The following is a 56109-nucleotide window of genomic DNA, read 5'->3' as shown; positions in this document are numbered from 1 at the left end:
CCGGCCCTGAACGGTGTGGTGATCAACGCCCGGGACATCTCGGAGAACCGGGCGTTCCAGGAGCGGCTGGCGCACGAGGCTCAGCACGACCCGCTGACCGGTCTGCCGAACCGGCGCCGGATGCAGGACGCGCTCAGCTCGTCGCTGCGCCGCGACCCGGTGGCGGTGCTCTTCGTCGACCTGGACGGGTTCAAGCCGGTCAACGACGAGTACGGCCACGAGGCCGGCGACGAGCTGCTGCGTCAGGTGGCCGAGCGGCTCAGCGGCTGCATCCGGGCCGGTGACGTGCTGTCCCGGGTCGGCGGCGACGAGTTCGTGGTGCTGATGCCCGGGGTGCTCGGGCCGGCCGACGTCCAGGCGATGGCCAACCGCGTGCGGATGGTGGTGGAGATGCCGTTCCGGATCGCGGGCCGGCACATCACGATCGGGGCGAGCGTCGGCGTGCACCTGGCCGGCCCGGCCGAGGACCCGGATTCCGCGCTGCGGGCCGCGGACCATGCGATGTACGAGATCAAACGCGCCGGTGGCGGCCGTGGCCGGAGCCGGGTGACGGATCGGATCGGCAGGCACCGCGCACCGGCCCGAGAATAGTGCACACTGGGTGCATGAATTCGAAGGTGCTGTCGCGGCGCGATCTGGACTTCCTGCTGTACGAGTGGCTCGACGTCGAGTCGCTGACCGGCCGCGAGCGGTTCGCCGACCATTCGCGGGAGACGTTCGACGCGTTCCTGGACGTGTCGCAGCAGATCGCCGAGCGGGACTTCGCGCCGCACAACCGCAAGAACGATCTGAACGAGCCGACCTTCGACGGCGAGCGCGTGACGATCATCCCGGAGGTGTCGCACGCGCTGCGGGTGTTCGCCGAGTCCGGGCTGCTCGGCGCGACGATGGACGCCGAGCACGGCGGGCTGCAGCTCCCGCACGTCGTGCAGCGCGCCTGCTTCCTCTGGTTCCAGGCGGCGAACACGGCCACCTCGGCGTACGCGATGCTCACCGGCGGCAACGCGCACCTGCTGCTCGCCCACGGGACCGAGGACCAGATCCGGCGATACGTCCACCCGATGATCGAGGGCCGGTTCACCGGCACGATGTGCCTCTCCGAGCCGCAGGCCGGTTCGTCGCTCAGCGACGTCACCACGAAAGCCGTCAAGGACGGCGAGAAATATCGGGTCACCGGCGGGAAGATGTGGATCTCCGGCGGGGATCACGAGCTGAGCGAGAACATCATCCACCTGGTCCTGGCCCGGGTCGCCGGCGCACCGGCCGGCGTGAAGGGCCTGTCGCTGTTCATCGTGCCGAAGCGTGACCTGGAGACCGGCGAGCGCAACGGCGTCACCCTGGCCGGGCTCAACCACAAGATGGGCTACCGCGGCACCACCAACACCGTGCTCGCCTTCGACGGCGCCGTCGGTGAGCTGGTCGGGGAGGAGGGACGCGGCCTGCAGTACATGTTCCACATGATGAACGAGGCGCGGATCGGTGTCGGATCCGGCGCGGTCGCGCTGGGCTACACCGGCTATCTGCACGCGCTGGACTACGCGCGGGAGCGGCTTCAGGGCCGTCCGGTCGAGGCCAAGGACCCCACAGCACCTCCGGTGCCGATCATCAACCATTCCGACGTACGACGGATGTTGCTCGCCTCGAAGACGTACGTCGAAGGCGGTCTGGCCCTTGTTCTTCACGCGGCCTCGCTGCTCGACGAACCGTCGGCGGAGAACGACCTGCTCCTCGACACTCTCACGCCGATCGTGAAGGCCTGGCCGTCGCAGTGGTGCCGGCTCGCCGACGACCACGCCATCCAGATCCACGGTGGGTACGGCTACACCCGGGAGTACCCGGTCGAGCAGTTCTACCGCGACAACCGGCTGAACTCGATCCACGAGGGCACCGACGGTATCCAGGCGCTCGACCTGCTCGGACGCAAGGTCACCCAGAAGGGCGGGGCCGGCCTGACCCTGCTGCTCGACCGGATCCGGGCCACCGCCGCCAAGTCCGATCTCGGCGCCCCGGTGCTGGCCGCCTGCGACCGGCTGGCCGCGACGACCGCCACGCTGTGGGCGAACCCGGCGACGGCTCTGGTCAACGCCACGGCGTACCTGGATGCGGCCGGCCACCTGGTGATCGCCTGGATGTGGCTCTCCCAGCTGGAAGCCGTGGGCGACAAGTCCGGCGACTTCTACGACGGCAAGCGCGTGGCCGCGAAGTACTTCATCACCCACGAACTGCCCAGGATCGGCCCGATGCTCGACCTGCTCGACTCGGGTGACACGCTGCTTCTCGACCTCGACGAGGCCTGGTTGGGCTAGTTTGGCGAGTATGGCCGGTAAAGCCACCGTCGTCGAAGTCGGTGATCACGACGTCCGGGTCTCCAACCCGGACCGGATCTACTTCCCGGAACTCGGCGCCACCAAGCTCGACCTGGTCGAGTACTACCTGGCGGTGAGCGACGGGATCGTCCGCGCGCTGCGCGAGCGCCCGTGCATGCTGCACCGCTTCCCGGACGGCCTGGCCGGCGAGAAGGTGCACCAGAAACGGGTGCCGAACGGTGCGCCGCCCTGGCTGGAAACGGTCCGGGTGACGTTCCCGCGCTACCACCGGCACGCCGACGAGCTGTGCGTGACCAAACCGGCCGACGTGATCTGGGCCGTCCAGATGTCCACGGTGGAGTTCCACCCGTGGAACTCCCGGCGGGCGGACCCGGAGAAACCCGACGAGTGGCGCATCGACCTGGACCCGATGCCGGACTGCCCGTTCGACACGGTCCGCCGCGTCGCGCCGGTCGTCCGCGAGGTGCTCGGCGAGCTCGGCATCACCGGCTTCCCGAAGACGTCGGGCGGCCGGGGCCTGCACATCTACGTGCGGATCTCGCCGCAGTGGGGTTTCTCCGACGTACGCCGGGCCGCGCTCGCCTTCGCCCGCGAAGTCGAACGCCGCGCCCCGGCCGATGTGACCACCACCTGGTGGCGCAAGGACCGGGACCCGTCGGCGCTGTTCATCGACTACAACCAGAACGCGCGCGACCACACGATCGCCAGCGCGTACTCGGTTCGCGGCGTCCCCCGGGCGACGGTGTCGACACCGATCACCTGGGACGAGATCGCGGACGTGGACCCGCAGGCGTTCACGATCCGCACCGTCCCGTCCCGGTTCGCTCAACTCGGCGACCTGCACGCCGGCATCGACGACGTCCACCACTCCCTCGACACGCTGCTGGAGTGGGCCGACCGCGACGAGCAGGCCGGCCTGGAGACCCCCGACGAACCGAAGCCCGCAACCTGACCGCCGGCCGCGGTTGACGGATCGCCGCGACCTGGCATGATCGCGCGATGACCGACAGATCGAAGCAGATGCGTGCGGGGCTCGGAATTGTCGCGCGGTCTGCCGTCCTCCTGATCGTCATGGCCGGGCTCGTCTGGGTCGCGGAGGGCAGCGCCGGCCTCTGCAACCAGGGGGACGGGGCGGCCGGCGGCTGGGCCACGGCCGTCTCGTTCGCCGTGGTGGGCCTGCCGATGCTGCTGTTCCTCGGCCTCTGGCGAACACGCGGCACCGGCGCCTGGCCCGGCATCCTCCTGGGCTGGGTGGTCGCGGTATTGCTGGTGGTCGCGTTACTGGCCGGTGAGGCCGCTTACGTCCGCAGCATCCCGCTGGGCGGCTGTCACTAGCGCTTCCCGGCGGTGCTCTCCCGGATGATCAGTTGGTGCGGGGCGCGCATCTCGACCGCCGGGGGAGGGGTCGGGCTGGCGATCCGCAGCAGCAGCCGCTCGACGGCGGTCGTCGCGATCATCTCCTTGTCCGGCGAGATCGTGCTGACCGACGGATTCGAGTAGGCGCCGTCCTCGATGTCGTCGTAGCCGATCACCGCGACGTCCTCCGGCACCCGCAGCCCGCGACTGATCAGGGTGTGAATGGCCCCGAGCGCGACCAGGTCGGAGTAGCAGAACACCGCGTCCGGCGGGTCGCCCCGGTCGAGCAGGTGGGCCATCGCCTGCGCCCCGTCCTTCCGGTTGAACCGGGGCGTGCCGATGATCAGGTCTTCCCGGGCGGCCAGCCCGCGCGCCACGTGGGCCTCGCGGAATCCCTGGGTGCGCAGCTGGGCCGCTTCGCCGGTGGCGTAGGGCTGGTCGCCGATCGCCGCGAGCCGGCGTCGGCCGAGGTCGAGCAGATGTTCGGTGGCCTGGCGGGAGGCGGCGACGTCGTCGATGCCGACGTGGTCGAACGTGCCGTCGCTGGACCGTTCACCGAGGACGACCAGCGGCAGGTTGGGGTCGTGGTCGGCGAGGGCCTTCTGGTCGAGGCCGAGGGGGCTGAAGATGACTCCGTCGAAGAGCAGCCGGCGGGAGCCGTGGGCGATGAATGCCCGCTCGTGTTCGGGGTCGCCGTCGGTCTGGTCGATCAAAACGTTATAGCCGCGGGCCCGGGCTGCCCGGATCACGCTTTGCAACAACTCCGAGAAATATGGCGTGTCGAGGTACGGCACGACGAGGGCGATCTGCCCGGAACGTCCTTGGGCCAGGTTGCGTGCCAGCACGTTCGGCCGGTAGCCGAGTTCTTCCACCGCGCGCTGCACCCGGACCCGGGTGCGCTCGGTGACGTTCGCATACCCGTTCACCACGTTGGAGACGGTTCGGCTGGAAACCCCGGCCAGTTCCGCGACGTCACGTAGCGTGACTTCTCGACGCAATGTGCCCCCTCTGCCCGCGCCAAGTTTCCGGCAGGTTACCCCTTGCCGTCGTTTGGACGCCCGTGCATGCTGTTTTGCAGCGCTGCAAAAGCTAGCAACAAAGTGACTTGCGAAGTGAAGAGCGAACTTGCCGACCCCCGGTGTGCCAGCACCGGAGGCCGGCCTCTGACCCATCACTAATCTTGTGAGGACCCAGTGAACGTCAGAAAGTTTAGTGTACGGCGATCCGCCGCAGCGGCCATCGCCGCTGTGACCGCGCTGACTCTCGCCGCGTGCAGCGGCGGCGACGGCGATTCCAGCGCCGGCACGCAGAACGGCCCGACCACCGTCAAGGTCTGGGCGTGGTACCCCTCCTTCCAGAAGGTCGTCGATCTCTACAACTCCACCCACACCGACATCAAGATCGAGTGGACGAACGCCGGCGCCGGCCAGGACGAGTACACCAAGCTCCAGACCGCGCTCAAGGCCGGCAAGGGCGCGCCCGACGTGGTGATGCTGGAGTTCCAGGAGCTGCCCACCTACCAGCTCACCAAGCACCTGGTCGACATGGGCAAGTACGGGGCCAACGACCTCAGGTCCAGCTACGTCGACTGGGCCTGGAAGCAGGTCAGCCAGGGTGACAAGGTCTACGCGATCCCGGTCGACGCCGGCCCGATGGCGATGCTCTACCGCGAGGACCTCTTCAAGCAGTACGGCCTGACCGTCCCGGCCACCTGGGACGAGTACAAGGCGCAGGCCGAGAAGCTGAAGACCGCGTCCGCCGGCAAGGCGTTCATGACCGACTTCGGCGGTAACGACGGCGGCTTCATGACCGGGCTGATGTGGCAGGCCGGCAGCAAGCCGTACACCTACGACCCGGCCAACCCGTCGAACATCGGCGTGGCGGTCAACGACGCCGGCGCCAAGCAGGTCGCGACGTACTGGGAGGGCATGGTCAACTCCGGCCTGACCGACACCAAGGCGTACGGCACCACCGACTTCTACAACGGTCTCGGCTCCGGCAAGTACGTCACCTACCTGGCCGCCGGCTGGGGTCCGGGCTACCTGGCCAGCGTGGCCAAGACGACGTCGGGCAAGTGGCGCGCGGCCCCGCTGCCGCAGTGGACCGCCGGCGGCAACGCGCAGGGTGACTGGGGTGGCTCGTCGTTCGCGGTGACCGACCAGGCGAAGAACCCGGAGGCGGCGACCAAGGTGGCGATGGACATCTACGGCGCGAAGAACACCGACGCCTGGAAGATCGGCATCGACGAGGCCTACCTGTTCCCGACCGCGACCCCGGTCCTGGAATCGGACGCCTTCCTCAAGAAGAAGTACGACTTCTTCGGCGGCCAGACCGTGAACGACATCTTCGTCCCGGCCTACAAGTCGATCCTGCCGTTCTCCTGGAGCCCGTTCAACAGCTACAACTTCAACCAGCTGACGACCGGCATCAACGGCGCGATCGAGAAGAAGACGTCCTGGACGGCGGCGCTCGACACGGCGCAGACCAACATCACCCAGTACGCCACCCAGCAGGGCTTCAAGGTTCAGTAGATGGTCCAGGTGGAAAACCGGTCCGCGGCCGCTCCGGCGGTCGCGGGTCCCCCGGTGAAGAAGCAGCGGCACACCCGGGAAGCCGCGACCGGCTGGCTCTTCGTCCTGCCGTTCGTGATCCTGCTGATCGCGTTCCTGCTGCTGCCGATGGCGTACGCGTTCAAGCTCAGCCTCTACCGATCCACCCTCATCGAGGGCGAGCACTTCGCCTTCTTCGAGAACTACACCCAGGCGTTCCAGGACCCGCTGGTCCGTGAGGGTGTGGTGCGGGTGATCGTGTTCGGGCTGATCCAGACGCCGGTGATGATCGGTCTGGCGCTGCTCGCGGCGCTGCTGATCGACCACGCGACCTCCCGGTTCTCCCGGGTCTTCCGGCTCGCGGCGTTCGTCCCGTACGCCGTCCCGGTGGTGATCGGCACGCTGATGTGGGGCTTCCTCTACAGCAAGGACACCGGCCCGCTCAGCGCGGTGCTGCACATCGACTTCCTGTCCAGCTCGTGGGTGCTGGCCTCGCTCGGCAACGTGGTGACCTGGCAGTGGGCCGGCTACAACATGATCGTGCTCTACGCGGCGCTGCAGGGCCTGCCGCGGGAGGTCTACGAGTCGGCGCGGATGGACGGCGCCGGCCCGGCTCAGATCGCGTGGCGGATCAAGACCCCGATGATCTCCTCGGCGATCGTGCTGGCGACGCTCTTCACGATCCTCGGCACGCTGCAGTTCTTCACCGAGCCGCTGATCCTGCAGCCGCTGAACCCGGGCTCGATCACCCAGCACTACACACCCAACGTGTACGCCTTCAACCAGGCGTTCTCGTTCCAGCAGTACAACTACTCGGCCGCGATCTCGTTCCTGCTCGGTGCGGTGGTCTTCGTCGGGTCGTACATCTTCCTCTTCGCGACCAGGAAACGGAGCGCGCTGTGAACAGTAAGAGTGAGCGCGCCGGGATCGTCCCGCACCTCGTGATGGGCGTGATGGCGATCTACTTCCTGCTGCCGTTCTGGTGGCTGCTGGTCGCCGCGACCAAGGACAACGACGGGCTGTTCCTCTCCGCCCCGCTGTGGTTCTCCGACTTCCACCTGGTCGACAACCTGAAGACGGTGTTCTCCCAGGAGAACGGGATCTACCTGGTCTGGCTCCGGAACTCCGCGCTCTACGCGGTGATCAGCGGGGTCGGCGCGACGGCCGTCTCGGCGCTCGCCGGGTACGCGTTCGCGAAGTTGCGCTTTCCCGGCCGTACGAAATTGTTCGCCTTGCTCCTGGGGTTGATCATGGTGCCGGCGACGGCGCTGGTGCTCCCCACCTACCTGCTGATGTCGAAGGCGGGACTGGTCGACTCGATCTGGGCGGTCATCCTGCCGTCGCTGCTGAACCCGTTCGGCGTCTACCTGCTGCGGGTCTACACCCACGAGTCGCTGCCCGACGAGATGCTCGAGGCGGCCCGCATCGACGGCGCCGGCGAGCTGCGCGTGTTCACCAGCGTCGCGCTGCCGGCGATGCGCCCGGCCCTGGTCACCGTGCTGCTGTTCTCGATGGTCGCGTCGTGGAACAACTTCTTCCTGCCGCTGGTCATGCTCAGCGACGACCACCTCTTCCCGCTGACGGTCGGCCTGCGCACCTGGTACATGTCGGCGACCCTCGGCAACGGCGGCGAGGCCCTGTTCAACGTGATCGTGACGGGCGCCCTGGTGGCGATCCTCCCACTGATCGTCGCCTTCCTCCTTCTTCAGCGTTACTGGCGCGGTGGTTTGACCATCGGCGCCGTCAAGTGACCTTCTCTGCGCTCTGTTAAGGAACGACAAATGCTCCGTGCGCGTGTCGCATTGAATCCGGCTGCCGTCGTGGCGCCGGTCAACCGCCGGACCTTCGGCTCGTTCGTCGAGCACATGGGCCGCTGCGTGTACACCGGCATCTACGAGCCGGGCCACCCCAGCGCCGACGAGGACGGCTTCCGCACCGACGTGCTGGCCCTGGCCCGTGAACTCGGCGTCACGATGGTCCGTTACCCGGGCGGCAACTTCGTCTCCGGTTACCGCTGGGAGGACGGCATCGGCCCGGTCGAGAAGCGGCCCCGCCGTCGTGACCTGGCCTGGCGCAGCATCGAGACGAACGAGGTCGGCATCGACGAGTTCGCCAAGTGGGCGCAGAAGGCCGACGTCGAGATCATGTACGCCGTCAACCTCGGCACCCGCGGCGTCCAGGAAGCACTGGACGTGCACGAATACGTCAACCACGCGGAAGGCACCGAACTCTCCGAGCGGCGGCGGAGCAACGGCGCCGAGAAGCCGTACGGGATCAAGATCTGGTGTCTGGGCAATGAGCTCGACGGACCCTGGCAGACCGGGCACAAGACCGCCGAGGAGTACGGCCTGCTCGCGGCCTCGACCGCCCGGGCGCTGAAATCGGCCGAGCCGGACCTGGAACTCGTCGCGTGCGGCAGCTCCAGCTCGGTGATGCCGACGTTCGGCTCGTGGGAGTCGACGGTCCTCGAACACGCCTACGACGTGGTCGAGTACGTCTCCTGCCACGCGTACTACGAGGAGCACGACGGCGACCTCGGCTCCTTCCTGGCCAGCGCGGTCGACATGGACCACTTCGTCAACAGCATCGTCGCCACCGCGGACGCCGTCGGAGCGCGTCTGAAGAGCAAGAAGAAGATCAACCTCTCGTTCGACGAGTGGAACGTCTGGTACCTGTCCCGCTTCCAGAACGCGCCGCTGCCCGACGAATGGGGCGTCGCCCCGCGCGTCATCGAGGACCAGTACAACGTGGCCGACGCCGTCGTCGTCGGCAACCTGCTGATCTCCCTGCTCCGGCACAGCGACCGCGTCACCGCCGCCTGCCAGGCCCAGCTCGTCAACGTCATCGCCCCGATCATGACCGAGCCCGGCGGGCCGGCCTGGCGGCAGACGATCTTCCACCCGTTCGCCCGCACCGCGGCCCTGGCCAAGGGTGACGTGCTGGAGACCCGCGTCGACAGCCCCACCTACGAGACCTCGCGTCATGGCGAGGCGGCCCTGGTCGACGCCGTCGCCACGCACGACCCGGCGACCGGTGACGTCACGCTCTTCGTCGTCAACCGCTCCCAGTCAGAATCGGTCACCCTCACCGTCGACCTGACCGCCTTCGGCCCTCTCGCCGTCGCGGAATCGGTCACGCTGACCGACGACGACGTGCGGGCCGGCAACACCAAGGACGCGCCGGAACGAGTCACGCTGCGCCCGACCGCGGACATCCCCGGCGGAGCGGTCGAGGCCGACGGCGGCTCGGTTGCGCTGACCCTGCCGCAAGTCTCCTGGACGGCCCTGCGCCTGACCAGGTGATTCTGGTCCTCAGGGGCGCGGACCGGGGCGGGACGTGCCCCTGAGGATCAGTTCGGCCGGGCGCTCAAATCCAGGATTGAATACCTTTTGTCCGAGGTCCGCCGTGGTCCGGATCGTCGCTCCCGCGGGGACCCTTCCGGTCCTCGCAGGGCCGTGGCCGGCCCGGAACGCGAGGCCCGCAAGGGCGACGTCCGTGGGTGGTCGCGGTCGGACCAACAAACCCACCCAGCAGTCGATGCGGATCAGCATCGGTCATCGCGGTCCAGCCCTCGGCCGGCTCCGACCGCGGGGCGGGGGTCAGCGGGGGCCGAGGCGCCAGAGGGACGGGTCGGCCCAGGCGCCGGTGACGGCCACGTCGGCGTCCTGGCCGCGCATGCGGGCGAACCGCAGAGCCAGCAACTGCAGCCGCACCGTCATCGGGATCTGGGCCAGCAGGTCGGGCAGCCCGGTTTCCGGCTCGGTCAGGGTCGCCACGTGGATGTTCTCCCGGCGGGCGGCTTCGGCCAGTGCCGCGGTCAGCCCGTCCGGGTCGGCCGACGGCTGCAGCACCAGCAGCGTGTCGGCCGCGGTGTAGGGCACCGCCGCGCCGTGCAGCAGGCGTTCCGGGTCGTAGCCCTCGCAGAGGATCCGGGCGCCCTCACGGATTTTGAGCGCACCCTCACGGGCGGTGACGGACCATGCGCCGGGACCGGTGATCGCCATCGCGCGGCCGGGGATCGGGACGCCGGTGAGCCCGGGGAAGGCGAGGACGGCGGCGACCCGTTCGGCGGTGGCCCGGATCGCCCGACGGCCCAGCCCGGGCGCGCCGAGGTGGTGGGCGAGCTGGGCGAGCACGACCAGCGCGGTGGTGTAGCTGACCGTGTACGTCTCGGAGGCCTCGACCACCGGCGTACGGATCGCGTCCGGGAACTGTGCCTCCGGCCCGGCGATCGTGACCAGCGGGAGCCCGGCGTCGAGGGTGATCCGGCGGGCGCGCAGCGCGTACGGCGTCTCACCGGTGTGCGTGATCACGACGACCGCGTCCCCGGCGCGGAGCAGTCGTGGCGTGAAGAACGCGGCCGGCACCGCCCGGGCGTCCCGGCCCGCGTCGAGCAGGGCGGCCGCGCCGAGCTCGGCGGCGTGCTGGCTGGTGCCGGTGCCGACGAGCCAGAGGCGGGTCGCGGGGTCGAGGAGCCCGGCCGCTTTCGCGGTCGGTTCCGGGTCGGCGAGGTTCTCCACGGCGGTCGGCTGTGCGGCGATCATCGCTTCGAGTGCGGTGGTCATCCGATCTCCTGCATGCGGCGGATTCGGTTGTTCTACAGGGTTGTAACACTTGGAACGGGCATCACCAGGGGCGATGCGGCGCTGAAAACGTAGGGTAGCCGCCCGGTCGCGTTCGCGCAGTCCCGCTCAAGAAAAAATCCGTCCGGAAAGTGTTATCCATTCCGGGAGAAGTCGTCGACGTTAAAGGAACCTTAAACGAGGCGCGCATTTCCGGGGTCGCTTCGCATACTGAGATCCCCCGACCGAAACTCCCCCGGAGGCTATTCCTGATGCGCCGGAAAAGAACGTTGCTCCTCGCCTCCCTGGCCACTGTCGCCGCGGTGGGAACCGCTTGGATCGCCCTGCCCGCTTCGGCTGCCGCGTCCACGGCGACCCTGCGTACGGTCTCCGACTGGGGCACCGGCTGGCAGGACGAGGTGACCGTGAGCAACGGCGGAACGGCCGCGACGACCTCCTGGAAAGTCGAATTCGACCTCCCCGCCGGTGCCACGATCGGCAGTTTCTGGGACGTCGACATGACGGTCAGTGGCAGTCACCGTACATTTACGAACCGTAGCTGGAGCGGCGCGATCCCGGTCGACGGAAAGGTGACGTTCGGATTCGTCGGAGCCGGTGGGCAGCCGCTCAACTGCAAGCTGAACGGCCGGCCGTGCGGCGACGGCGGCGCGACCGTGCCGACCACCCCGGCCACCACTGCGCCCACGGTGCCGGCGGTGCCCGCGGTGCCGGCCGTCACGCCGACCAGGACCGTCACCGTCGCCCCCACGAGGTCCGCGACGGCCGCGCCGACAACGGCCGCCCCGGTGAAGACCGTCCCGCCGCGCGAGGATCTGCTCCCCGTCACGGTCACCAACAAGACCGGCCGCGGTGACGCCGTCCACCTGTACGTCCTCGGGGTCAACCTGGACACCGGCAAGCTCGGCTACGTCAACCAGGCCGGCACGTTCACCCCGTGGACCGGCGGCGCGGCCACCCCCGTCGCCGCGCCGGACGTATCGATCAACGGCCCGGCCAACGGTGGCAGCACCACGATCCGGGTGCCGCGGAACCTCTCCGGCCGGCTCTACTTCTCGTTCGGGTCGAAGCTCGACTTCCGGCTCACCACGGACGGCCTGGTCCAGCCCGCACCGTGGGCCGGCGGCGACCCGAACCACGACATCCTCTTCGACTGGAGCGAGTTCACCGTCAACTCGTCCGGCCTGTGGCTCAACAGCTCCCAGGTGGACATGTTCGCGGTGCCGCACATCGTCAGCGTGACCGGCGGCAGCGGCACGACCAGCTCCACCGGTGAGGTCGTCGCGGGCGGCCGGCAGAAGGTGATCAACACGATCAAGGCCGACCAAGCCTTCGCGAAGAGCGTGGTGACCCGCGCCGACGGCACCGTCCTGCGGGTGCTCGCGCCGGGCAAGGCGGCTGACGCCGGTCTGATGAGCCCGGCCTATCTGGACTCCTACATCTCGTCGGCCTGGGCGGCGTACACCTCGAAGACCTTGACCGTGACGCCCTTCACCGACCAGCCGAACGTCAAGTACACCGGCCGGACCAGCGGCGGCGTCATGAGTTTCACCGACGCCTCGGGCAAGGTCGTCGCCTCGTTCACCAAGCCGTCCACGGCGAACGTGTGGGGCTGTGACGGTGCGCTCGGCGCCCCGAACGACCAGGTGGTCGGCCCGATCGCGCGGACCCTGTGCGCGGCGCTGCAGCGGACCACGCTCGGGCGGCTCGACGTCCAGCCGAGCGGCACGGCGTCCGACTTCTATCAGGGCAGCCCGGCGAACCTCTACGCCAAGGCGATCCACGCCAACATGATCGACGGGAAGGCGTACGCGTTCGCCTTCGACGACGTCCAGAACCAGGAGTCCCTGGTCCACGACGGCGACCCGCGCACCGCGGCGATCACGTTCTCCCCGTTCTGATCCCGTCTCACGGCCGGGAGGCGGCGCCGCACCGTCCGCGGCGCCGCCTCCCGGCTTCCGCGCATCCCCCGCTCACTGTCCACTCCCGACCGGTGCGGCCTTCGGCCCGGCCCGCGACGTTTGCCGTGGCCGACGCCGCTGGGGGCCGAGCCGGCGATCGGCTCGTGTGCGGGCCGGACCGCGGTGACCGATGCTGACCCGCACGAACTCCGGCATGGGTGTGGTGCTCTGACCGCAACCGCCCACGGAGATCGCCCTTTCGGCCTGGGCGTTCCGGGCGCCCCGCGCCCTGCTCAGGCCGGAAGGGTCCCCGCGGGAGCGGCGGAGGGCGACCACAGCGGAGACAGGACCAGAAGTATTTGATCTTAAATCAGACGCCGGCGACCGCGAGGCTGCGGGTGACGACCGCGCCGCGCCACTCCGGCGCGGGGATCGCCACGACCGGCGCGCGGCGCGCCGCCAGCACCAGGCAGACGATCAGCGCGCTGGTCACGCCGACCGACGCGGACGCCCAGACGGCCGGCTGGCCGGTGCCGAGCCCGTACACCAGCCAGGATCCGCTGGCCGCGGCGGCGAGCCGGAACCGGGTCGGGGACAGACCGGACATGTCCTGGGCCCGGTCGCGCAGCAGGGCGAGCGGCTGCGGCAGCGCCGACACCAGCGACGAGACCGCGAGTACGGTGCCCAGCAGCGCACCCGCCCGTGATGGTGAGATTTGCGGCAGTACGGCGGTACCGGCCGACACGCAGATGGCGAAAAGCACCGTCCCGGCCAGCCCGGCCGCGCCGGCCAGCGCGCGTGCCGACCGCAGGTGCGGCCGGGTCGCCAGCAGAGCGATCAGGACGGCGACGCCGGCGAGCAGGTTGAACGTGTTCGAGACGACCTGGATCGGGTCCGAGATGAGCAGCCCGTATGTCAGCCAGCCGGCCGGCATCGCCACCGAGAGCAGGCACGCGGCCGGGGAGAGTCCGCCGGTGCGACGCCGTACGCAGGAAAGAAAGACCTGAGGCCAGGCGATGGACATGGACAGGGCGGCCCCGAGGAAGCCGAAGGCGTGCGCAGACATGATCCGTTTCCGAGTCGGTGACGTGGTGACACCGCTCGGTTCGGCAAACGTCGGACATCGCTGACGATCAGCACCCGGACAGCAACCATACGCACCCGGCGGGCAACCGTTGCGGACCCCGTGGGTGACGCAACGCCCATCGCATTTGGCACAGTGGACTCATGCTGACCGACGTGGACCTCCCCGCGCCCGGGCTGCTCTGGACCCGCTGGGCAACGCTCAGCGCCGCGATGACCGGCATCGACCGAGGTGAGCCCTGGTCGATCGACGAACGTGGCGCCCGGCGCGACGACCCGGGCACCGGCTGGGCCCGTTTCGCGTTGCTCGACGGCCGGCGCGCGGTGCTCTACGGGGCGCACCGCGACCACCACGCGCAGGTCTCCACCGACCCGGCGGCCGACCCGCTGACCGGTGCGCCGGACTGGCTGCCCTGGGCCGACCTCACCCCGCTGGCCGAGAGTGATCAGCTCGGTTTCGTGATCTGGCACGAGAGCGGCCGCTGGTCCCGGGTGCGCTACCAGCACCGCGCCGAGGACGGGCTCGCCGAGGTGATCGCGCCGCTGCTCACCGAGGAACAGACCGCCGCCACGCTGCGCGGGCTGAGCACCTCGGCCGACCGGCAGCTCGCCGCCGACCTGCTGCACGCCGCCGTCCGCGGCGAGGTCGACGCCGACGACCTGGCCGCGCTGCTCGGCGACACCGCGGACCTCGACGCCGCTCTCACCGTCGCCAGTCGCGGAGGCATCACGCCCGGCACCACCCCGCCGCGCATCGCGCCCGGCCAGCGCCCGCCGATGCGCCGCGTCCGCCGGATCAGCCAGGGCGAACACGACCGGCTCGTCTGGTCCGCCCTGCACGAGGCGTCCGAGCTGCGCCGCCCGTCCCCGCCGGACACCGACGAGCTCGCCACCCTCGTCCGCTGGCTGCAGGAACGCGCACCGGGCGGCGACGGACGCTGCTCCCTGCTCGTCTACGCCGACGCGACCAGCTTCAGCTCGCAGCCGGGCGACCACCCACCGGCCGACCACCCGGGCGAGGAACGCTACGCCGCGTTCCGCCGCCTGACCGCGCTGGTTCGCGCCCTGCGGCAGGCCGAGTCCGACCCGCGCTACGGCCGCTGGCTGTTCCTGCGCATCGAGACCGCCGCCACCGGATACGAGATCGACCGCGCCTACGACTCGTGGCCGGCCTGGTGGCACGACGACGGCGTCTCCGGCCCCTGGCGCACCAACCTGCAGGAAGAGGTCGAAGCGCGCCACCCGAAATGGCGGCCGTCGTGGGCAGCGCTCCTGGACCCGGAAATTGCGTACCGCCCCACTTCCTGACATTCAAGACCTTCATGTCCCACGTCCGCTGCGGTCCAGGTCCGCCGCTCCCGCGGGGACCCTTCCAGGCCTCGCAGGGCCGCGGGGCGGCCCAGAACGCGAGGCCCGCAAGGGCGGCCTCCGCAGGTGGTCCCGGTCAGAGCAACAAACCCGTTCACAGCCCCGCCCCGGGTCGCGGCTGGGGGTCGGCGTGGGCGCGTCGCGGCTGCCGGGCGGGGGCGAGTCAGCGGAGGCGGGGGAGTTCCTCCTGGGCGGCGGCGAGCCAGTCCAGCGCGTATTCCAGGTCGGCCGCCGCCCCGCGCCGCCGGTACGAACGGTCAGCCCGCGCCGACGCCGCACACAACTCGATCGTCCGGCGCGCCCGCGCGTACAGGAACGGGTCGTCGATCGGAGCGGATCGGTCCGGCGCCCCTCGCGCCCGGCGGACGTGCAGCCGGCGGAGCCCGCCCCGGAGCAGGTATGCGGCCCCGACCGCGGCCACCGCGATCGCGGCCAGCCGCAGGGGCCGAGCCGGTTCCGGCACCAGGAGCAGCAGCGGCAGCCCGACGAGGAGCCCGGCGAGCAGCACGGCCAGGATCGTCGTGCGGTCGGTGCCGGTCGGGGCGGCCCGGTAGCGCGCGGCAGCGTTCTGCACTTCGCGGCGCACCTGGCCGAGCCGGGCGAAGCCGATCCGGTCGGGGCGGTCGGCGGTCCAGTCCCGACACTGGGCGTCGATGATCGCTGCGGTCAGTTCCCGGTCGAGCCGGCGCAGCCGCGGCGCCACCCCACCGGCGAAGGGGTCGTCGCTCACGGCCGGTCCTCGGAGAGGGCGAGAGGGCCGTCGTTCATGGCTGGTCCTTGAAGAGGGCGCAGGGGTTGCTCACGGCCAGTCCTTGGAGAGGTCGTCGAGGTAGCGTTCGAGACAGTCGATCGCCTGGCAGAGCTGCAGGTCAGCCCGGGCGAGCCGCCCCAGCACCGGGTCTGAGTCCAGCGCCCGGCGCAGCGCCGGCGCCCGCCAGTTGGCCCGTCCGGCTCGTCGCAGCGTGGCCGAGACGAGCCGGACCCGGGCCCGCTCGAGCGCGTACGGCACCTCGGCCAGCCCTGGTCCGGGCGTGTCCGGTGGGGCCGGCAGCGCCGGAGCGGTCCCGCGTCGGCGCAGCACTCCGGCAATGTGCAGCGCCATGATCAGCAGGAGACCGGAGTAGGTGAGGGCGGCGAGGAGCCCGCCGCCGGTCGCCCGGGCCAGCGCGGCCGACCCGGCCACGACGGCGGCCGTCACGACCGTCGTGGTCAGCACCGAGATCACCGGCGTGCGGCGGCCGGGCACCGCGGCCAGTTCGGCGTCGGCTGCGGCGAGCTGTGCGCACGCCGAGCGGATCCAGAACTGTTCGAGGTCGCCGGCTCGGCGGATCACCTCGTCGTATCCGTCGGCGATCAGCGCACGCACGGCGCCGATTTCGGCGGGCAGCGCACGGACCGACGGCATACGTGCAGCGTCGCACCGAAGTGGCGGTCGTGAACTGTCGGGTTTCCGCAACGCTCAGATCGGCGGGCGCGTGACCGATCGTGTCCGCCGTGCGCAGAGAGTGGCTGTCGTTGCCGAGCCGGACCGTGAACCGGACCAGGCTCGCCGCCGTCGGCATCGGCAGCCTGGCGATGCTGATGCAGCTCGGTCAGATCGGCAACGGCATGCGCTCGGTGGCGTACGGCCGGGTTGCCGCCACCGCGATCGTCACCCTGGTGGTGCTGATCGTGGTCGTCCACCGGCGGCAGCGCACCTCCTGGTGGACCGTGCCGTTGGTGCCGGTGCTGGCGGCGGTCGGCGCGGCCGGGCTGAAGGACCCGCTGGCCGGCACGTCGCTGGCCATGGCGACTCTGATCGTCTGCTCGCTCTACGACACCAACCGGCGCTGGTTCGCTCGGATGGCGGCGGCGCTCGTCGCTGTTCCGGCCGCTGTCCTGATCTCGCCGGACGTGGCCGCCCAGGCGACCACCTGGCATTCGCCGACGGTGCTCGGCATCCTGCCGCAGATCCTGCTGATGGGGGTGCTGACCAGGGCGTTCTACCTGGGGTTGCTGCGTCAGGAGCACGCCGCGACCCGGGACGCCGTGCTGACCCGGGCCGGCCACGAGTTGCTCGCCGCGACCGAGGGCACCGAGATCCGCCGGATCGGCGAGCGCACCGCCGCGCAGCTGGTCCGGATCCACCCCGGCGTGGCGCTGGCGATCGTCGCGCGGGACGAGCAGGGGCTGTTCGTCGCCTTCGCCGAGGGCGCACCCGAGGGACTGGCCGGGCAGCGCCTGACCGGCCCGGCGGAGTCGTCGGCGCTGATCCCCGGTTACCAGAACTGGTACGTCGACCCGCTCGGCGGTGAGCCGGAGACCGCCCCGGTGCTGATGGTCGTGGGCGGCCGCCGCCGGGTGCCGGCCGAGGTCCGTGATGCCTTCCGCAGCCTGTCCTACCAGGTGATTCTGGCCGAGGAGGCGCATCAGGCCCGGGCCGAGCTGGAGTACCGTGCGCACCACGATCATCTCACCGGCCTGCCGACCCGTGCGAAGTTCCTGCGTGCGGCCGATGCCGCGATCGAGGCCGGCGGACCGGTCGCGCTGCTCAACATCGACCTGGACGGTTTCAAGCGGGTCAACGACGAGCACGGGCACGCCGCCGGCGACGAGTTGCTGGTCGCGGTCGCGGGACGGATCGCGGCGGCGGCCGGGCGGGACGGGGTGGCGGCCCGGTTCGGCGGTGACGAGTTCGCGCTGCTGCTGACCGGCTCGACCGGTGTCGATCAGGCGCGGCGGCTCTGCGCCGAGCTCGGCGAGCCGGTCGCGCTGACCGCCGCCACGGTCCGGGTCGGCGCCAGCATCGGTGTCGCCTTCGCCGAGCCGGGCATCACCGTCGCGGATCTTCTCCGTCGCGCTGACCAGGCGATGTACGCGGCCAAGGCGGGCGGCAAGAATCGCGTGATCCGCTACGGGGTCACCGAGACGGTAGCCGCCTGAGCCACTGCGCCGCTGCCTCCGCGGTCGGCACGGCCGGCCCCGCGGGCAACGGTGGGCGATCGATCAGGATCACCCGTACGCCCCGCTCCCGCGCCGCCGCGAGCTTCGCGTCGGACCCGCCGCTGTCCTTGGTGACCAGCACGTCGATCCGGTGGCCGGCGAGCAGCCGCCGTTCGCCGTCGACCGTGAACGGCCCCCGGTCCAGCAGCACTTCCAGGTTGCGGGGCAGGGGCGGCGCGGGCGGTTCCACCGATCGGGCCAGGAACCAGCAGTCGTCCCGGTGCGCGAACGCGTGGATCGTCTGCCGCCCGGTGGTCAGGAAGACGCGTCCCGCGGTCAGCGCCGCCGCTGCCTCCTCGACCGACGCGACCCGCTGCCACTCGTCGCCCGGCGACGCGACCCACCCGGGCCTGCGCAGGATCAGCGTGGGTACGGCCATCGCCGCCGCGTTCGCACTCATCCGCGCCGCGAACGGGTGCGTCGCGTCGACCAGCACGTCGATCCGCTGCTCGGCGAGGTAGTCGGCCAGGCCGCCGACGCCGCCGAAACCGCCCACCCGCACCTCGCCGGCCGGAAGCCGGGGCGCACTGGTCCGCCCGGCCAGCGAGGTGATCACGTGGTGCTCACCGGCGATCAGCGCGGCCAGTTCACGGGCCTCGGTGGTCCCGCCGAGGATCAGGACTCTCACGAGCGGCAGCGGTCCGCGGAGTAGAGGTGACTGTCCGGGAACTGGCCGGCGGTCAGCGCGGCCCCGACCACGATCACGGCGGTCCGTTTGATCCCGGCTTCCTTGACCTTCGCCGCGATGTCGGCGAGCGTCCCGCGCACGACCAGTTCGTCCGGCCGGCTCGCGCGGGCGACGACGGCCACCGGGCAGTCCGCGCCGTAGTTGCCGACCAGCTCGGCGACGACCGCGTCGATCCGCTGCACGGCCAGGTGCAGCACCATCGTGGCCCGGCTGGCGCCGAGCGTGGCCAGGTCCTCGCCGGGCGGCATCGCGGTGGCCCGCTCGGCGGTCCGGGTCAGGATCACCGTCTGCGCCACTTCGGGGACGGTGAGTTCCCGGGCCAGGGTCGCGGCGGCCGCGGCGAACGCCGGCACGCCCGGGGTGACGTCGTAGGGCACCCCGGCCGCGTCGAGCCGGCGCATCTGCTCGGCGACCGCGCTGAACACCGACGGGTCGCCGGAGTGCAGGCGGGCCACGTCGTGACCGTTCGCGTGCGCGGTGACCATCTCGGCGACGATCTCGTCGAGTGTCAGGTCGGCCGTATCGACCAGGCGCGCGTCCGGCGGACAGGCCGCGAGGAGCTCGGCCGGGACCAGGCTGCCCGCGTACAGGCAGATCGGGCTTTGACCGAGAATGCGGTGACCGCGCAGCGTGATGAGGTCGGCAGCGCCCGGACCGGCGCCGATGAAGTGCACGGTCATCGCGTCACCGTCCAGATCGTCACGGGCATGAAGGACCGCCAGCCGGTGAAGCCACCCACCGGCGAGCCGCGCTGCACCGTCAGGCGGGTCAGCTCGCCGCCCAGTCTCGCGTATGCCCCGGCGAGCACCGCCTCCGACTCCACCGTCACCGCGTTCGCGACCAGGCGACCACCGGGCCGCAGAGATTCAAGACACTTTTCCAGTACGCCGTCACGGGTCACGCCCCCACCCACGAAGATCGTGTCCGGGGCGGGCAGGCCGTCCAGTGCCTCGGGCGCCCGCCCGTGCACGACCCGCAGGTGCGGCACGCCGAGCCCGGCGGCGTTCGCGGTGATCGTGGCGACCCGGTCGGCCTCCGACTCGATCGCCACCGCCTGACACGCGGGGTGTACGCGCAGCCACTCGATCCCGATGCTGCCCGACCCGGCGCCGACATCCCAGAGAAGTTCCCCGGGTACGGGTCCGAGCGCGGCCATGGTCACGGCCCGGACCTCACGCTTCGTGAGCTGGCCGTCCGTCTCGTACGCGTCGTCGGGCAGCCCCGCCACGACCGGCTGTCGTGGGCCGTCGCCGCACTCGACGGCGATCACGTTGAGGGGGTCGCCGGCCGGCGTCGCCCAGTCCCCGGCGGTGTCGCTCACCAGGCGCTCGTCCGGCCCGCCGAGCTGCTCCAGCACGGTGAGCCGCGCCTCGGCCCAGCCCCGGGCGGTCAGGTGCGCCGCCACCGCCGCCGGGGTGTCCGCGCCCGACGACAGCACCAGGATCCGGCGACCCGGGTTCACCGCGCGACCCAGAGCCGCGACCGGCGCCGTCACCAGACTCACCACATCCGTCCGGGCCAGGTCCCAGCCCAGGCGGGCGGCGGCCAGCGACACCGAGGACGGGTGAGGCAGGACCCGCAGCCGCTCCGGCCCCAGGACCCGGGCCAGGGTCGCGCCGATGCCGTGGAACATCGGATCGCCGCTGGCCAGCACGCAGACCCGGCGGTCGCGCTCGGCCTCGAACAGGCCCGGGAGCGCGGGGAGCATCGGGGACGGCCAGGGCCGCCGCATCCCGGTGACCGCGTCGGGGAGCATGGCCAGCTGGCGCGGACTGCCGAAGATCACCTCGGCGTCGTGGAGGGCGGCCGTGGCCGTACCGGAAAGATCCGGTGACCCCCCGGCGCCGATGCCGACAACCGTGACCCTCGCTGATCGCACCGGGAGAACCTATCCCGTCCCGGGATCCGGAAATTCTCGGTCCATGGTTGAGCCATCCGGTGATTACGTGCGTACGCATTCTTGACGGCTTGAGAACCGAGACCGGGTCGTCACGTCGGCCGCAGGGGTGGCGGACGCCGCGAGACGACTGGTGAGCAGGTGAGGACGATGGCCATACCGGCCTTCCAGGACCAGCGGGAGTTACCGGACGACGACGACGGCTACTTCGCCGGCCTGCGCGCGGACTCGCGCGACGAGGAGGAGTCGTGGTCGCGTACCCCCGCGCGGTCGTCCTCCCGCCGGGAGGACGATCGTCCCTCGTGGGACTCGCCCTCCCGGTCGGCCACCCGCTACGAGGAGCGTCCGTCCTGGGATTCCCCGTCCCAGGCTCTCCCTCGTTCCGAAACGCGGTCACGCCGGTCGGAGTCTCGTCCATCCGAGTCGCGTCAAGCAGAGTCTCGTCCAGCAGAGTCTCGTCCAGCAGAGTCTCGTCCAGCAGAGTCTCGTCCAGCAGAGTCTCGTCCAGCAGGGTCTCGTCAATCTGAGGCAGCTCGGCCGTCCTGGGACTCGCCGTCCCAGGCTCGCCCCTCCTGGGACGGGCCCTCGCATGCCGCACCCGTCCGCGAGCCGGCGCCCGCGGTGCCCTCCTGGGACGCGATGCCGGAGTGGCCGGCGCAGCAGCCCGGCCCGCAGGCCCAGCCGGACGACCCCTACCGGCGCGACGCCATCGTGGTCGAGTCGAACACCTCGCCGACCGGCTGGAAGGCCGGCACCGGCTTCCCGGTGCCGGAAGCCGACGACCGGCCACCGGCCGAGGCCACCTCGGGCAACCGGCTCTTCACCGTCATGCTCTTCTTCTCCGGGCTCGCGACCAGCATCGCGCTCTGGGTCTTCGACACCCAGCCCGGCGCCGTCAACGACACCGCCAGCATGATGCTCGCCGCCGGCCGGGTCTCCGGGCTCGTCGGCGGCTACCTGCTCTTCATCCAGCTGCTGATGATGAGCCGGGTCTCCTGGCTGGAGGAGTGGGTCGGCTCCCGCGACCTGCTGCGCTGGCACCGCTGGCTCGGCACGTCGCTGCTGGTCACGGTCATCGCGCACATCGTCACGATCGTCTACGGGTACGCGCTGCTGGCCCAGACCGGCGTCGTCGACCAGGCGTGGAGCGTGATCACCACGTTCCCCGAGATGATCAGTGCCACGGTCGCGACCGGCCTGCTCGTCCTGCTGTCGTTCACCTCGATCCGGTGGCTGCGGACCCATCTGCCGTACGAGTTCTGGCACCTGATCCACCTCACCGGCTACCTGGTCCTGCTGCTCGGATACGGCCACCAGGTCGCCACCGGCGCGGACCTCAGCGGCCGGTTCGCCTCCTACTTCTGGCCCGGCCTCGGCGCGCTGGTGATCGCCGCCCTGGTCTGGGGCCGGATCGTCGAGCCGATCTGGCTCAACGCACGCCACCGGTTCAGCGTCGCCGAGGTGGTCGCCGAGGGCGCCAACACGTTCTCGATCTACATCGCCGCGAAGAACCTGGACAAGCTGCCCGCGCAGGCCGGCCAGTTCATGCGCTGGCGGTTCCTGAACGGCAACGGCTGGTGGCAGTCGCACCCGTTCTCGCTCTCCGCCGCCCCGAACCGGGAATGGCTGCGCCTGACCGTGACCGTCGCCGGCGGGCACACCGCCAAGCTGGGACAACTGCGGCCCGGTACGCCGATCTGGGCGGAAGGCCCGTTCGGCACGTTCACCGCGCAGCGCCGCACCCGCCGCCGGGCCCTGCTCATCGCCGGCGGCAGTGGCATCGCGCCGATCCGCGCGCTGCTGGAGGACATGCCGGCCGACACCATCGTGATCTACCGGGCCAGCCGGCCGGACGAACTGGTCTTCCGGGCCGAACTGGAAGAGCTGGCCGAGCAGCGGGACGCCTGGGTGCGCTACATCGTCGGCTCCCGCACCGACCCGGGCCCGCGCCGGCTGTTCACCGAGAACGGGATGCGCGGCCTGGTCCCGGACGTCAACCGCCGGGACGTTTACCTGTGCGGCCCGCCCGGGCTGGTGAACGCGGCGGTGGGGACGCTCAAGCAGCTGGAGGTCCCGGACAGCCAGATCCACCTCGACCCGTTCGAGTTCTGACCCCTGCTCGCCAGTTCCCTCGCCCTGACCGATTCACCCCCTACGACCTGGAGTCTTGCCATGCGCCGTAGTACCGCAGCAGCCGTCGGCACCCTCACCGGCGCGGCCCTGATCCTCGGGGTCCGCCTGAGCGTGCAGCCGCCCGCGGCACCGGCAGCCGCGCCCGCCGCTCAGGAACTGACCGAAGAGCCCGCGCCCGCGGAGTCCGGCGCGGCGAAGAAGCCGGCCGGATCGACGTCGGCCAAACCCGCCACGCCGTCCAAGTCGTCGTCGGCCAAGCCGAAGGAGAACGGCGAGGACGAGGGCGGGCTCAAGGCGGGAACCTACAAGGGCAAGGCCGTGCAGAACCCGTACGGCACGGTCCAGGTCACCATCAAGGTCAGCGGCGGCAAGGTGTCCAGCGCCGACGCCACCTACCCGAAGACCGGCTTCAGCGGCACGATCAACCCGAACGCGGTCAGCAAACTCAACCAGGAGACGCTGACCGCGCAGAGCGCCAAGGTCGACGCGGTCTCCGGTGCGACGTTCACCAGCCAGTCCTACGTCACGTCGCTGCAGGCCGCCCTGGACGCCGCCGGCGCTTGACCCGGTCGTGCCCGTGGCGCTTGACCCGGTCGTGCCCGTGGCGCTTGACCCGGTCGTGCCCGTGGCGCTTGACCCGGTCGTGCCCGTGGCGCCCGGTGCAGTCGTGTCCGCGGGCGCCTGGTCCGGTCGCACTCGGATCTTCGTGCGCTCTTGGCGGTGCGCGGCCGGCGACGCGTAGGGTTTTTGAATGCGCCACGTCGAGCAGGTCATGGGGACGGTCGTCAGCATCGAGCTCGCCGACGACCTGCCCGAGGCTCGCCTGCGGGAGCTGATCGCCTCGACCTGCGCATGGCTGCACGAGGTCGACGCGCGGTTCAGCACGTACCGGGAGGACAGCGAGGTCAGCCGCCTCCGCCGCCGCGAGGTCGACCTGCCGGACTGCTCGGCCGACCTGCGCCTGGTGCTGGACCGCTGCGCCGACCTGTGGCGGGAGACCGACGGCTACTTCGACGCGTACGCGAAAGGGCCGCTCGACCCCTCCGGCTACGTCAAGGGCTGGTCCGTCGAGGTGGCCTCGGCCCGGCTCGCCGCCGCCGGCTCGACCCGGCACCACCTCAACGCCGGTGGCGACATCCGCATGCGGGGCAAGGGACCGGACGGCGGCCCGTGGCGAGTCGGCATCCGCCACCCGTGGCAGGCCGACAAGCTCGCCTGGGTCCTCGCCGTCGAGGAGGGCGCGGTCGCGACCTCCGGGACGTACGAGCGAGGCGCCCACGTCTGGAACCCGCGCACCGGCGCGGCCGCCACCGGCCTGCGCTCGGTCACCGTCGTCGGGCCGGACCTGGCCGTGGCCGACGCCTATGCCACGGCGGCGCTGGCCATGGGGGAGCCGGGGCTGGCCTGGCTCGCCAAGCGGGTCGCCGACGGCTACGAGTCCGCCGCCGTCACCGAGGACGGCCGCGCCTTCACCTCCCCGGGCCTCCCCGTCGCCTCCTGACACCCGCGCCCAGCCAGTCAGCTCATAACGATCGCAACCGGTCAGAACTCCGCGAACAGATACGGCATCTGCCGTGGGAACAGCGCCCCCAGCCGCCCGATCGCATCGGCGTCCAGCTCGCCCAGCCCGCGCATGACCACCTCGGCCGGATCGAGCACCCCGTAGGCCAGCGCACTGAACCCGCCCGCCGTCAGCGTGGCCGACGGAGTGCCGCCGGGCTTGACGGTCAGCTGCCCGTCGTCGGCGCCCAGCTCCCAGACCCCGCCGATCAGCTCGTCCCCGACGATTTCCACGGTGATCCCACCGCTGCCCACCCGGCTGCCGGCCAGCCCCGGAACGTCCAGCACGCGGACCATCGGAGCGTTGCGGCGCGGACTGTCCACGGTGGCGCTGGTGGTCACGGTCATGTCCGTGCCCCACAACTCGGGGATCTCGTCGGCGCCCAGGAACACCTCGATCCCCGCCACCTGGTCCGCGTGCCGCGCGAAGAACTGCAGCAGCAGCGCGCGGCCGAGCGGACCGGTGACGAAAAGGTTCGACCCGAGCAGGTCACCGCCGTAGTCGCCGATCCGGTAACGCACCCCGCCGACCACCTCGTCGCCGACGCGGGCGAGCGCGACCCACAGCCGATCCTCACGGAACTCGGCGACCCGGGTCTCGTCGAACATCGCGAACCCGTGGCGCTCGGACAGGAGACGGTGCTGCAAGGCCTCGTACGCCGGGAAGCCCTCCTTGATCGGCAGCCGCTGAACCGAACCGGGAAGGTCTCGCCGCAGGAGCTCGGAAAGGCTCTCCGGGGTGAAACGCGCCTTACGCGTGTGCGGAATGCCGACATAGCCGAACCGGGCGTAGAAACTCGGGCGGAACGGGTAGAGCGCGCTCACCGTGCAGCCCTGGTCGCGGGTCTGCCGCAGCAACCGGGTCAGCAGCTCCCGCACCAGACCCCGGCGCCGCGCCGACGGGTGCGAGGCGACCCCGGAGACCCCGGACAGGCCCTGCACCAGACCGCGCACGTTCTGCCGCATCGGGAGGGACGCGACCCCGGCCAGGGTCTCGCCCGCCTCCTCGGCGACGAGGCAGGTGGTCGTCTCGAAATAGCGCAGCCGCTTCCGGTAACGCTCGGCCTCCTCCTCGGGCATCGGCGACGGACTGAACGCATAGGCCTGGAGCGGGAACGTGGTCGTCATGCGCTCGTCGACGCTGATCTGCCGGATCTCCATGCCCCCTATCCAACCCAATGCCGCCGCCGTCCCGCTCGCCGAATTCCCCGGCTGTGGACAACCCGCATCCGCCCTGGTCATGACACGCCGGGGGACCCCGGTTTGGAGAAGTCGCAGGTGACCGGCTATGGTTTTGTCCGTCGCCAGGGAGACCGGGCGACAGTGCGGAAGTGGCGCAGTGGTAGCGCATCACCTTGCCAAGGTGAGGGTCGCGGGTTCGAATCCCGTCTTCCGCTCGGAGAGGCCTTCACAGGTAACCGTGTGCGGGGTCTGCTCGGTGGAGTGGCCGAGAGGCGAGGCAACGGCCTGCAAAGCCGTGTACACGGGTTCAAATCCCGTCTCCACCTCGCAGTGTTGCGGGCGATTGGCGCAGCGGGAGCGCGCTTCCTTGACACGGAAGAGGTCACTGGTTCGATCCCAGTATCGCCCACGAGCTACAGACGCCCCAGGTCCACGGACCTGGGGCGTTCGTCATTTCTGCCCAGCGGGCCGAGCTCCTGAAACTCCGCCATGCGGTGCCCGCTGCGTCCGCGGTTCGCCTCGCGCCGGATTCCGGCCAGTCGAGCGACCTCCTGCGGGCACGGGACGGTCATGCCACCACGCCGGATGCCCGGCAGTCGCGTGAGCTGATCGCCTACTACCGCGATCAGCGTGCCGGCTGAGCGGAGCAGCGCACCGTGAAGTCCGTCCCGGGCGGGAGCGGCCCGGGCAGTGGATGGCGGGCGGTTCGACGGTCTCGACGCTGTGCCACCAGCCGCGGGGGAAGCAGAGCACGGTCATCACCTGGTCGAGGACGAGGGTTTCCGGCGGTGCGGCATCGGTGCTGAGGTCACGCGGCCGTTCGAGGTCGGCGGCCACTTCGGGCAGCGGTTCGCAGAACTCGTCGACCGTGTCGACGATCATGGTTGCGCCGTCCCGCAGCAGCCGGGTGAGGGGCGCGCTGAGGACCCGTACCGCGGTGCGCCCGCCGCCGGCGCCGAGCCGTTCGGTGTAGGCCTCGGCGTCGACCGTGGCGGCCTGGCGGACCGGGCGCAGCCGGGGAGCTCGTCCTGTTCCTGGACGACGGGAGGTCGCTCCGCCGGTCGGACGAGTTTTGATCGAGGTGCCTCGCCGCGTTCCGGGCCGGTGGTGAACGAGGGCCGGAGTGTCTCTTCGTCCACGACGATTCTCCTTCGACGGATTCTTCGACGAGTGAATCAAGAGTGTTCTGGTTCCGTGCCGTCGAAATGCCAGAGGATTCGGCGCCGGCGTGATTTCGGAAATGAGCCGGACGAAAGGCATTGGTGTTTATTGACCGGTGTAACTTCCCCGCTGCCGACTGCCAACGGTGGCGCGCTGTCCCGGGTGTGGGCGCCGGTGCGAGTGTGCAAATGACGCCAATCCCACTGCGATAACACGCGGTCACGCCGTCGGTACTGTGCGGAGCGCACTGGCGGTGCGACGTGATCCACTATGGAGGGGCGTACTTTCGCATTTCAGGGAGCTCAGGCTCAGTGGGATATCGCTGATGGCCGGTCTGGACAATCGGACGGTACGGTACAGATCGCCGAAGTGGTGATCTTCTGTCGTTCCGGTACTGGTGAAGGCTGATGGGGGAGCAATCGATGCCCGAGGCAAGCCGCTGGTGGAGCTGGTTGCGCGGGCGGCGGCACGAGCAGGGCGAACCCGTTGCCGTCCCGCAGCAGGGTCTTGCGCCGCAGCAACCGGAGGCGTCGGAGCGGGTCGATCCGTGGCGTCCCGTCGCCGGTGAGTTCGCCCTGCGGCTGCTCACCCTGACGTGGGAGGCCGTTCACCACATCGGGGAGGCCGAATACCGCGAGCGGGACGCCGAACAGCGCAAGACGCTGTTCCGGATCGACCACTCGGTGACCCGGGTCCGTCGCCTTGCCGAGAACCTGCGGGTGCTCACCGGTGAGCCGCTCGACGACCCGGATCAGCAGGTCACCTCGCTGCACGACGTCACGCACGCGGCCGGGGCGGCCGTCGAGCACTACGAGCGCCTGCACTTCGGGCCGATCGCGGATCTCGCCGTGGCCGCGGGTGCCGCCGACGACGTGATCCGGATCCTGACCGAGCTGATCGACAACGCGGACCGGTATTCGCCGCCGACCGAGCCGGTCGCCGTGGCGGCGCACCTGACCGGGGACGGCGACGTGGTGATCCGCGTCGAGGACAACGGGATCGGCCTGAACCCGGCCCGCCTGCCGTGGATCGAGTCGCTGCTGGAGAACGGGCCGGCCGACGGTGAGTTGCAGCCGGCGCACCTGGGCCTGGCCGTGGTGTCGGTGCTCACCCGCCGGCATCGGTCGCTGCGGGTCCGGCTGGTGCCGCGCCGGCCGGGCGGCACGGTGGCGATGCTGCTGATCGGGGCGGATCTGCTCTGCGAGGCGCCGCGCCCCGAGGCCGAGCCGGAGGCGCCGCCCACGCTGTCCCCGCCGCCTCCGCGCCACGCCCAGGACGACGCGACGATGGTGCTCCCGACGGTGCAGAAACCGATGCCGCGGCGGGTGCCGGGCAGCGTCCGCACCAGCGCGCCGCCGCCTCCGGTCACCACCGAGGTCCATCAGACCGCCTGGCACGACGACGCCGCCGACTTCAACGCCGGCGTCGACGCGGCCCGCGCCGGCGCTCAGCAGAACATCGCGTCCCGGCCCGGCGCTCAGCAGAACATCGCGTCCCGGCCCGGCGCTCAGCAGAACATCGCGTCCCAGCCCGGCGCCCAGCAGAACATCGCGCCCCGCGCCGGCGCTCAGCCAGACGGCGCCCACAAGAACAACGTGCATCAGAACGCCCCGCACCAGAACAAGACTCAAGCGAGCGTTCTCCAGAAGACAGCCCCCCAGCAAGAACCGAAGGACCCCCAATGACTGACAAACCGGATGTCTCCTGGCTGATCAGCCAGCTCGTCCGTGAGGTGCCGACGATCACCGCGGTGGTCCTGGTCTCCGCCGACGGCCTGCAACTGGCCTCGTCCGGCCATCTGAGCCGCGAGCACGCGGAGAGTGTCGCCGCGCTCGCCGCCGGTTTCCTCGGCATCACCGGCCAGCTCGGCGGCTTGCTGCAGCTCGGCGCCCCGGAGAACCTGAGTATCCGCTACCCGCACGGTCACCTGGCGTTCCTGCGGATCGACGATCCGGCCGGCGAGTTCGTCGCGGCGCTGCTCGTCTCGGCCCAGCCGCAGACCCAGATCGGCCATCTGGGGTACGCGATGACCACCTTCTCCCAGGCGGTCGGTCACGCGCTCACCCCGGAGACGCGTCACGCGCTGCACCAGCGCACCCTGCCCGCACCGGCTCGCTGAGCGGAGGCCACGATGGCCCGACGGCCGGGGCTGCACTGGAAGGTGCGCCCGTACATGACCGCCCGCGGGCGGACCAGCAGCCGCAGCCCTCTGTTGATGCACACGCTGGTCTCCACCGGTAACCGGTACGACCCGGTTCTCGCCGCCAGCCTCACGCCGGCGTCCCGTTCGCTCTACGAGCAGGCTCGCCGGATGTGTTCGGTGGCGGAGTTGTCGGCGGCCTGCAACCTGCCGCTCGGCCTGACCCGCCTACTGATCAACGACTTGCTCAAGGTCGGTCAGCTGGTCGTGCATGACGCTCGTCCCTCACAAGATCTAGCGCTTCTGGAGAGACTTCGTGCCGGGCTTCTCCGACTCACGTAGAGAAAACGAATCGCCCAGCGACAACGACCTACGTAGCGAAAACTCGCGACAAGCCCCGGAGATGACCTCGGCGAAGATCGTCATCGCCGGGGGTTTCGGCGTCGGGAAGACCACCGCGGTCGAGGCCATCTCGGAAATTCCGGCAATTCGCACGGAGTCCTGGATGACGGCCGCCGCGGCGCAGATCGACCGGCTCGATCCGGGCATCGACAAGGTCACCACCACGGTTGCCATGGACTTCGGCCGCGTGACGATCGACGATTCCCTTGTGCTCTATCTGTTCGGCACGCCGGGCCAGCCCCGGTTCTGGCCGATGTGGGACGACCTGGTCCGGGGTGCGGTCGGCGCCCTGGTCCTGGTCGACACCAACCATCTGGAGAACTCGTTCGCCGCGGTGAACTACTTCGAGAACGACGCCGACGTGCCCTGGATCGTCTGCGTCAACCTGTTCCACGGCGTGCAGACCCACGAGCTCTCCGAGGTACGGGAGGCGTTGACCCTGCCTCCGCACGTTCCGTTGATCGCCGCGGACATCCGCGAACCGCGCAACGTCGCGCACGCTTTGCTGGCCGTGGTGAACCACGCGACCGAGCGCGTCACCGCCGTCGTCCCCTCCGGCGTCGGCTAGCTACTCAGGAGGCACCACCATGCGCAAGATTCTCATCGTGGGGGCCGGTCAAGCCGGCCTCCAGCTCGCCCTCAGCCTGCGCGCCGAGGGATACGAGGTCACTCTCATGTCGGCGCGTACCCCCGAGGAGATCCGCACCGGCTGGCCCACCTCCACCCAGGCGATGTTCGACCTGGCCCTGAGCACCGAGCGGGCGTACGGGCTGAACCACTGGGAGGAGCAGACCCCGGCGATCCACGGGCTGCGGCCGCAGCTCTCCGTCGAGAAGGGACAGTTGGCGCTGGCGTTCAACGCGCCGCTGGACCGCCCGGCCCAGTCCACCGATCAGCGGATCAAGATGGCGCGCTGGCTGGAGGACGCCGAGGAACGCGGCGTCGAGGTGATCTACAACGCGGCCACCACGCAGGACCTGGACGCGATCACCCAGATCGGCCGCTACGACCTGACCGTGGTCGCGGCGGGCAAGGGTGACCTGGTGGCGATGTTCGACCGGGACCCGGAGCGCTCGCCGTACACCGAGCCGCAGCGTGGCCTGGCCGTCTCCTACGTGCACGGCCTGGGGCCGGACCCGGAGTGGCCGGAGCCGCACGTCGGCTTCCACGCCCTGCCCGGCCTCGGCGAACTGTTCGTGATCCCCGGCCTGACCCTCTCCGGCCCGTGCGACATCCTGTTCTGGGAGGTGGTCCCGGGCGGCCCGCTGGACCGCTGGGCCGGTCACTCCGGCCGGATGGCCCCGGCGCAGCACCTCGAGATCACGCTCGACCTGATCCGCGAGCACCTGCCGTGGGTCGCCGCGCGCGCCGGGAACGTGCAGCTCACCGACGCCAAGTCGACCCTGCACGGCCGTTACACCCCGACGGTCCGCAAGCCGGTCGCGCACCTGCCGGGCGGCGGCAAGGTCCTCGGTCTCGCCGACGTGGTGATCGCCAACGATCCGATCACCGGGCAGGGCAGCAACACCGCCGCGAAGGCCGCCCACCACTACCTGCAGGCCATTGTCGCCCGCGGGGACCAGCCGTTCGACGAGCAGTGGATGACGGAGACGTTCGAGGCGTTCTGGACCGCGCACGGCATGGCCGTCACCGGCTGGACGAACGCGATGCTCCAGCCGCTGCCCCCGCACGTCCAGCAGGTTCTCGGCGCCGCGACCACCAGCGAGCAGATCGCCCGTCGCTTCGCCTACGGTTTCGTCGACCCGAACGACCTGCTCAACTGGTTCGTCGACCCGGAGAAGGCCGCGGCCTACGTCGCCGAGGTCAGTGGCTCCTGACCCAGATCAAGATCAAATTTCCGATTCGGTACGTCGTGAGCACCGCGCCCGTTCCCGTTGAACGCACGACGCCGGCCTGACGACAAAGGGGGCGCCTCCGTCCTGGATGCGCCCCCTTTCCACAAGTCAGGTACCGGTACCGCCATCGGTCGTCCCGCCCTGGGTCGCGGCCCCCTGGTTCTGGTCCGTCGCGCCACCCTGGCTCGTCTGGCCCTGCTGGTTCGTGGTGCCGCCCTGCTGGCCGGTGGTGCCGTTCTGCCCGGTCTGCCCCTGCTGACCGGTGGCGCCGTCCTGGTCCTGCTGGCCACCGAAGTTGCCGCCGAAGCCGCCACCTCCGCGCATGCCGCCACCACCGGGCCCGCCCTGCTGGCTGACGCCGGCCGGGGTGGAGGAGTCGCCACCGACCGCGGACATGATCCCGGCGGTGATGCCGGAACTCGCGACCGCCGTGGCCAGCACCGCGGCGATCAGGATCGTCTTCGGGCTGCGGGCCTTCTTGGCGTTCGGGCCGGATGGCGTCCAGGCCCCGGGCGGGCCACCGGCCGGGGGACCACCGACCGGCTGCCCGGGAACCGAGCTGAGCAGGGCATCGGCCGGCTGCCCGGGGAACGCGCCGGGTGCGGGGCCGGCCGGGGGCGCGGCCGGCTGGTCGTGCGCCGACCCGGTGCCGGCGGTCGGGGACCCGTCGGAGGCGGTGCCGGGGAGGGCGACCGCAGGGGTTGCGGCGACCGGGACCGGCAGCGCGGCAGTCGTGCCGGCGGCCTGGATCGGGTGCGACCACCCCGGCGTGACGGGGGTCGGCTCGGTCGGCGGCTCGGCCTCCGGACGGGCGGCCGGCTCGGACCACGGGTCGCTCGGGGGGAGCGTGCTCACCGCGCCGGCCGGCTCGGCGACTGGCGGCGTCGGGGTGGTGTGCGGTCCGGCTTCTTCGTTGGTGCTCATGCGGCGACTCCTCGGCTCATCTCGCTGAGGCCATCGTCGCCACCGGGACTATGTGGACCCTGTCCCCGATGTAGGGGCTTGCTGTCAACTCTTCGCCCGGTGCCGCCGCCGGTCCGGCCTGTCACCCCAGGCCGGACCGGCGGCGACAGCGCCCGGTGTCAGGTGCCGACGCCGGGCGCGGTGGTGGGCTGCTGACCACCGGGGAAGCCGTCGTCCGGCGCGCCCTCCCCGTTCTGCGTGCCGCCGTTCTGCGTGCCGCCGTTCTGCGTGCCGCCGTTCTGCCCGCCGCCGGGGAAGCCGCCGCCGTTCTGCCCGCCGCCGGGGAAACCGCCGCCGTTCTGCCCGCCGAAGCCGCCGCCGTTCCGGTTGCCGCGGCCGAAACCGCCGCCCGGACCGCCCTGCTGGCTCGTCCCGCCCGGGCCGCCTCCGGAGGAGCTGTCGTTCTGGTTGACGGCGGCCATGATCCCGGCGGTCAGCGCCGAGCTGGCGATCGCGGTGGCCAGGACCGCGGTGATCAGCGTCCGCTTGAAGCTCGGTTGCCGCGGATCACCCGGCGCGGCCGGCGGCGGTGGTGTCCACGGGACCGGTGGCCCGTCGAGGAAGTCGGCCCCGGACACGAAGGCCGGCCCGGGCGTGGCCGGGGGCGGATCGCTCGGCGGTGTGGGGTGTGGCGTCCCGGCCCATGGCGACGTGGCGGGTGCCGGCGGGGCATCGGTCGCGGGCTCGGACGCGGGCACCTGGGCAGGGTGTCCGGTACTCATCGGCTTCTCCTGGTGGTGGGCGGCCTCCGGTGTCCTGTTCGGAGTCGGGCCGGAGGCGGGATACGCGTGCGAATCCTGCGCGCACCTCCTGTGCGCCACCTGTAAACGCTCTTCATGCAAGCTGATAGCTCAACGAAATTCCCGCTTTGACGGCAGATGGGCGATCTTGCGTACCGGAAACCATTAGAGGACTCACGGGGAATTCTTAGAAATCGCTCTTAGGGTCGAGTAATGCTGAGTGTGGCGGTCGTGCCGTGATGACCGTGCTCCGCCCGGACGGCTCCGAGCCCTCAGAGCCCCCGCCGGAGGAGCCGGCCCCCGGCCCAGTGGCCCGGTGGAACACTCCGGCCAGGCGCCGCAAGGCGTTGATCGCCCTGGTCGCGGTCTGGGCCGTGGTGATCACCGTGGTGGCCTTCACCCGCGGTCGCGACAACGGCCAGAGTTCGCAGGCCGCCGCGCCCAAGCCGGCCCCGTCACCGTCACCGGGCCCGCTCGCGGTCTCCGAGATCTATCAGACGTTGCTGCCCTCGGTGGTGCTGATCCAGACCACCGGCCACGACGCGAAGAAGGCCCTGGAGTCGGCCACCGGCACGGGCGTGATCGTCAATGCGGACGGCACCGTGCTGACCGCCGCTCACGTGATCGACGGCGCCGAGACCATCGAGGTGACGTACGCGGACGGCACTTCCTCCACCGCGAAGGTCGCCAGTGCGAACCCCGAGCAGGACATCGCCACCATCACTCCCGCGAAACTGCCGGAGACCCTGGTTCCGGCCGTGCTCGGCGGTGGCGTGCAGGTCGGCGACACGGTCGTCGCGATCGGCAACCCGCTCGGCCTGGTCGACTCGACCAGCAGCGGCGTCGTCTCCGGGCTGGATCGCAAGCTGACCCGCGAGGCGAAGGACGACATCGCCGGGCTGATCCAGTTCGACGCGGCGGTCAACCCGGGCAACTCGGGCGGTCCGCTCGTCAACGACCAGGGTCAGGTCGTCGGCATCGTGGTGGCGCTGGCCAACCCGACCGATGCGGGCACGTTCATCGGCATCGGATTCGCCGTCCCGATCGGCGCGGCCCTGGGCGGCGGCGAGAACGGTGACGGCCGGGCTCCACCCCTGTAGGACCGAGCACAACCAGAGGATGAGGTTTCATGAGCTGGACCGATGCCGCGCCGGCCGCCGCCGGGCCGATCGAGAAGGTGCTCTACGAGGTCAAGAAGACCATCGTGGGCCAGGACATCCTGCTCGAGCGGCTGATCGTGGCCCTGCTCGCGCGCGGTCACATCCTGGTCGAGGGTGTGCCCGGGCTGGCCAAGACCCTCGCCGTGAAGTCGCTGGCCGAGGCGATCGGTGGTGACTTCCACCGGGTCCAGTTCACCCCCGACCTGGTCCCGGCGGACATCGTCGGCACCCGGGTCTACCACCAGCCGAGCGGCGAGTTCCAGGTGCAGCTCGGCCCGGTCTTCACGAACCTGCTGCTCGCCGACGAGATCAACCGCGCGCCGGCCAAGGTGCAGTCCGCGCTGCTGGAGACGATGCAGGAGCGGCAGGTCACGATCGGCCGCGAGACGCACAAGCTGCCGAACCCGTTCCTGGTGATGGCCACCCAGAACCCGATCGAGAGCGAGGGCGTCTATCCGCTGCCCGAGGCGCAGGTCGACCGGTTCATGATGAAGGTGGTGATCGGCTACCCGACCCCCACCGAGGAGTTCGTGGTGGTCGAGCGCGCGCTCGCGCCGGCCGCGGTCATCCAGCGCATCATCGACCCGGAGACGCTGGTCACCTTGCAGCAGGCCGCCGATCAGGTCTATGTGGACCCGTCGCTGATCGAGTTCGCGGTGCAGCTGGCCAACGCGTCGCGCGACCCGGCCCGGGTCGGGCTGACCGACCTCGCGAGGTATGTGACGTTCGGCGCCAGCCCTCGATCACCGATCAGTCTCGTGCTGGCCGCGCGGGCTCTCGCGTACATCCGTGGTCGTGAGTATGTCGTGCCCGAGGACCTTTCCGACCTGGCTCTCGACGTGATGCGCCACCGGATGGTGCTCTCCTACGAGGCGCTCTCCGACGACGTCACGGCCGACCTGATCCTCTCCAAGATCCTGGCGAACCTGTCGTTCCCGGAGCCCACCGGCCGGGGCCGCTGACCCATGGCGACACCCTCCGACCGGCTGCTGCGGCGCCTGGAGTGGCGGCTCGGCCGCCGGCTCGACGGGCGGTTGCAGGGCGCGTACCGCACGGTCTGGCACGGCACCGGGATCGACTTCACCGACCTGCGTGCCTACACGCCGGAGGACGACGTCCGGCACATCGACTGGAACGTGACGGCGCGGCTGGACGAGCCGTTCGTCCGGCAGTACACGGAGGATCGCGAGCTCACCGCCTGGCTGGTGATCGACAAGTCGGCGTCGATGCGGTTCGGCGGCCACGACGGCAAGGACGCGGTCGCCACCGAGCTCGCGGTCAGCCTGGCCAAACTCGTCTCCAAGGGCGGCAACCGGGTCGGCGCGATCCTCTTCGACAACGCCGCGCACCAGGTGATCCCGCCGCGCGGTGGTCGCGACCAGATCCTGCGCATCGGTCACGAGCTGCTGAAACCGGCACCGGCGACCAAGCCGGCGAAGAAGTCGAAGAAGTCGCCCCCGACCACGGATCTCGCCGCGATGCTCAACCTCGCGGCGATGACCACGTCCCAGCGCCGCAGCCTGATCTTCGTGATGTCCGACTTCATCGGCGACCCCGGGTGGGACCGGCCGCTCGGCATGCTCACGCACCGCCACGAGGTGGTCTGCGTGCGGATCGTCGACCCGGCCGAGCTGGACCTGCCCGACCTCGGGGTGATCCTGGTCGAGGACGCCGAGACCGGCGAGCAGATCCTCGTCGACACCAGTGATCCGCTGCTGCGCAGCCGCCTCGCGACGCAGGTCGGCGCGCGGGAGACCGAGGTCGCGGAGGCGATGCGCCGGGCGGGCGTCGCGGCCCACCGGATCACCACGGATCAGGACCTGATGTCCGTGCTCGTGCAGATGGTCCAGGCGTCGGGACGAGGCCGCCGATGAGCTTCCTGTACCCGTACGTGCTGATCCTGGCGCTCTTGATCTCAGCCGGCGCCGTCGCCGCCTACGTCTCGCTGCAGCGCCGCCGCGCCGCTGCGCTTAAGGCCGCGGGTTTCGGCACGCTGGTCGGCGGGGGCCTGCGGCGCCATCTGCCGTACGCGTTGCTCCTCGCCGCCCTGCCGATCCTGCTCGTGGGGCTGGCGCGACCGCAGGCCCAGGTCGCGGTCCCGCGGGTGTCGGGCACCGTGCTGCTCGCGTTCGACATCTCCAACAGCATGGCCGCCACCGACGTCTCGCCCAGCCGGTTGGCCGCCGCCCAGGCCGCGGCCACCCAGTTCGTCGACGAGCAGCCGAGCACCGTCGACGTCGGCGTGCTCGTCTTCGGCGACCAGGCCCTGCTCACCCAGGCGCCGACCGCCGACCACAGCGCCGCGGCCGCCGCCATCGCCCGGGTCAGGCCGAGCGGCGGCACCTCGCTCGGCCAGGCCATCCTCGTCGGGCTCGGCACCATCACCGGTAAACCGGTCAGCCTGCCGACCGGCGGCAGCGCGCCCGACACCAGTGCGCTCGGCTACTGGCCGTCCGCGACCATGGTCGTCTTCTCCGACGGTGAGAACACCGGCGGGCCGGACGCGGAAGCCGCCGCCGAGCTGGCCGCCGCGGCCGGCGTGCGGATCCAGACGGTCGGCGTCGGCACGGCCAAGGGCGCCACCGTCCAGGTCGACGGCTACCAGCTGAACACCGCGCTCGACGAGAGCACGCTGACCGCGATCGCGCAGGTCACCGGCGGGGCGTACCACGCCGCCGGGGACGCCGACACGCTCAACGACACCACCAGGTCGATCGACCTCCGGCTGACCACGAAGAAGGAGCCGCTGGAGCTGACCGGCCCGTTCGCCGGGGCCGCCCTGCTGCTGCTGGCGCTCGGCGGGCTGCTCGGCACCCGCTGGCACGGAAGGATCGTGTGATGTCGTTCCACTGGCCGTGGGCGCTGGCCGCGCTGCTGGTCGTGCCGCTGTTGCTGCTGGTCCGCTGGTTCCTCGGCCGCCGCCGCAAGCGCACCGCCGTGACCGTCTCCAGCGTCGCCCTGATCCGGGCGGCGCTGCCGGGCCGGTCGGCGTGGCGCCGGCGCATCCCGGTCTACCTGTTCCTGGCCGGTCTGGTCGCGCTCAGCGGCGCCCTGGCCCGGCCGCAGGCCCGTCTGTCGGTGCCGTCCAACAACACCTCGATCCTGCTGGCGATCGACGTCTCCGGCTCGATGTGCAGCACCGACGTCGAACCCAACCGGCTCTCCGCGGCGATCGACGCGGCCCGCAAGTTCGTGAAGGGGCAGGCCGACGGCACCAAGATCGGACTGGTCGCGTTCTCCGGGATCGCCGGGCTGCTGGTCACCCCGACCGCCGACAAGGACGAACTGCTCGACGCGATCGACACCCTGAGGACCGCCCGCGGCACCGCGATCGGCCAGGCGATCCTCACCTCGATCGACGCCATCGCCGAGATGAACCCGAACGTCGCGGCGACCGGCGCCGACCTCGGTGACGCCGCCCCGGACACGGCCGGCGACTACCAGCCGGACACGATCGTGGTGCTCACCGACGGCTCCAACACCACCGGCGTCGACCCGGTCACCGCGGCCGAGCAGGCGGCGGCCCGGCGGATCCGGGTCTTCACGATCGGCTTCGGCACGACCACGCCGTCCCCGATGGTCTGCACCCCCGACCAGGTCAGCGGCGACTTGTTCACCGGTGGCGGCAACTTCGGCGGTGGCGGGTTCGGTGGCGGCGGCCGGGGCCGGGTTCAGCAGATCGACGAGGACGCGCTGACCAAGGTCGCCGACCTGACCGGCGGTCAGTACTTCAAGGCCCAGGACGCCGACGAGCTCAACGGCGTGCTCGGCGACCTCCCCGAGGAGATCGGCCTGCACAAGGAGAACGTCGAGATCAGCTTCTGGTTCGTGCTGGCCGGCGCGGTCCTGGTCGTCACCGGCCTCGGGCTCTCCCTCTGGTGGAACCGCGGTCCCCGGCTACCGGCGCCGAAGGGTTGATTTCGTCGAACGTTCAATGATTCGGGACTGGTCGAACGGATGGCCCGCCGCGATCCGTACTCATGCGAGATTGGCGCGCGTGTTCGAGGAGGCCCCGATGATGGAAGAAGCATTTGTGGCGTACACCGCCGGTCACGCCGACGGCTCGGCCGGGCGGCGTGACGTGCAACTCGCCGAGGACCCGCAGACCGGGTCGGACTACCGGATCGGTGTGGTGGACGGCAGCGTGGCGGCGTTCCAGGCCGAACTGCTGGCCGAGGTCCGCCGCCTCCTCGGCGAGGCCCACTGACCGTTCCGCCCGCGGCCTCCGACGGGTGCTGAGGTGTGCTCGTCGGCCGGCCGGCGTTCGTACGCGACCTCCGCGACCGGTTCGGGCCATGGCGCGCCTCGTTCTCCCGGCTGGTGTCTCGGTGAGGCGGACGGCTGAAGAGCTGCTCACCAGGGGTTCCGGGAGTCGGGGTGACCCCGCTTTGGCATCGGGCCGGGGGCTCGGCTAAAGTTTTGTTCGTCGCCAGGGAGACCGGGCGGCAACGCGGAAGTGGCGCAGTGGTAGCGCATCACCTTGCCAAGGTGAGGGTCGCGGGTTCGAATCCCGTCTTCCGCTCGGAGAGGCTGTTGCGGTTCCACGTGGCACCGGCCGGCTCGGTGGAGTGGCCGAGAGGCGAGGCAACGGCCTGCAAAGCCGTGTACACGGGTTCAAATCCCGTCTCCACCTCGCAGTGTTGCGGGCGATTGGCGCAGCGGGAGCGCGCTTCCTTGACACGGAAGAGGTCACTGGTTCGATCCCAGTATCGCCCACCAGTAGAAGTAGTGCCTGAACCGGCTCATCGAATCGATGGGTCGGTTCTTTGCTTTCCGGCAGCCGCCTGTGGCGCCCCGGGCCGGTCACGGGTGGGGCGGGCGGACGAGGCCGTTCTCGTAGGCGGCGATGACCAGTTGGGCGCGGTCGCGGGCTCGGAGTTTGGCCAGCAGGTTGCCGACGTGGGACTTCACGGTCTTGACCGAGATGCCGAGGGTGTCGACGATCTCCTGGTTGGAGAGGCCCCGGGCGATCAGCAGCAGCACCTGGGACTCGCGGTCGGTGAGTACGCGCAGGTCGCTGATGCGGGTGGCGGACGGGCGGCTGACGTAGTGGTCGACCAGGCGGGTCAGGATCGCGGGGGCGAAGAGGGACTCGCCGGCGTGGGTGCGGTGCACGGCGTCGAGCAGGTCGGCGGGGTGGGCGTCCTTCAGCAGGAAACCGCTGGCGCCGGCCCGCAGCGCGCCGTAAACATATTCGTCCAGCTCGTACATGCTCAGGACCAGGACGCGGCTGGCGGCCAGCCGGGGGTCGGCGGTGATCTCGCGGGTCGCCTCGATGCCGTCGCCGCCGGGCATGCGGATGTCCATGAGGATCACGTCGGGGGTGAACTGCCGGGCCAGGCCCACGGCCTCGGTGCCGGTGGCCGCCTGCGCCACGGTGGCCAGGGCCGGGTCGCCGTCGACCAGGACGGCCAGGCTGTGCCGCATGAGCGGCTGGTCGTCGGCGATGAGCACGCGGATCTCGGCGGTCACGGACTCTCCCGGTCGGGGATGCGGGCGGTCAGCCGGAACCGGCCGGCCAGGCGGCCGGTGTGCAGTGTCCCGCCCAGGGTGGCCACTCGCGCCCGCAGGGCGTCTAGGCCGTGGCCCGCTCCCGGTTGCGGGCGCCAGCCGTCGCGCGGGCCGGAGTCCTCGACGTCCACGACGATCGACGCGGCCTCCCGGGCCACGCTGACCCGCGACCGGACCGGGCCGGCGTGCCGGACGGTGTTGTTCAGTGCCTCGCGGACCACGGCGCAGACGGTGAGCTGCGTGCCCGCGGACACGTCACCGACCTCGCCCAGGGACAGCGATGCGGTCAGGCCGGCGGCGTTCGCGGCGGCGACGATCGCCGGGAGGTCGGCCAGCGTCTCGGCCGGGCGCAGCGGTGCCGCGCCGGGGGTGCGCAGGACCCCGAGCATCCGGCGCAGCTCGACGGTGGTCTCCCGGCTGGTGCGTTCGATGTCGGTCAGGGCACTGCTGCGCTCCGCCTCGCCGGCCGGGCCACGGAGGCTGCGGGCGGCGGCGGCCCGCACCGTGATCAGGCCGAGGCCGTGCGAGACCAGGTCGTGCAGGTCGGCCGCGATGCGGAGCCGCTCGGTCTGCGCGGCCCGCTCGGCGGCCCAGGCCGCGAGCTCCTCCTCGTAGCGCCGGCGTTGCGCCCGGGTGCGCGCGAAAGCCCAGCCCACCACCGTGACGGTGAACACGGCGGCGACCGCGGCGACCGCACGGCCGGCCCGTGCTCCGTCGACCCCGGTCGTGGTGAGGAGCAGCGCGAACACGCCCAGCACGATGAACGCGACGGTCCACACGCGAGAGTGCCACGACGGCCGGACGGACTCCATCGTCGGATTTTAGGTGCGCTCTCGTCGGCTGCCATCAGACCACGGTCTGACAGACCTGGGTCCGATGGCAGGCGGGGATTTCCGCGCTGGAATGGCGGCATGATTGCGATCGACGGTCTCACCAAGACGCACCGCGGGCGTGCCGTGCTCTCGGACGTCACCTTTCGCGCCGAGGCGGGGCGGGTGACCGGCTTCCTCGGCCCGAACGCGGCCGGCAAGTCCTCCACGCTGCGCGTCCTGCTCGGCCTGGACCGGCCCACGGCCGGTGCCGCACTGATCGGCGGCCGGCCCTACCGGAGTCTGCGCGAGCCGCTGCGCACCGTCGGGTCGATGCTGGACGGTGCGGGCGCGCACCGGGCGCGCACCGCCCGTGGCCATCTGCGCTGGGTGGCCCGCTCGCACGGGCTCCCGGGGCGTCGCGTCACCGAGGTGCTGGAGCGGGTCGGGCTCGCGGACACCGGGCGGACCCGGGCCGGGCGGTTCTCGCTGGGCATGCGGCAGCGTCTCGGCCTGGCCACGGCGCTGCTCGGCGAGCCGGCCGCGCTGGTGCTCGACGAGCCGGCGAACGGTCTGGACCCGGAGGGTGTCCGCTGGTTGCGTGGCGTGGTCCGGGATCATGCCGCCGCGGGTGGCACGGTGCTGCTGTCCAGTCATCTGATGAGCGAGGTCGCCGAGGTGGCCGACGATCTCGTGGTGATCGCCGGTGGCCGGGTCCGGGCGGCCGGGCCGCTCGCGCAGGTCATCGCGGGCCATGAGTCATTGGAGGAAGCGTTCTTCGCCCTGACCGAATCTGATACCGAGGCCCACGCCGGAGCCGGCCCGGGGATCGGCGGTCGGCGATGACCCTGTCGCGTGCCCTCGCCGCCGAGTTGTCCAAGACCGTCACCCTCCCGGCGTCCTGGGCCGGCGCCGCCGTCGCCCTGCTCGGGTCGTTGCTGATCACCGTGCTGAACGCGTATGCCGTGCACGCCGACCCGGCCGGCCGGGCGTTCACCGCACCGCTGGAGGTCGCGTTCGCCGCGATGCCGCTGGGCACGGTGGGCGCCACCGTCCTGGGGGTGACGATCTTCAGCAGTGAGTACACCGGGGAGCGGCAGATCGCCATCAGTCTCGCCGCGGTGCCGGGGCGCATGCGGATTCTCGCCGCGAAGGCGATCGTCGTCGTCCTGCTCGTCGCGGTGACGGCCGCGGTCACGATGCCGCTCACCATCGGGGTCGCCCGGCTGATGATCGGCGAGACCGTCAGTGTCTCCGAGGCGGTGACGCGGTGCCTCGGCGCCACGCTCTACTGGATTCTCAGCGGGCTCATCGCGCTGGCGATCACCGTGGTCGCCCGCAGCGGTGTCGTCCCGCTGGTGGTGCTGATCGTCAACGGGTCCCTGGTGTCGTTCTCGCTGCTGATCAGCAAGGTCAGTCCGATCGGCTTCTGGCTGCCGGACATGGCCGGGCGCCGGCTGTTCGGGGACGTTCCCGCCACCGAGGGCGGTCTCCGTGTCGTGCCGGGCGCGCTGGTCATGGCCGGCTGGACCGTTCTTCTACTGGCTGTCGCCGGAGAACTTTTCCGCCGGCGCGATGCGTAGAAGGTCGCGGGAGAAGGCGCAGCGGGCCGCTTGCGGAAGCAGAAGTGACGCCCGGGTGGGGCTCGAGGCCTTCGAAGAAACCGGGAAAGGGTGGGTGAGGCGGTTCTGACAGACCGGCCACAGGCGGTGCAAAAGGTGAGGTCCTAACGTGAGCGCGCGGCTGAGCGGCCGCTTTGTGCGAGCGTTGGAGGAGCTGGTGGCTGAGGCAGAAGGCGCGGGACGGGATCGTTATTTCGATTTGCTGAGAGTACTGGCCATCATCCGGGTCTCCGTTTTCCACATGTTCCCGTTCGCGGTACTGGAGCTCGCTTTTCCGTCCATGGGCGTCATGTTCGCACTCGGCGGATCGCTGATGGCGAATTCGCTGATGCGACAGGGCGCGGGGCGGGTGATCTACGGGCGGGTGCGGCGTCTGCTGCCGGCGCTCTGGGTGCTCGGCGCCGTGATCGTGCCGGCGATGTTCCTGGTCGGCTGGGAGCAGCGGCCGGCTCTGTGGCACCTGGTGGCGTGGGTCGTGCCGTTCGCGGACCCGCCGGCGAGCACGTTCGGCGAGCAGGCGGCCGAGGTGTTGTGGTATCTGGTGACCTATTTGTGGCTCGTCGCGCTCTCGCCGATAATGCTGTGGGTCTACCGCCGGGCTCGGCTGCTGACCATTGTGGCGCCGATCGTCGCGCTCGTTGCGATGCCACTGATCACGGTTGATGCCGTACAGGAGGCCGGCACCGATCTTTTGACTTTCGCGGCGTGCTGGATTCTCGGTTTCGCGCATCGGGACGGCACCCTGCGGCGCATTCCCGGGTTGCTCATCGCGATTCTCGGAACGGTCTGTGTGGCCGGTGGATTGGCATGGAGCCATATGCATCCGGACGCGGGAGGAATCAAATACATTCCGATCGCGTACGCGGTCTACAACGCCGGCTTCGTCATCGTGCTGCTGCGGTGGCGCCCCCGGATGGAGTGGCTGATCAAGCGGACCGGGCTGGACGGCTGGGTGTCACTGATCAACTCCCGGGCGGTGACGATCTATCTCTGGAACAACGTGGCGATCGCGCTCTGCTACCCGGTCGGCGACGCCCTGGAGGTGTGGCGGCTCGGGGAGTACTTCGAGGTCGGCTACGTCGCGATCGCTCTGGCGCTGCTGGCCGACGCCGTGTTGATCTTCGGCTTCGTGGAGGATCTGGCGGCCCGGCGGCGACTGCGGTTCCTGCCCTGGCCGAGCCGGCCGGTGCGCGAGGCCGTGCGGGAGGCGGCGCCACCGGTCCCCGGCGCCGGAACGATCTACCGCGCATCGGCGATGGCCGGCCGCTGACCGAAGGCCGGCCGACCCGAAGGCTGACGGTCCGAAGGCCTCGTCGGGTCGAGAGGTTGACGGGTCGAGGGGCTGGTCGGGCGGAGCGGTGAGGGCCGGCTGGGTCGAGGGGTTGACGGGCTGAGGGGCTGGTCGGGCGGAGCGGTGAGGGCCGGCTGGGTCGAGGGGTTGACGGGCTCAGGGGCTGGTCGGGCGGAGCGGTGAGGGCCGGCTGGGTCGAGGAGCTGACGGCCGAAGGCTGGTCGGGGCGAACGGTGGGCCGGTCGACGGACCGCGGCCCGGAGCCGTCAGGCCAGGTGATCGCGGAGGAAGGCCGCTGCCTGCGCGGTGGCGGCCTTCGCCGCGTTCGTCTCCCGCAGCACGTCCAGCATCACGAAGTCGTGGATCGCCCCTTGATAGCGGACAGCGGTGACCGGCACCCCCGCTGCCCGCAGCTTGGCCGCATACGCTTCGCCCTCGTCCCGCAACACGTCCGCCTCGGCCACGATGACCAGCGCCGCCGGCAGCCCGGCAAGCTGTTCGACGGTGGCCCGCAGCGGCGACGCGGTGATCTCCGCACGAGCCGGGACGTCCGGTGCGTACTGGTCCCAGAACCACGGCATCATGTCTCGCCGCAGCCCGTAGCTCTCGGCGAACTGGTGGTAGGAGTCGGTGTCGAAGCTCGCGTCGGTCACCGGGTAGAACAGCACCTGCGCGGCGAGAGCCGGCCCGGACCGCTGCTTAGCCATGATCGTCACGGCCGCGGCCAGGTTGCCGCCGGCCGAGTCGCCGGCGATGGCGATCCGGCACGGGTCGAGCCCGTGTCCGGCCCCGTGCACGGCCACCCATTCCAGCGTGGCGTAGATCTCCTCGACCGCGATCGGGTAGTGGGCTTCCGGCGCGCGGCTGTACTCGACGACGAGCACCGCGGCGTGCGACTGCACGGCGAGTTCGCGGGTGAGGCGCTCGTGGGTGATGGCGTCACCGGCGACCCAGCCGCCGCCGTGGGCGTACAGAATCGCGGGAATTTGATCTTGATTGTGGGTGGGGGCAAGGGGGCGGACGATGCGGATCCGGATGGGCCCGGACGGGCCGCCGGTGATGGTGAGCTCCTCGATCGCCCCGTCCGGCAGCGGCACGCCGTCGCGGGTCTGCGCGGCTTCGAGCGATTTGCGCAACCGCTCCGGATCACCGTCGAACGGGTGCGCGGTGTCGCGCGCGAACTGTTCGGCGGCGGGCTCGAGGACCGGCTTCGGATAGCTCATGGATCCTAGGCTGGCGTTCTCCGGTCCCGGTGTCGTCCGTTGAATGACTGCATTGCGCGCAACTGCGCCCGTCGGGTCACTCCCAGGATCGGATAGGCGCGGCTCAGGTGCGTGCTGACGGTCCGCGCCGAGATGCCCAGCCGGGCGGCGATCTGCGCGTTGGTCAACCCTTGCGCGGCCAGCGTCACGACCTGCCGCTGCTGCGGCGAGAGCACGTCGTCGCGGGACCTTCTCGGCGACGCGGCCGCCGCCAGCTCCGCCTCGGCGCGTTCCCGCCAGGCGTCCAGATTGGCGGCCGCGAACACGTCCCGCGCCGCGCTCAGCAACGGTCGCGCCTGCGCCGGGCGCTGCCGCCGGCGCAGCCAGATGGCATAGTCCATCCTGGTCAGAGCCGCTTCGAAGGCCCACTGAGCGGCGCCCGGGCCGTCCAGCGCGAGCCGGAAGAACTCCTCGGCGGCCGGGTCGGGGCCGGCCAGCAGGGCCCGCGCCCGATGCCAGATCGCGGAGAGGCGCGCCGATCCCAGGCTTCGCACCCGGCTTCCGGCCGCTGCGACAAGATCCTCGATTGCTCCCGTACGGTCGAGAGCCGCCCCCACCTGAGCCAGGTCCCCGAGACACAGGTCGGAGATCCGGTGATGCACCGGCCGTCCGGTCTCGTCGTAGTGGCGTCGCAGCCGCTGGAACGCCAGCGCATGCTCCCCGCGGATCGCCGCGATCAACCCTTGCGCCCGGTCGAGCCGCAGGTCGTGCAGCACGTGATAGCCGGGCTGCAGCGCGTCGCGGGCGGTACCGAGCCGGTCGGCGGCGTCCGGTTCCTCGCGCAGCACCGCGACCGCGGCCAGGGTGGCGAGGGCCCCCGCCCGGGTGTCCGATGTGGCCACGCCGTGCCGGTCGGCGTCCCCGGCCTCGATGGTCTGCTCCGCCACCGACCGCGCCGTGTCCAGGTCGCCGCTGTCGAAGTGAGCCCAGGCCAGCGCGCCCAGGGCGATCGGCCGGATCAGGCCGCCCGGCGGGGCGAGCGTCGCGGCGCGGGTCAGGTGCCGGACGGCGAGGCCGGTTTCGTGCCGGGTCGCCGCGATCGTGCCGAGCACGATGGACCGTTCGTCGGGGGCCATCCGGTCGTTCTCGTTGATCAGGCGCTGGACGGTGCCGCCGGGGTCGGTGTCGTGCAGCACGGCCTGGGCCCAGGTCGCCATCAGTTCGTTCGGGGCGGTGTCGACGCGGATCGTGTTGTCGCCGCGCAGCCAGGCCGCCCGCAGCCGCTGGCCGACGTTCTCCAGGGAGGTGCCGAGCTGATTCTCCCAGGCCGGTTCGCCGGACAGCCGGGCCTGGTGGGCGGCGTGCAGGCGGCGCCGGCCGGCTCGTTCCGGGTCGGGGGTGCGTGCCGCGGCGAGGGCCAGGGCGTAGGCGGCGGCGCGGGTCCGGCCGGTGCGGGTGAGTTCGGTGCCGGCGCGGTCCAGCAAGTCGGCGAGGGTTTCGTCGGGAGCGGGGTCGGCGCGGGCGAGATGCCAGGCGCGGGCGGCGTGGTCGAAGACGGCATCCGGTGTGCTACAGGCGTTGCCGAGGCCGGCCTCCGGTGTGGGGCGGGCGTTGTCCAGGCCGGCCTCCGGTGTGGGGCGGGCGTTGCCGAGGCCGGCCTCCGGTGTGGGGCAAGCCGGGCCCAGGAGTGCGGCCAGCTCGTGGCGGGCCTGCCGGCATCGCGCGGATCCGGCCCGGTCCAGCACCGCTGCCCGCACGACCGGATGCCGGAACCGCCGGCCCGATCCCGGGCGTAGCAGTCCCAGGTCCACGAGGCCGGTCCAGATCTCCGGCCCGGCCGCGGCTCCCAGGATCGCGGCGACCCGCGGCCGCGGTGTCTCGGCGGCGAGCGCGGCCAGCACCGCGGCGTGCAGCCGCGGCTCGTCCAGCGTGTCGACGGCGGCGGCCAGGGCGTGCCGGAGCCGCGGCGGGACCGGGAGTTCGGTGGTGGTCGGCGCCAGTTCGGCGGCCGGTGGCAGGTGCCGGGCCAGCTCGGTCAGCGCGAGCGGATTCCCGGCCGCCTGCGCAAGCAACAACCGTGCGCCCGGATGGGCTCGCACGCCCGGTGTCGCGGCCAGCACCCGCTCGGCCTCGATCCGGCGCAACCGTCCGATCCGGATCACTTCAGTAAGGCAGGCCGGGGCGTGCGGAAGTGTCGCGGCGAGGACCGGGATGCGGGTTTCCGCGGCAATCACGGTACGGGAGAGCGGGTCCAGCCGATCCAGGTCGTCCGCACACCACAGCCAGCGCCCGCGACCCGCCAGCCGTTCGGCGAGCAGGGTCACCGCCGCGGGCAGCGGCAGCGGGATGACGTCCGGGGCGTCCCCGCCGAAGAGCCGCGCGAACGCCGCGGCGGCCCCGGCCGGAAGTCCGCGCGTCTCGTGCTGCACCGGTGTGAGCAGGCGTTGCAGGCCCGCGCCGGGCAGGGCGTGATCGCCGGGCAGGGCGCGGACCGCGAGCACGGCCACCCCGGTGGCGGCGTGCCGGGCGGCGGCCTCGCCGAGCACCGCGGACCGGCCGGTGCCCCGCTCGCCGACGACCCGCACCGATCGGCCGTTGCGCAGGGCGTCGGCGATCCGGTCCAGCTGCACCGAACGCCCGACCAGCGTCACGACGTCCCCGCGGCGCCGGAACGGTGATCGAGAGCGGTCACCACCTCGCCGAGCTGGTTGCGGTTGGTGATGCCGAGCTGGGGGAAGAGCCGGTACAGGTGGGAGCCGACCGTGCGCGGCGAGAGGAACAGCCGCTCGCCGATCTCCCGGTTCGTCAGGCCCTGCGCGGCCAGCCGGACGATGTGCTCCTGCTGAGCCGTCAGCGTGCTCGGGGCGGGCGGCGCGGCGATCCGGAGCTCGGCGTGCACCCGGGCGATCCAGGCCGCGGCGCGCAGGCGCTCGAACGTGTCCAGCGTGCTGACCAGCACCTCGCGCGCCCGGGCCGGTTGCTGGGCGCGCCGGAGACGGTCGGCCAGCTCGACCGCGAGGACCGCGTGCTCGAACGGCCACCGGTGGGCACCCGGCCCGTCGACCACCTCGGCGAGCGTCGCCGGATCGGGGGCGAGGAGGGCGGCGGCCGCGGCGAGACGGGCTCGTCTGCGGGTGCTCGACCACGATTTCCGGTACGCGCTGAGCAGTTGCTCGTAGATCGTCAGGGCGTCCGCCGTCCGGCCGGCGTGACCCGCCGCCGTGATCAGATCCGGTAACACCAGCGGCTGCCACGGGTGCGGAGTCGTCGCCGCGCCGCGAAGCCACCGGTATGCCTCGTCGTGCTCCCCGACGGCCGCCGCGGCCACGCCCCGGGCCCAGCCCACGCGCAGCGCCAGCGCCGGCTCGACGGGCAGGGCGTGCCCCGGCTCGGGTCGCCCACGACCGGAACCGATCACCGCGAGCTGGGCCTCGGCGCCGTTGCGGACCATGCTCGCCTCGGCGGTCACCGGCGAGGCGAGCAGCGGGACCAGCCACTGCTCGGCCTCGGCCCAGCGGCCCGTGTCGATCAGCGACCAGCAGGCGGCGCCGGGCGCGGTCAGGAACGCGGCGGCCGCGGTCCCGTCGATCGCCGCCCGGGTGGCCGGCCCGAGCAGGCGCACCGCGTGCTCGGGCTCGTCGATCAGCATCGCGGCGGCCCCGACGGCCGCGGCCGGCCCGGCTTCCGCGGGGGCCGAGGGCTCCGGCGTCGCCAGGATCGCCGCCCGGACGCTCTCGTCCGGGCTGAGCAGGGCACGCGGGAAGAGGACGGGATCATCGGTCCCGTCGAGCGTCGCGCGCAGGGCGTCGCTCAACGGGCCCGAGCCGAGCAGGAAGGCCGGCACCGCCGCGGTCTCGACGAGCCCGGCCGGCGCCGGCGCGGCCGTCGTGGCGAGGGCCGCGATGAGCAGCGCCGCCGCGTCGTCGACCCGGCCGTGCATGGTCAGGGTCCAGGAGGTGAAGGCCTCCAGGTCGGCCCGCAGCGGCGAGCCGGGCGGCAGCACGGCGCGGGCCCGGGCGGCGATGCCGGCCGCCCAGCGGACCCGGCCCACCGCCGCCGCGCGGGCCCCCGCCTCCAGCAGGACCGGCGCGCGCTCGGCCGCCGGCAGCAGGTCACAGGCCTGTTCGAGCAGGCCGATCGCGGTCACGACGGCGGCGCCGTTGAGCGGGCTGGCGGCCGCGATCAGCTCGGCGGCCAGCTCCGGGTCGACGCCGTCGGCGGCCTCGGCCCGATGCCACAGCGCCCGGCGCGGATCGGCGGTCGCCTCGGCCAGGACCCGATGAGCCCGTCGGCGCGCCGCGGCCCCGGCCGCGTCCAGCACCGCGAACTCCACCAGCGGATGCCGGAACCGGACCACCGCGTCGGCGACCGTGATCAGCCCCGCCTCCTCGGCCGGCTGCCAGGCGGCCAGGGTCAGCGCCGGCTCGGCCCGGGAGAGCACGGCCACGTTCCGCTCACCCGCCGCGGCCAGCGTCAACGCCCGCCGCGACATCTCCGGCAGGTCCTGCACCCGGCGGGCGAAGACCTGCGCGACCCCGTCCCCGGCCCGGCCCGCCGCCGGGCCGGGCGTCTCGAGCCAGGCGCCGAACTCGCGCAGGGCCAGCGGGTTGCCGGCCGCCCGGCGCAGGATCTCCAGGCGGGCCGAGCCGGTCGGCGCGCCGACCCGGTCCAGCAGCAACTCCGCCTCGCGCACGTCGAGCGGCGTCACCGGGATCTGCCGCAGCAGGTCGGCCAGCTCGACCGGCGCCCGATCCGTGCGGGCGGCGAACAGCGCCACCACCGGCACCTGCCGCCACGTCAGCACCGAGGCGACGGTGAGCAGCAGATCCAGGGTCGGCGGGTCCACCCGGTCGACGTCGTCGACCACCAGCACCAGCGGAAGTTCGCCGGCCAGCAGCGAGCACGCCGCGCAGACCGCGGCCCGCAGCGCCAGCAGATCGACCTGGAGGCCACCGGCGAGGGCGGCGTCCAGGGCCCGGCGCTGGCCGATCGGCAGATCGGTGCGGTCGACCGCGGCGAACAGGGCGCGGAGCACGGCATACGGCTCGGCGCCGGTCTCGCCCGTGGCTCGGGCGACCGGGAAGCCGAGGCGGCGGGCCCGCGCGGCGAAACGGTCGACCAGGGTCGTCTTGCCGATGCCGGCCGGGCCGACCAGCAGCGCGCCGGCCGGCTCGGGACGATCGGAGTTCAGCAGGGTCGTCAGCTCGGCCCACACCGCCGCCCGGCCGACCGGGCCGGGCGCGTCCGAGTCGAGTTCCATCCGCGTGTTCCCCCAGGCCCGACGTGTTCCCCCGGCCCAGTCTGCCCGCGACCGGGTGGCATCCCAAGTCGCAGTGATTCGTATCGCGTACCGGGGAAGGCGGCCGCTCCGGAGTGAGCGTGGCATCGTGATTACCTGTCACATGGGCCCGGGCGACGTAGGGGCGTAGGCAACCACGAGAACGGAGACTTCGATGCGTTACCTGGTGCTCTCGAAGATGCAGAACACCCAGCCCGACGAGAAGCTCGTCGCCGACATGGCCGCGTTCATCGAGGAGATGACCGCCTCCGGCGTACTGCTGGCGACCGGCGGCCTCGACCCGGCCGGTTTCAAGATCGAGTCGAGCGGCGACGACGTGACGATCACGGACGGGCCGTTCACCGAGGCGAAGGAGGCGTTCGGCGGGTTCGCCCTGGTCGAGGTGCGGTCGCGGGACGAGGCGATCGAGCTGGACCGGCGCTTCCGCACCATCGTCGGCGACGGTGAGAGCGTGATCCACCAGGTCTTCGCCTGACCGTCATGATCGATGCCCGGGCCATGGTCGGCGTCGTCTGGAAGCAGGAGTCCGCGCGCATCGTCGCCGCGCTCCTGCGGATGGTCCACGACGTCGGCCGGGCCGAGGAACTCGCGCAGGACGCCCTGGTCACGGCCGTACAGCGATGGCCGGTCGAGGGCGTCCCCGACAATCCGGGCGCCTGGCTGACCACCGTCGCCCGGCGCCGGGCCGTCGACCACCTGCGGCGATCCCGCACATTCGACAGTACGGACATCGAGCCCCCGGACGTCGCCGAGCAGAGCGACGACGTGCTGCGGCTGATGTTCATCTCGTGCCATCCGGTGCTCGACCGGCCGGCACGGGCGGCGCTCACCCTGCGTGTCGTCGCCGGTCTGAGCCCGGCCGAGATCGCGCGCGCGTTCCTGGTCGGCGAACCGGCGATCACCCGGCGGATCGCGGACGCCAAGCGCGCCCTCGCCGCGTCCGGAGCCGCCTACGGACTCCCGTCCGGCGCGGAGCTGCGCGGGCGGCTCGCCTCCGTGCTGGAAGTCGTCTACCTCCTCTTCAACGAGGGTTACGCGGCGACTTCCGGTGACGACCTGATGCGGCCGGGCCTGTGCCTGGAGGCGCTGCGGCTCGGCCGGCTCCTGGCCGAACTCGCGCCCGGCGAGCCGGAGGTGCACGGGCTCGTGGCGCTGATGGAGATCCAGCAGTCCCGGTCGGCGGCCCGTACCGGTCCGAGCGGCGAGCCGGTCCAGCTGCACGAGCAGAACCGGGGGAGATGGGACCGGCTGCTGATCAACCGGGGATTCGCGGCGATGCTGCGGGCCCGCGCGACCGGGGCCGCGAAGACCCCCGGGCCGTACGTGTTGCAGGCCGCGATCGCCGTCTGCCACGCCCAGGCACGGACCGCGGCCGAGACCGACTGGAACCGGATCGCCACCCTCTACGAGGCGCTGGAACGACTCCGGCCGACGCCCGTCGTGCGGTTGAACCGGGCCGTGGCGGTCGGGTTCGCGCACGGACCGGAAGCCGGGCTGGCGCTGGTCGACGCGCTGCGGGCGGACCCGGCGCTGCGGGACTACCACCTGCTGCCGGGTGTGCGGGCCGAACTGCTGCTGCGGTCGGGGCGGGGGACCGAGGCCCGGACGGAATGGGAGCGGGCGGCCTCACTGACCCGCAACGCCGCGGAACGGGACTTCCTGCGCGCCCGGGCCGCCTCCGCGGGGACGGTCGGGAGTGGACCCGAGCTGGGCGCGATGATCGACGCTTTCCTGGCCGGGCGGGGTACGGGGACGGCGACGGCGTACCGGAAATCGCTCTTGAGAATTCGCCGGGCCCTGGGCGAACGGATCGCCTTGACCACGCTGGATGCCGCGGGCGTAGCCGCGGCTGTGGATTCCCTCTGGCCGGATGCGGCGCCGCGGGGGTGGAACCGGCACCTGGCCGCGTTCCGCTCGTTCGCGGCGTGGGCCGGGTTTCCTCAGCTGGCAGCCGATCTCCGGAATCGGGCGGTGCCACCGGCGGCTGAGTGCCCGGCGGCTGAGTGCCCGGCGGTCGAGTGCCCGGCGGGCGAGTGCCCGGCGGCCGAGCCGATCCGGCCGGGCGCGCCGCTGCGGGAACGGGTGCTGTGGTCGATGGTGCGGGAATCGGGGGCGCCGATCGGGGCGGTGCTCGCGCTCGACGTGCAGGACCTGGACCTCGCCGGGCGGGCCGGGCCCGGCGTGAGCTGGCGGGAGGGGACCGCGGAACTGCTGCCGGAGCTGATCGCGGGACGGGTCCGGGGGCCGCTCTTCCTCTCCGATCGGCGGCCGGCGCCGGCCCGTCGCCCGGGGCCGGCCGACCTCTGCCCGGAGACCGGGCGGCGCCGGCTCTCCTACGAGCGCGCCGAGTACCTCTTCAAGCGGGCCACCGGCCGGACGCTGCGAACTCTTCGCATGCCTTGACTCTGCCCCAAGGGCAGACCTCAGGATCGGGGCATGAGATTCACGGCTTCGGATCGCAGCGCGGTTGCCGGCCTCGGCCGGCGCTCAGGGTGCGGCCGCGGGTGCGGCGACCCCGGGCACCGGACGGGGCCCGGCGGGCGCGCTGCGATCCGGTCGTGGCCCGGCCCGCCGGGCGCGGTGTCCCGCGCCCGTGAGCCCTCAGCGGTAAGCGGAGTGGCCGGTCAGGGCCTGCCCGATGACCAGGGTGTGGATCTCCGACGTCCCCTCGTAGGTGAGCACCGACTCCAGGTTGTTGGCGTGGCGCAGTGGGGAGTATTCGAGCGTGATCCCGCTCCCGCCGAGGATTGTGCGGCACTCGCGGGCGATCGCCAGCGCCTTGCGGACGTTGTTGAGCTTGCCGACGCTGACCTGGTGCGGCTTGATCGTGCCGGCGTCCTTCAACCGTCCCAGGTGGACGGCGAGCAGTGCGGCGGTGTTCAGGTCGACCGCCATGTTCGCCAGCTTCTCCTGCGTGAGCTGGAAAGCGGCGATCGGCCGGTCGAACTGCACTCGCGTGCCGGCGTAATCCAGCGCGGTCCGCACACAGTCGCGGGCGGCGCCGGTCGCGCCGAAGATGATGCCGAAACGGGCCTCGTTCAGGCAGCTCAGCGGGGCGCCGAGGCTGCGCGCGCCGGGCAGCCGGGCGGCCTCGGGCAGGCGCACCTCGTCGAGGATCAGCTCGCCGGTGATCGACGCGCGCAGCGACAGCTTCTGCTTGATCGTGCGCGTCGTGAAACCGGGCGTGCCGCGCGGGACGAGGAAGCCGCGGATGCCCTCCTCGGTCTGCGCCCAGACGGTGGCGACGTCCGCGATGCTGCCGTTGGTGATCCACATCTTGGTGCCGGTGAGGATCCAGTCGTCGCCGGCACGGACGGCGCGGGTGCGCATGTTGGCCGGGTCACTGCCGAAATCCGGCTCGGTCAGACCGAAACAGCCGATCGCCTCGCCGGCCGCCATCCGCGGCAGCCACTCCTGCTTCTGCTCCTCCGAGCCGTATTTCCAGATCGAGAACATCGCGAGCGACCCCTGCACCGACACGAAACTGCGCAGCCCGGAATCGCCGGCCTCCAGTTCCAGGCAGGCCAGGCCGTAAGCGACCGCGCTGGTCCCGGCGCAGCCGTAACCGTCCAGGTGCATCCCGAGCACGCCGAGTTTGCCCAGCTCCGGGGCGAGCTCACGGGGGAAGGTGCCGGCCTCGAACCAGTCCGCCACGTGCGGGCGGACGTGCTCGGCGACGAAGCGTGCCACGGTCTCCTGGATCTGCCGTTCCTCGTCGCTGAGCAGGCCGGCGATGTCGAGCAGTTCGAGCGGATCGGTGACGGTCATAGGTTCTCCCCAGTTCTCGGCGCACCCGATTCAGCGATGGTACGGGCGGGGGAGGCCTCGTTACGGTGAGCACCGACAAACCGTCACGGGGTGGCACTGAGGGGACACGATGGCCGGCGCCAGCCTGCTCGACCGCCTCGGCCCGGGCGACCATGCTTGCCTGGTCTACGACGACGAGCCGTTGTGGGCGCGGAGCGTGACGTCGTTCATCCGGGCCGGGTTGCTTCGACACCACCGGGTTCTGTACTGCGGTCAGGACGCGGACCGCCTGCCGTCGGTGCTCGCCGGCCATGGGGTGGACGTCGCGGCCGCCCTGCGCAGTGGGCAGTTGACGATGGCGGGGGTCGAGGCGGCGTACCTGTCGGACGGGGTCTTCGATCCCGAGGCGAGCCTCGCCGCCTGGGAGGAAGAGGTCGAGACGGCCCGCGCCGCCGGTTACCACGGGATGCGCGGCATCGGGGACATGTCCTGGGCGCGGCACGGTGTGGCGATGGATCAGCTGTCGTGGTACGAGGCCCAGGTCAACCGGATCTGCGTGGACGGTTACACCACGGGGGTGTGCCTCTACGACCGGCGGCTCTTCGGCGAGCCGGAGTTGCGCCGGGTCACCCGGACGCATCCGGCGACGATCACCCGGCACACCGATCCGGCGCGGATCCCGTTGCTGCGCGGGGTGCGTACCGGGGAGCTCGGTCTGCGGCTCTCGGGCGAGGTCGACCTCTCCAACCGGCAGGCGCTGCGCGCGATGGTCGAGCACCTGGTGGCCGGGGCGCCGAGCCGGGTGCCGGTCACGCTCGACGTGAGTGACCTGCGGTTCGCTGACTCGGCGGCGGCCCGGATCCTGCTGGAGCCGGCTGCGACCGGCGCACACCGGCTGCGGTTCTTCGGGGCGTCCGCGGTGGTGCGGCGGCTGCTGCGCTTCCACTGGGCCGGCGATCCCGTCGATCTGGTGTTCGAGCGATCGGCCGGGTGAACGGGGTCGGCGACCCGGCGATCAGCTGAGTGCCGAGGCGAGTGATTACTCCGGCCCGGTGATGCGGTGATCCCTCCGGCCCGGTGATGCGGTGATCGCCGCGGTGCGGACCGGCGGTTTCCGCTGATTGGACTCCACTTCCGTTCCGGGCTGCCGATAGTGCCTGTTGGCAGGTCTCTGCCTGAGTGCTGGATCGGCAGTTGAGGAGTGAGATGCGCGGCCAACCGCCTGACCGTCGCATGGACGACGACGGTTTCACGCTGGTCGAGGTCCTGGTGGCGCTAGCTGTGATCACCATCGCCATGGCCGGGATCGGCGGGTTCTTCGTCACCGGCGCGCTCACCGTCGCCCAGCAGCGTGACCAGCGTTATGCCGTACGACTGGCGAGCACCGCGCTGGAGCAGGTCCGCGCCCTGGAGGGGTCGGCGCTGCTCGACGGCCGTGGCCAGGCCGCGGTCGACCAGCAGTGGGCGACCGTCCAGGCCGGGCCGTTCAAGGACAAGCTGAAGCCGTATCTGGCGAGCATGTCGCAGGAGGGCATCAGCGGCAGCACCGAGGGTGCGAACGCGGCGCTGCCGACCGTGCCGACGATGCTGACCGCCGGCGGCCTCAGTTTCCAGCAGAACATTCTGGTCGGCAGCTGTGAGGTCTACGTGACCCGCACCGACGACTGTGTCAAGCCACTGCTGGCCACCGATCCCAAACGTCCGACGGACAGCACGTCGATCCTGCAGTACTACCGGGTCGTCGTGCTGATCAGCTGGCAGCACAAAAGTTGCACGGCGACCGGCGGCCAGTGCAGCTACGTCGCCTCGACCCTGGTCTCCAGCAAGAACGACGACGCCAAGTACAGCTCCACGCGAGCCATCCCGAAGATCCGGCCGCCGGACATGCGGCTGTTCTTCCGCGGCGTCCCCGCCACCGTCGCCGCCGGCAATGTCGTCTACATGAAGGCGACCGGCGGCAACCTGCCCAACAGTTGGAGCGCCGTCAAACTGCCCGACGGGCTCGGCATCGACGCGTCCACCGGTGTCGTCTCCGGGACGCCGACGAAGGCCGGTGTCTGGACCTACGCCACCACCGGCACGTACGTCCGGGTGGTGGAGAGCGTGCCACCGGTCGGAACGCTGACGGCCCGCTCGGACACCGACCAGGCGCTCGGTACCAAGTGGCAGGTGATCGAGCGGCCGAGTCTGGTGGTGCCCGCGCCGGTGAGCTACGTCGGCGACCCGGTCTCGCTCCCGGCGATCGTCGTCGACAAGTCCAACAGCGCGGTGTCCTACACGTTCGCGCTCGACACCGCCCTGCCGGCCGGGCTCACCTTCGACCCGGCCACGGGTGCGATCATCGGCACCGCCACCACCACGTACGACGCGAGCATCACCGTCACCGCCAGCACCACCACCATCGACCAGCCGTTCCAGCTGAAGTTCACCCACACCGTTCTGCAGCCGCTGAGCCTGCAGCCGATCCCCGATCAGCAGGTCGACCTGCTGGCGACGGTCAAGCTGCCCACGGCCGCCGCGGGTGGTGACGGCAAGTACACGTTCACCGCGACCGGTCTGCCGGCCGAGCTGAGCATCGATCCCACCAGCGGGGTCATCTC

General features: G+C 71.5%; 50 protein-coding genes and 6 tRNA genes (2 of these 56 only partly in view). 39 read left to right on the top strand and 17 right to left on the bottom strand.

Features of this window, described 5'->3' with window-relative positions; all coding sequences use genetic code 11:
• The 4 genes in view from ACH442_RS23510 to ACH442_RS23495 are tightly spaced (at most 47 nt apart) and all read left to right on the top strand, a layout consistent with a single transcriptional unit that may run on beyond the window.
• A protein-coding gene (locus tag ACH442_RS23510; RefSeq protein WP_396340229.1) for a diguanylate cyclase domain-containing protein crosses the window boundary here: on the top strand, positions 1-591 show its end. It extends 1212 nt beyond the left edge of the window; only the last 591 of its 1803 coding nucleotides appear in the window; the start codon falls outside the window, past its left edge; its stop codon occupies positions 589-591.
• Between the two features lie 14 nt (positions 592-605).
• On the top strand, positions 606-2306 hold the full coding sequence (locus ACH442_RS23505; protein WP_396340228.1) for an acyl-CoA dehydrogenase: 1701 nt from the start codon (positions 606-608) through the stop codon (positions 2304-2306).
• Positions 2307-2316: 10 nt separating this feature from the next.
• Complete coding sequence (ligD, locus tag ACH442_RS23500) at positions 2317-3279, top strand: non-homologous end-joining DNA ligase (protein WP_396340227.1); 963 nt, start codon at positions 2317-2319, stop codon at positions 3277-3279.
• A 47-nt stretch (positions 3280-3326) separates the two neighbouring features.
• Positions 3327-3662 carry a hypothetical protein gene (locus tag ACH442_RS23495; RefSeq protein ID WP_396340226.1) on the top strand — a complete coding sequence of 112 codons (336 nt, stop codon included), beginning with the start codon at positions 3327-3329 and terminating at the stop codon, positions 3660-3662.
• Here ACH442_RS23495 and ACH442_RS23490 read toward each other — a convergent pair.
• Complete coding sequence (locus ACH442_RS23490; protein ID WP_396340225.1) at positions 3659-4681, bottom strand: LacI family DNA-binding transcriptional regulator; 1023 nt, start codon at positions 4679-4681, stop codon at positions 3659-3661. The two genes, ACH442_RS23495 and ACH442_RS23490, sit on opposite strands and share 4 nt — an antisense overlap.
• Before the next feature lie 249 nt (positions 4682-4930).
• Between ACH442_RS23490 and ACH442_RS23485 the strand changes: the two genes are divergently transcribed.
• From ACH442_RS23485 to ACH442_RS23470, 4 genes are read left to right on the top strand one after another with little or no spacing between them, the layout of a single operon-like run.
• Positions 4931-6214, top strand: a complete 1284-nt coding sequence (locus ACH442_RS23485; RefSeq protein ID WP_396340224.1) for an ABC transporter substrate-binding protein — start codon at positions 4931-4933, stop codon at positions 6212-6214.
• Complete coding sequence (locus ACH442_RS23480; RefSeq protein ID WP_396340223.1) at positions 6215-7135, top strand: carbohydrate ABC transporter permease; 921 nt, start codon at positions 6215-6217, stop codon at positions 7133-7135.
• Positions 7132-7983: a carbohydrate ABC transporter permease gene (locus ACH442_RS23475; RefSeq protein ID WP_396340222.1), complete on the top strand. Its 852-nt coding sequence runs from the start codon at positions 7132-7134 to the stop codon at positions 7981-7983. Before ACH442_RS23480 ends, ACH442_RS23475 begins: the two co-directional genes overlap by 4 nt.
• Positions 7984-8013: 30 nt before the next feature.
• Positions 8014-9534 (top strand): alpha-N-arabinofuranosidase, encoded by a 1521-nt coding sequence (locus tag ACH442_RS23470; protein WP_396340221.1) that lies wholly within the window; start codon positions 8014-8016, stop codon positions 9532-9534.
• A gap of 297 nt (positions 9535-9831) precedes the next feature.
• Here ACH442_RS23470 and ACH442_RS23465 read toward each other — a convergent pair whose 3' ends face one another.
• Positions 9832-10797 carry a hypothetical protein gene (locus ACH442_RS23465; RefSeq protein WP_396340220.1) on the bottom strand — a complete coding sequence of 322 codons (966 nt, stop codon included), beginning with the start codon at positions 10795-10797 and terminating at the stop codon, positions 9832-9834.
• 269 nt (positions 10798-11066) lie between these two features.
• Here ACH442_RS23465 and ACH442_RS23460 point away from each other — a divergent pair, with 269 nt between their 5' ends.
• Complete coding sequence (locus ACH442_RS23460) at positions 11067-12713, top strand: beta-1,3-glucanase family protein (protein ID WP_396340219.1); 1647 nt, start codon at positions 11067-11069, stop codon at positions 12711-12713.
• 370 nt (positions 12714-13083) lie between these two features.
• Here ACH442_RS23460 and ACH442_RS23455 read toward each other — a convergent pair whose 3' ends face one another.
• Complete coding sequence (locus ACH442_RS23455) at positions 13084-13779, bottom strand: SemiSWEET transporter (RefSeq protein ID WP_396340218.1); 696 nt, start codon at positions 13777-13779, stop codon at positions 13084-13086.
• A 161-nt stretch (positions 13780-13940) separates the two neighbouring features.
• Here ACH442_RS23455 and ACH442_RS23450 point away from each other — a divergent pair, with 161 nt between their 5' ends.
• Positions 13941-15104 carry a hypothetical protein gene (locus ACH442_RS23450; RefSeq protein WP_396340217.1) on the top strand — a complete coding sequence of 388 codons (1164 nt, stop codon included), beginning with the start codon at positions 13941-13943 and terminating at the stop codon, positions 15102-15104.
• A gap of 223 nt (positions 15105-15327) precedes the next feature.
• Here ACH442_RS23450 and ACH442_RS23445 read toward each other — a convergent pair whose 3' ends face one another.
• Positions 15328-15894: a hypothetical protein gene (locus ACH442_RS23445; protein WP_396340216.1), complete on the bottom strand. Its 567-nt coding sequence runs from the start codon at positions 15892-15894 to the stop codon at positions 15328-15330.
• Between the two features lie 69 nt (positions 15895-15963).
• A complete protein-coding gene (locus tag ACH442_RS23440) occupies positions 15964-16569 on the bottom strand; it encodes a hypothetical protein (RefSeq protein WP_396340215.1) in 606 nt (201 codons plus the stop codon).
• Positions 16570-16658: 89 nt separating this feature from the next.
• Here ACH442_RS23440 and ACH442_RS23435 point away from each other — a divergent pair, with 89 nt between their 5' ends.
• A complete protein-coding gene (locus tag ACH442_RS23435; RefSeq protein WP_396340214.1) occupies positions 16659-18086 on the top strand; it encodes a diguanylate cyclase domain-containing protein in 1428 nt (475 codons plus the stop codon).
• On the opposite strand, the gene ACH442_RS23430 is transcribed toward ACH442_RS23435, so the two are convergent.
• From ACH442_RS23430 to cbiE, 3 genes are read right to left on the bottom strand one after another with little or no spacing between them, the layout of a single operon-like run.
• Entirely contained in the window at positions 18064-18774 is a 711-nt protein-coding gene (locus ACH442_RS23430) for a cobalt-precorrin-6A reductase (protein ID WP_396340213.1), read from the bottom strand. The genes ACH442_RS23435 and ACH442_RS23430 overlap by 23 nt on opposite strands.
• Positions 18771-19514, bottom strand: a complete 744-nt coding sequence (gene cobM / locus ACH442_RS23425; protein WP_396340212.1) for a precorrin-4 C(11)-methyltransferase — start codon at positions 19512-19514, stop codon at positions 18771-18773. The genes ACH442_RS23430 and cobM overlap by 4 nt, the downstream gene beginning before the upstream one ends.
• A complete protein-coding gene (gene cbiE / locus ACH442_RS23420; protein ID WP_396340211.1) occupies positions 19511-20713 on the bottom strand; it encodes a precorrin-6y C5,15-methyltransferase (decarboxylating) subunit CbiE in 1203 nt (400 codons plus the stop codon). The genes cobM and cbiE overlap by 4 nt, the downstream gene beginning before the upstream one ends.
• Before the next feature lie 639 nt (positions 20714-21352).
• On the opposite strand from cbiE, the gene ACH442_RS23415 reads away from it, so the two are divergent.
• The 3 genes from ACH442_RS23415 (at position 21353) to ACH442_RS23405 (ending at position 24365) form a co-directional block, all read left to right on the top strand.
• Complete coding sequence (locus ACH442_RS23415; protein ID WP_396340210.1) at positions 21353-22843, top strand: ferric reductase-like transmembrane domain-containing protein; 1491 nt, start codon at positions 21353-21355, stop codon at positions 22841-22843.
• A 60-nt stretch (positions 22844-22903) separates the two neighbouring features.
• Positions 22904-23428 carry an FMN-binding protein gene (locus ACH442_RS23410; protein WP_396340209.1) on the top strand — a complete coding sequence of 175 codons (525 nt, stop codon included), beginning with the start codon at positions 22904-22906 and terminating at the stop codon, positions 23426-23428.
• A 208-nt stretch (positions 23429-23636) separates the two neighbouring features.
• Positions 23637-24365: an FAD:protein FMN transferase gene (locus ACH442_RS23405; protein ID WP_396340280.1), complete on the top strand. Its 729-nt coding sequence runs from the start codon at positions 23637-23639 to the stop codon at positions 24363-24365.
• Between the two features lie 41 nt (positions 24366-24406).
• On the opposite strand, the gene eis is transcribed toward ACH442_RS23405, so the two are convergent.
• Positions 24407-25585, bottom strand: a complete 1179-nt coding sequence (eis, locus tag ACH442_RS23400; protein ID WP_396340208.1) for an enhanced intracellular survival protein Eis — start codon at positions 25583-25585, stop codon at positions 24407-24409.
• Positions 25586-25749: 164 nt separating this feature from the next.
• Here eis and ACH442_RS23395 point away from each other — a divergent pair.
• The 9 genes from ACH442_RS23395 to ACH442_RS23355 all read left to right on the top strand — a co-directional run bounded on the left by ACH442_RS23395 (position 25750) and on the right by ACH442_RS23355 (position 31147).
• Positions 25750-25821, top strand: a tRNA-Gly gene (locus tag ACH442_RS23395).
• Between the two features lie 40 nt (positions 25822-25861).
• Positions 25862-25932: transfer RNA gene (locus ACH442_RS23390), tRNA-Cys, on the top strand.
• Between the two features lie 11 nt (positions 25933-25943).
• Positions 25944-26015 (top strand) — tRNA-Val (locus ACH442_RS23385).
• A gap of 85 nt (positions 26016-26100) precedes the next feature.
• Positions 26101-26247, top strand: a complete 147-nt coding sequence (locus ACH442_RS23380) for a hypothetical protein (protein WP_396340207.1) — start codon at positions 26101-26103, stop codon at positions 26245-26247.
• A gap of 942 nt (positions 26248-27189) precedes the next feature.
• Positions 27190-28452, top strand: a complete 1263-nt coding sequence (locus tag ACH442_RS23375; protein WP_396340206.1) for a sensor histidine kinase — start codon at positions 27190-27192, stop codon at positions 28450-28452.
• Entirely contained in the window at positions 28449-28886 is a 438-nt protein-coding gene (locus ACH442_RS23370) for a roadblock/LC7 domain-containing protein (protein WP_396340205.1), read from the top strand. The genes ACH442_RS23375 and ACH442_RS23370 overlap by 4 nt, the downstream gene beginning before the upstream one ends.
• A 12-nt stretch (positions 28887-28898) precedes the next feature.
• A complete protein-coding gene (locus ACH442_RS23365) occupies positions 28899-29249 on the top strand; it encodes a DUF742 domain-containing protein (protein ID WP_396340204.1) in 351 nt (116 codons plus the stop codon).
• Positions 29250-29310: 61 nt separating this feature from the next.
• The gene (locus tag ACH442_RS23360; protein ID WP_396340203.1) at positions 29311-29877 is read left to right on the top strand and encodes a GTP-binding protein; all 567 of its coding nucleotides are present in this window, start codon (positions 29311-29313) and stop codon (positions 29875-29877) included.
• A gap of 19 nt (positions 29878-29896) precedes the next feature.
• Positions 29897-31147: a styrene monooxygenase/indole monooxygenase family protein gene (locus tag ACH442_RS23355; RefSeq protein WP_396340202.1), complete on the top strand. Its 1251-nt coding sequence runs from the start codon at positions 29897-29899 to the stop codon at positions 31145-31147.
• Between the two features lie 126 nt (positions 31148-31273).
• Here the strand turns inward: ACH442_RS23355 and ACH442_RS23350 are convergent, their stop codons facing one another.
• Positions 31274-32089: a hypothetical protein gene (locus ACH442_RS23350; RefSeq protein WP_396340201.1), complete on the bottom strand. Its 816-nt coding sequence runs from the start codon at positions 32087-32089 to the stop codon at positions 31274-31276.
• 158 nt (positions 32090-32247) lie between these two features.
• Complete coding sequence (locus tag ACH442_RS23345; RefSeq protein WP_396340200.1) at positions 32248-32850, bottom strand: hypothetical protein; 603 nt, start codon at positions 32848-32850, stop codon at positions 32248-32250.
• 257 nt (positions 32851-33107) lie between these two features.
• Here ACH442_RS23345 and ACH442_RS23340 point away from each other — a divergent pair, with 257 nt between their 5' ends.
• The 9 genes from ACH442_RS23340 (at position 33108) to ACH442_RS23300 (ending at position 38747) form a co-directional block, all read left to right on the top strand.
• A complete protein-coding gene (locus ACH442_RS23340) occupies positions 33108-33968 on the top strand; it encodes a S1C family serine protease (RefSeq protein WP_396340199.1) in 861 nt (286 codons plus the stop codon).
• A 29-nt stretch (positions 33969-33997) separates the two neighbouring features.
• A complete protein-coding gene (locus ACH442_RS23335; protein ID WP_396340198.1) occupies positions 33998-34990 on the top strand; it encodes an AAA family ATPase in 993 nt (330 codons plus the stop codon).
• Positions 34991-34993: 3 nt separating this feature from the next.
• On the top strand, positions 34994-35902 hold the full coding sequence (locus tag ACH442_RS23330; protein WP_396340197.1) for a DUF58 domain-containing protein: 909 nt from the start codon (positions 34994-34996) through the stop codon (positions 35900-35902).
• Positions 35899-36867: a VWA domain-containing protein gene (locus tag ACH442_RS23325; protein ID WP_396340195.1), complete on the top strand. Its 969-nt coding sequence runs from the start codon at positions 35899-35901 to the stop codon at positions 36865-36867. Before ACH442_RS23330 ends, ACH442_RS23325 begins: the two co-directional genes overlap by 4 nt.
• Positions 36867-37946: a VWA domain-containing protein gene (locus ACH442_RS23320; RefSeq protein WP_396340194.1), complete on the top strand. Its 1080-nt coding sequence runs from the start codon at positions 36867-36869 to the stop codon at positions 37944-37946. Before ACH442_RS23325 ends, ACH442_RS23320 begins: the two co-directional genes overlap by 1 nt.
• 97 nt (positions 37947-38043) lie before the next feature.
• Positions 38044-38235 carry a hypothetical protein gene (locus tag ACH442_RS23315; protein WP_396340193.1) on the top strand — a complete coding sequence of 64 codons (192 nt, stop codon included), beginning with the start codon at positions 38044-38046 and terminating at the stop codon, positions 38233-38235.
• Positions 38236-38478: 243 nt separating this feature from the next.
• Positions 38479-38550, top strand: a tRNA-Gly gene (locus ACH442_RS23310).
• A 40-nt stretch (positions 38551-38590) separates the two neighbouring features.
• Positions 38591-38661, top strand: a tRNA-Cys gene (locus tag ACH442_RS23305).
• Positions 38662-38672: 11 nt separating this feature from the next.
• Positions 38673-38747: transfer RNA gene (locus ACH442_RS23300), tRNA-Val, on the top strand.
• 84 nt (positions 38748-38831) lie between these two features.
• Here the strand turns inward: ACH442_RS23300 and ACH442_RS23295 are convergent.
• Complete coding sequence (locus ACH442_RS23295) at positions 38832-39488, bottom strand: response regulator (RefSeq protein ID WP_396340279.1); 657 nt, start codon at positions 39486-39488, stop codon at positions 38832-38834.
• An 8-nt stretch (positions 39489-39496) separates the two neighbouring features.
• Positions 39497-40351: a sensor histidine kinase gene (locus ACH442_RS23290; RefSeq protein ID WP_396340192.1), complete on the bottom strand. Its 855-nt coding sequence runs from the start codon at positions 40349-40351 to the stop codon at positions 39497-39499.
• A gap of 99 nt (positions 40352-40450) precedes the next feature.
• Here ACH442_RS23290 and ACH442_RS23285 point away from each other — a divergent pair, with 99 nt between their 5' ends.
• The 3 genes from ACH442_RS23285 (at position 40451) to ACH442_RS23275 (ending at position 43240) form a co-directional block, all read left to right on the top strand.
• The gene (locus tag ACH442_RS23285) at positions 40451-41194 is read left to right on the top strand and encodes an ABC transporter ATP-binding protein (RefSeq protein ID WP_396340191.1); all 744 of its coding nucleotides are present in this window, start codon (positions 40451-40453) and stop codon (positions 41192-41194) included.
• Positions 41191-41931, top strand: coding sequence for an ABC transporter permease (locus ACH442_RS23280; protein ID WP_396340190.1), 741 nt, complete (start codon positions 41191-41193; stop codon positions 41929-41931). Before ACH442_RS23285 ends, ACH442_RS23280 begins: the two co-directional genes overlap by 4 nt.
• A 238-nt stretch (positions 41932-42169) precedes the next feature.
• Positions 42170-43240 carry an acyltransferase gene (locus tag ACH442_RS23275; protein WP_396340189.1) on the top strand — a complete coding sequence of 357 codons (1071 nt, stop codon included), beginning with the start codon at positions 42170-42172 and terminating at the stop codon, positions 43238-43240.
• A 287-nt stretch (positions 43241-43527) separates the two neighbouring features.
• Here the strand turns inward: ACH442_RS23275 and ACH442_RS23270 are convergent, their stop codons facing one another.
• From ACH442_RS23270 to ACH442_RS23260, 3 genes are read right to left on the bottom strand one after another with little or no spacing between them, the layout of a single operon-like run.
• Positions 43528-44484: an alpha/beta hydrolase gene (locus ACH442_RS23270; RefSeq protein ID WP_396340188.1), complete on the bottom strand. Its 957-nt coding sequence runs from the start codon at positions 44482-44484 to the stop codon at positions 43528-43530.
• A gap of 5 nt (positions 44485-44489) precedes the next feature.
• Positions 44490-47114: a LuxR C-terminal-related transcriptional regulator gene (locus ACH442_RS23265; RefSeq protein WP_396340187.1), complete on the bottom strand. Its 2625-nt coding sequence runs from the start codon at positions 47112-47114 to the stop codon at positions 44490-44492.
• On the bottom strand, positions 47111-49723 hold the full coding sequence (locus tag ACH442_RS23260; protein WP_396340186.1) for an AAA family ATPase: 2613 nt from the start codon (positions 49721-49723) through the stop codon (positions 47111-47113). The genes ACH442_RS23265 and ACH442_RS23260 overlap by 4 nt, the downstream gene beginning before the upstream one ends.
• Positions 49724-49916: 193 nt before the next feature.
• Between ACH442_RS23260 and ACH442_RS23255 the strand changes: the two genes are divergently transcribed.
• Together ACH442_RS23255 and ACH442_RS23250 are read left to right on the top strand one after the other, a co-directional pair.
• Positions 49917-50237, top strand: a complete 321-nt coding sequence (locus ACH442_RS23255) for a YciI family protein (RefSeq protein ID WP_396340185.1) — start codon at positions 49917-49919, stop codon at positions 50235-50237.
• A gap of 5 nt (positions 50238-50242) precedes the next feature.
• Positions 50243-52165, top strand: coding sequence for an RNA polymerase sigma factor (locus ACH442_RS23250; protein ID WP_396340184.1), 1923 nt, complete (start codon positions 50243-50245; stop codon positions 52163-52165).
• Positions 52166-52363: 198 nt separating this feature from the next.
• Here the strand turns inward: ACH442_RS23250 and ACH442_RS23245 are convergent, their stop codons facing one another.
• On the bottom strand, positions 52364-53530 hold the full coding sequence (locus ACH442_RS23245; RefSeq protein WP_396340183.1) for an acyl-CoA dehydrogenase family protein: 1167 nt from the start codon (positions 53528-53530) through the stop codon (positions 52364-52366).
• A gap of 109 nt (positions 53531-53639) precedes the next feature.
• Between ACH442_RS23245 and ACH442_RS23240 the strand changes: the two genes are divergently transcribed.
• Entirely contained in the window at positions 53640-54503 is an 864-nt protein-coding gene (locus tag ACH442_RS23240) for an MEDS domain-containing protein (RefSeq protein WP_396340182.1), read from the top strand.
• 212 nt (positions 54504-54715) lie between these two features.
• Positions 54716-56109 carry the 5' portion of a putative Ig domain-containing protein gene (locus tag ACH442_RS23235; protein WP_396340181.1) on the top strand. Its footprint extends 385 nt past the window's final position, so the window shows 1394 of its 1779 coding nt (coding positions 1-1394); it begins with the start codon at positions 54716-54718; the stop codon falls past the right edge of the window.

The sequence above is a fragment of the Actinoplanes sp. NPDC020271 genome, from assembly GCF_044388125.1.
GTDB lineage: Bacteria > Actinomycetota > Actinomycetes > Mycobacteriales > Micromonosporaceae > Actinoplanes.
This window is presented reverse-complemented; position numbering and strand designations above follow the sequence as displayed.

What these genes read in the sequence shown, in the direction of transcription:
- ACH442_RS23315 (WP_396340193.1), top strand. Translation starts at nt 38,044, where the DNA reads ATGATGGAAGAAGCATTTGTGGCGTACACCGCCGGTCACGCCGACGGC.
- ACH442_RS23255 (WP_396340185.1), top strand. Translation starts at nt 49,917, where the DNA reads ATGCGTTACCTGGTGCTCTCGAAGATGCAGAACACCCAGCCCGACGAG.
- ACH442_RS23280 (WP_396340190.1), top strand. Translation starts at nt 41,191, where the DNA reads ATGACCCTGTCGCGTGCCCTCGCCGCCGAGTTGTCCAAGACCGTCACC.
- ACH442_RS23365 (WP_396340204.1), top strand. Translation starts at nt 28,899, where the DNA reads ATGGCCCGACGGCCGGGGCTGCACTGGAAGGTGCGCCCGTACATGACC.
- ACH442_RS23405 (WP_396340280.1), top strand. Translation starts at nt 23,637, where the DNA reads ATGGGGACGGTCGTCAGCATCGAGCTCGCCGACGACCTGCCCGAGGCT.
- ACH442_RS23370 (WP_396340205.1), top strand. Translation starts at nt 28,449, where the DNA reads ATGACTGACAAACCGGATGTCTCCTGGCTGATCAGCCAGCTCGTCCGT.
- ACH442_RS23470 (WP_396340221.1), top strand. Translation starts at nt 8,014, where the DNA reads ATGCTCCGTGCGCGTGTCGCATTGAATCCGGCTGCCGTCGTGGCGCCG.
- cobM (WP_396340212.1), bottom strand. Translation starts at nt 19,514, where the DNA reads ATGACCGTGCACTTCATCGGCGCCGGTCCGGGCGCTGCCGACCTCATC.
- ACH442_RS23375 (WP_396340206.1), top strand. Translation starts at nt 27,190, where the DNA reads ATGCCCGAGGCAAGCCGCTGGTGGAGCTGGTTGCGCGGGCGGCGGCAC.
- ACH442_RS23495 (WP_396340226.1), top strand. Translation starts at nt 3,327, where the DNA reads ATGACCGACAGATCGAAGCAGATGCGTGCGGGGCTCGGAATTGTCGCG.
- ACH442_RS23505 (WP_396340228.1), top strand. Translation starts at nt 606, where the DNA reads ATGAATTCGAAGGTGCTGTCGCGGCGCGATCTGGACTTCCTGCTGTAC.
- ACH442_RS23270 (WP_396340188.1), bottom strand. Translation starts at nt 44,484, where the DNA reads ATGAGCTATCCGAAGCCGGTCCTCGAGCCCGCCGCCGAACAGTTCGCG.
- ACH442_RS23460 (WP_396340219.1), top strand. Translation starts at nt 11,067, where the DNA reads ATGCGCCGGAAAAGAACGTTGCTCCTCGCCTCCCTGGCCACTGTCGCC.
- ACH442_RS23355 (WP_396340202.1), top strand. Translation starts at nt 29,897, where the DNA reads ATGCGCAAGATTCTCATCGTGGGGGCCGGTCAAGCCGGCCTCCAGCTC.
- ACH442_RS23290 (WP_396340192.1), bottom strand. Translation starts at nt 40,351, where the DNA reads ATGGAGTCCGTCCGGCCGTCGTGGCACTCTCGCGTGTGGACCGTCGCG.
- ACH442_RS23410 (WP_396340209.1), top strand. Translation starts at nt 22,904, where the DNA reads ATGCGCCGTAGTACCGCAGCAGCCGTCGGCACCCTCACCGGCGCGGCC.
- ACH442_RS23285 (WP_396340191.1), top strand. Translation starts at nt 40,451, where the DNA reads ATGATTGCGATCGACGGTCTCACCAAGACGCACCGCGGGCGTGCCGTG.
- ACH442_RS23455 (WP_396340218.1), bottom strand. Translation starts at nt 13,779, where the DNA reads ATGTCTGCGCACGCCTTCGGCTTCCTCGGGGCCGCCCTGTCCATGTCC.
- ACH442_RS23360 (WP_396340203.1), top strand. Translation starts at nt 29,311, where the DNA reads ATGACCTCGGCGAAGATCGTCATCGCCGGGGGTTTCGGCGTCGGGAAG.
- ACH442_RS23260 (WP_396340186.1), bottom strand. Translation starts at nt 49,723, where the DNA reads ATGGAACTCGACTCGGACGCGCCCGGCCCGGTCGGCCGGGCGGCGGTG.
- ACH442_RS23350 (WP_396340201.1), bottom strand. Translation starts at nt 32,089, where the DNA reads ATGAGCACCAACGAAGAAGCCGGACCGCACACCACCCCGACGCCGCCA.
- ACH442_RS23245 (WP_396340183.1), bottom strand. Translation starts at nt 53,530, where the DNA reads ATGACCGTCACCGATCCGCTCGAACTGCTCGACATCGCCGGCCTGCTC.
- ACH442_RS23465 (WP_396340220.1), bottom strand. Translation starts at nt 10,797, where the DNA reads ATGACCACCGCACTCGAAGCGATGATCGCCGCACAGCCGACCGCCGTG.
- ligD (WP_396340227.1), top strand. Translation starts at nt 2,317, where the DNA reads ATGGCCGGTAAAGCCACCGTCGTCGAAGTCGGTGATCACGACGTCCGG.
- ACH442_RS23240 (WP_396340182.1), top strand. Translation starts at nt 53,640, where the DNA reads ATGGCCGGCGCCAGCCTGCTCGACCGCCTCGGCCCGGGCGACCATGCT.
- ACH442_RS23335 (WP_396340198.1), top strand. Translation starts at nt 33,998, where the DNA reads ATGAGCTGGACCGATGCCGCGCCGGCCGCCGCCGGGCCGATCGAGAAG.
- ACH442_RS23345 (WP_396340200.1), bottom strand. Translation starts at nt 32,850, where the DNA reads ATGAGTACCGGACACCCTGCCCAGGTGCCCGCGTCCGAGCCCGCGACC.
- ACH442_RS23450 (WP_396340217.1), top strand. Translation starts at nt 13,941, where the DNA reads ATGCTGACCGACGTGGACCTCCCCGCGCCCGGGCTGCTCTGGACCCGC.
- ACH442_RS23330 (WP_396340197.1), top strand. Translation starts at nt 34,994, where the DNA reads ATGGCGACACCCTCCGACCGGCTGCTGCGGCGCCTGGAGTGGCGGCTC.
- eis (WP_396340208.1), bottom strand. Translation starts at nt 25,585, where the DNA reads ATGGAGATCCGGCAGATCAGCGTCGACGAGCGCATGACGACCACGTTC.
- ACH442_RS23320 (WP_396340194.1), top strand. Translation starts at nt 36,867, where the DNA reads ATGTCGTTCCACTGGCCGTGGGCGCTGGCCGCGCTGCTGGTCGTGCCG.
- ACH442_RS23340 (WP_396340199.1), top strand. Translation starts at nt 33,108, where the DNA reads ATGACCGTGCTCCGCCCGGACGGCTCCGAGCCCTCAGAGCCCCCGCCG.
- ACH442_RS23440 (WP_396340215.1), bottom strand. Translation starts at nt 16,569, where the DNA reads ATGCCGTCGGTCCGTGCGCTGCCCGCCGAAATCGGCGCCGTGCGTGCG.
- ACH442_RS23480 (WP_396340223.1), top strand. Translation starts at nt 6,215, where the DNA reads ATGGTCCAGGTGGAAAACCGGTCCGCGGCCGCTCCGGCGGTCGCGGGT.
- ACH442_RS23250 (WP_396340184.1), top strand. Translation starts at nt 50,243, where the DNA reads ATGATCGATGCCCGGGCCATGGTCGGCGTCGTCTGGAAGCAGGAGTCC.
- ACH442_RS23325 (WP_396340195.1), top strand. Translation starts at nt 35,899, where the DNA reads ATGAGCTTCCTGTACCCGTACGTGCTGATCCTGGCGCTCTTGATCTCA.